This window comes from Niastella sp. sgz303648 (assembly GCF_059587045.1).
The window spans coordinates 1-57,671 of the sequence record NZ_JCAPSW010000012.1; the positions used below are offsets into that span (position 1 = coordinate 1).

The window sequence follows — 57,671 nt, forward strand, 5'->3', positions numbered from 1 at the left end:
GCTTATACAATCGCTTCGGCAGTGTCGAGAACCGAATGGTTACCTAAATAAGGTGGCCAAGACTCCTGTAACGGAAGCAATTAATAATGTAGAAAGATAGATCAGAAATAAAATGTAGATCATTTGGTACCGCCATTTAGGATTAAGATATAGCAAATATAAATAAAGGGCTATATATCAGATTAATGGCAGTTGAGCGTAGCAAAACGATAAACAGCTTACACCAGGCAGTTGAGGAATCTATAACACTTCCTATTTTTCCTGACCTGCGAGATTAAATGCGCGTGGGCAATTAAACCGGCAAACAAAACCCACTGAGAATAAGCAATAATAGATAATATTGATCAGTAACAAAATGTTACCCATCTTTTTCAATTCAAGCTTTGTAAAATTTCTCATTAAATTTAAAAACAAATGTATAGGGATAGCAGAACTATAGAAAAATAGTATGCCGCAAGCGATCCAAAAAGAAGGATGCCTGAATGGATTTGATTGGGATTCCTTAAAAAATTCAAACAAATACCACCCGCTGATAAAAACCAGCAAAAAAGCCCCCACAAAAAATGACCAGTTGTGAAAAACACGTATCGGCTGAATGAAAAAACTTATCAGCGTTATACTTAAATAAAAACAACCTGAATATATAATTGCCCTTTTAATACTGGTTTTCCAGGACATCTGATAAAAAATATACCCAAAAAATAAAAATTCAAGTATATGAAATACGTTGAACAGGTAATGATTGCGGCCATATTTAAAAGACAGGTATGCTCCGGATATTTCTATAAGAAGTGTAAGAAAGATAAACCAGGGAAAAATCTTTAAATATAACGGTACCGCCTTTAAAAAATAATTGGTCACAATGCCAATAATAAAACAAGTAAATAGTACAATAAGGTATATATAAAAAAGCATACAAAATATTTAAGGGATCCAGGGTATCAAAAAATTTAATCATTCCAGCCGACAAGTGAATTTTTGAGAGTTCTGATTCTTATTAAAAAAGATATAGAAAATAATAAATACTCTACATAATTTACTACCATTAATAATACGCTAAACATTTTTATAATAAAGGGCGAAAAATATTTAATAAAATTAGCTGCCCCAAAAAGAGGTAAAGCCCCGGCATATAATGTTAATATCCCACAAACTATCCAGAAATCAGGATAATAAACCAGGGACTGGGCACGAGGCAATTTCATAAATTCAAAGAAAAAATAAAAACAACATAAAACAATAAGTACAGAACCCAGGAGATATGCATAAGAATGGAACATTCCAATGCCATGTAAATAAATATTTATTACTTCTGCTGTTATAAAAGAAAAACTTATAATTAAAATAAAGGTTCTCGCAATTTTATTACTGATCATTTGATAAAGCACAAAAAAATAAAACATAAACTCCAAAGCATTATAAACATTATAAACCGGATGATTGGTTTTTATTTTTACAGCCATATAGTAGGCAATAATGTTTGCAATTATTGTTATTAACAGGAAAGGAGGGAAGAGTTTTAAATATAAAGCTTTAGACCTGCTTGTATAAACAGTTAAAGAGCATAAAAATGCAATACTAATAAAAATAAAATATGCCGCTCTCATACTACATTAAATTAATAAGCATTTCTGTTACCCGGATATTTAAGGTTACATAAAAAGGCAATTGTAAAGCAGGTATACAATATATAATTTGTAATACTTAAAATTAAAGCAAACACCCACTTTTCATTTTTATCAGTAAACTGAAGAAAATTATAATAGCCAAATAAAGGTAATGTACAACTATAAAAAAGCAACAAGCCAAGACAAATCCAGAATACCGGGTCAGCAGCAGGATTACTGGTGACCAGTTTTTTAAATAATTCATATAGATAATATACAGATACACCAACAACCAATATAGCGCCGGGACAATATGTACTATACAGGAATATGCCTTTCTTTTGCAAACAAATATTTAGCACAGCAACTATCGGATACAATATAACAGCAAAGAGTATAATTTGCTTTACACGTTTATTTTGAATTATATGATAAAAGACAAACAGGTAAAATATAAATTCAAAAACACCAAAGAAATTATACATCATCAAATTATTTATTCTTTTCATCCGCAAAATGTTGCCGATGATTTCAACAATAAGGGTTATTAAAAGAAAAACCGGAAAGTATCTTAAGTAATAATTCTTTTTAAGGTAAAGAGTTAATGAAGCTAAAAAGCTTAGAAATTCAAATACCGTTATTAATCTGTTGAGAAGTTCCATACTATTAAGATAATTTTGTCTTCCGTATATTGACGCTGCATAAAAAGGCAATAGTAAACATAGAATAGTAAACCAGATTAATGGCAAGCATAAACTGGTTTAATAACAATAACTCTTTCTTTGTAAACTGATTCCCAAATTCATTGGCTAAAAATAAAGGAGCGGTGCAACTACGAAATAACATTATGCCGGATGCAATCCAAAAAGATGGTTCTTTAAATGGCACTTTAGCGGAGCTTTTAAAAAAGAGTTCATATAAACGCCAGGCACTAAATAAAATTAACAAAACAGCTCCTGGTAAAAAAGTGATTGTATGAAAATGATGAATCCCCTGAATAAAAAAAATGTTTGCCAGCATAGCCGGAAGATAAATGCACACTGCATAAACGATCACACGCCTGATTCGTTTATTTTGTATACAGTTATAAATAAGAAAAACAAGGAAAGTAAATTCCAGGATGGAATAAAAATTATAAACAGCATTATTATTCCCCCAAGTATGTATCCAATATCTTCCGATTATTTCAACTATCCATGTTATAAAAAGAAACCAAGGGAAAAGCTTTAAATATAAGGGCGCTTGACGGTTATAATAAACAGTTAGCCCTGTAATAAAACAAATAAAAAGTAACCCAAGGTAAACGTTGAACAACATAGGCAGGTTAGAGTTAAACTGATTCTGGAATGTTTATACGATTTTCTGCTTTGTTGAGTTTAAAGAAGCATAAAAAGGCTATTATAAATGAAGAGTACAATAAATAATTTGTAACACCCGAAATAATAGCATATATCGTTATTTCAAATCGGTTACCATGTAAAAAATTAATAGAAGCCCATATTGGTAAAGTGCAACTATAAAAAAGCAACAAACCAAAATAAATCCAGAAAGCCGGTTCACGTTTTACTTTTTGGGAAACAGTATTTTTTAACAGTTCATAAAGAGAATATATACAAAAGCAAACTATTAATATAGCACCAAGGCTATAGGTAAAGGAGTGGAATGCTTTAATTTTTTGGTAAAAAATATTTATAATCGCAATCGCAGGATATAAAATGCCAGTATAGAAAATAATTTGTTTTATTCGCCTGTTTTGGATTGAATGATAAAGAACGAAAAAATAAAATTCAAATTCAAAAACAGAAAAAAAATTGTATAATGGCTTAACCGACATTTTATTTAGCCTCAACATGGTTGCAGTCACTTCAACTATAACTGTTATTAATAGAAATACGGGAAAGAATTTTAAAAAAAGTGGTGGATTCTTTTTTAAATAAATAATTAGTGAAGCTAAAAAGCTCAAAAATTCAAAAACCGTAACTAAATTAACTAAAAGCTCAGCCATATAAAACTGTTATCAGGTCAGTAAACAACTATACATGTAAAACAGAAATAGAAAGGTATAGTCGCAAACAATCTCAAGTTATTTTTATGCTTTTTTAACTGCTTTATTGAACCTGATACGACAAAGAAAAGCAATCGTAAACAATAAATATAATGAAATATTAATAAGAGTTAATATAGACTGCAAATTTTTAATAATAATTCTTGGTGACTTCTTCAAAAAATTAATAAGTCCGAAAATTGGGAAACTGCAACAAAGAAAGAATAACAATCCCGAGCAAATCCAAAATGCAGGCTCTCTTGTTAAATTCGTTGACTTAGGCTGCTTAAATAATTCATAGAAATAATATATTATCATTGCAACTGTTGCTAAGCTGCCAAATGAATAACTAAACGAATTCCAATCCTTTAATTTTTGTATAAAAAAAACATTGACTAAAGACAGCAAAACAAAAAAAGCTATAATAATAAGTATTAGTTTTTTGACTTTAGGGTTGGATATAATTTCTCTCAGAACTAAAAAGAAAAAACCAAATTGAATGATAGTATAAAAGTTATACAGAATTGTATTACTTCCCGTAATGCTTGCCAGGATTAATCCGAAATATTCAACACCTACTGTAAATAAAAGAAAAAACGGAAATATTTTTAAATACCGGGGGGTATTATTTTGAAAATAAACTGCTACCCCTGCCAGTAAACTGGCAATTAAAAAATAATTATATAAGGGTAACTTCATCACCCGCAAAGTAAATAATAAGGTTTTGCATTATAGAGAATTAAAATAAAAAAACCTCCGGTTTTCCGAAGGTTTTTTATAATCCTGGTTTTTTATTTATTTATACTACTACCATGCCGTCATCACCCCTGTCGATTAATGTGGTACCAATACCACCCCAACCGTCGGAATCCGTTCCGGGACAGTAAAAGGGAGGACATACTGCGCCATCCCCATAAGCTAATATAGTGGTACCTTTTTCTGTATTAATATAAATATCCTTGTTGGTTAGACCGGTAGCCGATCTTTTTGCTTTCGATGCCACCATAATAATGGTTTGGAGGCCGGCAAAAGCGGGTGTTTCAACATGGTCATTCGAATAGGCGCCAAAATATAATCTGATACCATTGCCACCCTGCTCCTTAACCTTTTCAATGAATCCTTCCAATTCCTCAATGCTATACCAGGCACTTCTTGAATCTTCTTTGCCCAGACGCTCTGAATTATGCACCCATCTCTCCTGTTTATAATTTCTGATTACAGTATCAACATGGTTCGTATCTACGTATTTTCCTACGCGTAAGGATTTTTTTTCAATTGTAGTCATTGTAGTCATAGCTCGTGAGTTTTGAAATAAGTGATTGTGTTGTCGATGTAAAAGTAATTGCCGAACTTCGGACAACTTCGGCTATAATTAGGTGTTAGTCAACTAATTACAAATTACTTTTATTTATAAAGTGAAGCAGTTCAACGAGCTACGTGAAAAAGACGGTGCAAATACCGTTAAATGAGGGGGTCAAATACCGTTAAAAAAATACCCAAATACCCCGTTTTTTTACGGGGGTGTTTGGGCCGTTTATTACCCGTATAAAAACCGTATATAATAAATCGGGCATTTGTAGTATGTATCCGGTTTTTATCAGAAATTAGACATGGAGAGTTGCTATCATCCCGTTTTAAAAAGTCCAATAGTCCTGTGAAAACCCGCCGACAGATTTCCTCAAGGCTTTTGTTATCCTACAAATCCTCTTGAGGAAATTTTATTCTGCAAACAGAATTTCCTTTTTCAAACTACCTGCTTTATCTTTTTACCATTAGCCTTGTCCTTTTTTGATAAAGTAGGTAGTTTGTTTTCTTCACCACCACCACCGGTTCCCGATCCACAGCCCGCTACTAACGCTCCTGTATGTTGCATACACCTGTTTTACCAATATGGAAAGAAGCTCCTTTTATCAGGCTTTTAATTCCTTTCCTTTTCGGCATCATTTGCCAATGTTACTATCCATTGCCTATTGTTGGTATATGGTTGCTTTTTACTGTTAGCATACTCGCCGGCCGGCTTTTTACTTTTACCCGGTTACCACACCAATACCATGCCCAATGGCTGCATGGCGCCTTTTTGCATATAATGCTATTCGCAACCGGATTGTTACTATTTTATTACAAAGATGTTCGCCATCAACCAGGCTGTATTACTACGCAATACGCTTCGGGAAATGCGGTGCTTGTAACTATTGAAGAACCACTAACCGAAAAGAACCAATCGTTTAAAACGGTGGCTTCGGTTCAGGCAGTATTGTTCAACAATACCTCACACAATGCCTGTGGAAAAATTCTTCTTTATTTCCAAAAAGACAGCGCAACTCCACATTTGCAATATGGCAATCAGTTGATATTATTTAAAGCGTTACAGCCGGTTAAAAACACAGGCAATCCTGGCAGCTTTGATTATCAGCGTTATTGCACCTTTCAGGGTATAGTATACCAGTCATACCTTAAGCAGGGAGAATATATGGCCCTCAAAATAAAAAATGAAAACCTGTTTAGGAAATGTGTTTTATCCACAAGAGAAAAAATTGTTGCCATTTTAAAAAAATACATCACTGGCAAAAAAGAAGCAGGCCTTGCTGAAGCAATGCTGATCGGCTATAAAGACGATCTTGATAAAGAGCTGGTTCAATCATATGCCGGTACCGGGGTGGTTCACATCATTGCCATTTCAGGGTTACACCTCGCTTTAATTTACTGGCTGCTTGGCCTTATCATACGGCCGCTTACCAGGCGAAAATCGTTGCGCTTTCTGCAGCCTGTTTTTATCATTACCGGCTTGTGGGCATTCAGTTTTATGGCGGGCGCTTCGCCTTCGGTACTGCGCTCGGCAGTGATGTTTACCTGCGTTGTACTTGGCGCCGGCATGAACCGCAAAACATCGCTCTATAACAGTCTGGCAGCCTCAGCTTTTTTATTGCTTTGCTATAATCCTTTCTGGTTGTGGGATGCAGGTTTTCAACTGTCTTATGCAGCGGTATTAAGTTTGGGAATTTTCTTTAAGCCTATTTATCATCTTCTTTTTATTCAAAATAAAATAGTTGATTTTTTATGGAAGTCAACCGCTGTAACACTGGCTGCGCAGGTATTAACCGTACCGGTATCGATATACCATTTTCATCAGTTCCCGAATTTGTTTTTGATCGCTAATCTGGTTGCTGTTCCCGCATCGAGCCTCATTATCATTTGCACAATACTGTTATGTACTGCAGGCTTTATCCCTGTTATAGCAAGCGTTATCGGCTATTTAACACACTACCTAATTTTATGGCTGAATAATTTTATTGAAGGGGTGAACAAAATACCATTTGCAATATCTACTGGCTTACAAATTAGTTTTACCGAACTCATTTTCGTTTATACATGCATCAGTGCAACCGCCTGGTGGCTACTACATAAAAACAAAACGGGTGCTTACCTGGCAATAGCTTCTTTATTTATGATCACCCTGCTGAGAACAGCTGCCTTATGGAGTGCTTCACAACAGCAAAAAATTATCGTTTATAACATTCCGCGGCACAGCGCCATTGACGTTATTGCAGGACAACACTATTATTTTAAAGGGGATTCTGCTATTGCACAAGACCCTTTTATTCAAAATTTTTACCTGCAGCCCTGCCGGTTGCTGCACCGCGTAAACAACCGTAATAACCCGGGAAATTTACTGGTATGGAAAAATTTTTTCCGGTTAGGCCATTCAACTTTTATGGTGGTTGACCAGCCATACCAGCTTGCCCCAACGGCCCCGAAAATTGCCATTGACTGCATCGTTCTTTCTAAAAACCCATCCGTTACAATCACCGGATTAGCCGATGTTTTTACCTGCCGCAGGTTCGTTTTTGACCCTTCAAACCCCGTATGGAAGGTTGCCAAATGGCAGCAGGAATGCAGCCGGCTGGGCATCCCCTACTTTTCGGTAGCCGATCAGGGCGCCTTTGTTTTAAATGTGTATTAACCTACCTTTGCGCCCTCAATGGAAAAGGCGCAAGGCTTAAAGCTGAATGCACAACGCTTAAAGCAAAGTGAATCGGCGTTACGCATTAAGCGCTCGGCGTTTAGCGTATTGACCATTGATAACGACAACACTCACTACTCAATATAGATCTATGACCAAAAAGATACAGAGCGCACTTATTTCGGTGTTTTACAAAGATGGACTTGAAACGCTCGTAAACGTGCTGCATAAACAGGGCATTACAATTTACTCAACCGGTGGTACTCAATCTTTTATAGAAAAACTGGGTATACCCGTAGTTCCGGTGGAGCAATTAACAACGTATCCTTCAATTTTGGGCGGACGCGTTAAAACACTGCATCCTTCGGTATTTGGTGGTATTTTGGGCCGCAGAGACCTGGATACCGACGTTCAGGAAATGAAACAATACAATATTCCTGAAATTGACCTGGTTATTGTTGACCTGTATCCTTTTGAAGAAACCGTAGCAAGCACATCGGAAGAAAAATTAATTATCGAAAAAATCGATATCGGCGGACCATCCATGATACGTGGCGCTGCCAAAAACTTCAAAGATGTGGTTGTTTTAGCAGCCAAAACCGACTACCAGGTACTGGCCGATCTATTAACTGCACAAAATGGCGAAACCACTCTTGAACAACGCCGCGCTTTTGCAGCCAAGGCATTTCAAATTGTAGCACATTATGATGTAGCTATTGCCAAATATTTCAACCCCGAAAATGCATTGTACTTTCTTGAATCGATCCCCGATCCCAAAACCATGCGTTATGGCGAAAACCCACACCAGACCGGTGTGTTTTATGGCGATTTAACAAAGTTGTTCGATCAGCTGAACGGCAAAGAGCTTTCATATAATAACCTCGTTGATGTTGATGCTGCCGTACAGTTGATCAATGAATTTTCGGGTGGCCCCGCAGCTGGTGGCGGTCAGGAGTCGCACGGAATTGTGTTTGGTATTATTAAACACACCAACGTTTGCGGCATCGCAGCAGCCGGCTCGGTTAAAGCAGCCTGGGACCTGGCGCTTGCCGGAGACCCTGAAAGTGCTTTTGGCGGCGTGCTGGTTTGCAATGGAACAATTGATAAGGCTACAGCCGATGCCATCAATGAAATATTTTTCGAAGTGCTGATTGCACCCTCTTTTGCTGATGATGCTTTAGTCGTTTTAAAATCGAAAAAGAACCGCATACTGTTACAGCAAAAAGCATTTGCAACACGTAAAGAACAATATAAATCGGTGCTGAACGGCGTGCTGGCCCAGGGAGAAGATAGAGGCAATTATATTGAATGGAAAGAAGTAGGCGGACGTGAAACCACTGCTGCCGAAAAAGCCGATCTGGCATTCGCAAATCTGGTTTGTAAACACCTTAAGTCGAATGCCATTGCTCTTATAAAAAATAAACAACTTATTGGCAAGGGATGCGGACAGACCAGTCGTGTTGATGCGCTGCGTCAGGCGTTGGAAAAAGCCCGTCAGTTTAAGTTCGATTTGAATGGCGCCGTACTGGCCAGCGATGCCTTTTTCCCGTTCAACGACTGTGTGCAACTGGGCCACGAAGCAGGTATCACAGCCTTTATACAACCGGGCGGTTCAGTGCGCGATAAAGACTCCATTGAATACTGCCAGCAACATCAGTTGGCTATGGTGATGACAGGGATGAGGCATTTTAAGCACTAATAGTTACTGGTTGCCGGTTGCCGGTTTGCAGTTACAGGTTCCAGGTTTCAAGGTGCAGGCCTATGAAACGTGGAACCTGTTTCGTTTTTTAATATACCTTATTTTTTGCTTAATCTTGCTTAAGGAGGAATTATTGCGCAAAATTCAGTTTAGGGTCACTCTCTTTTTTCTTGTTCCAAGCACCTTAATTCTTTATATCTTATTTGTGAGAGCTGAAAAAAAGACATATCTGAATATTCAACGTCAATATCATGGTATTTATGAGGCTTTATTTTATAATTAGGATTACCACTACCTAAAAGCAACCTTAATGCAATACAACTATTAACTTTATTAATAATCATATAACGAAGTGGCAATGGATGATGGCTGGGCGACCAAATACCAGAATTATTATAATCAAATTGCGAGTCTTCTAAAAAATCCGGCAATTTCTTTACTATTTCTGCGCGATTAATTGAATCTGCATAACTCTCAATAAACAAATCTAAGGCTGATTTTCCCTTTGAGTTTAATATTGAGCTATCAGTTAAACTTGTTATTACTGTATCTTTTTTCTCTATAACCCTTTTATTACTAATAGATTTGCATGAAAAAAAAACAGATATAATAATTAAATAAAATAGTTTTAAGTATCGAATATACATAACTGATTGTTTTATTGAAGCCTTATTGGCAGTACTCCGTTTGTATATGGCATATTATTTTTCCCTCCAAGTTTTTTTTCAGCGCGCTTATTTGCATCTGTTTCTTTATCGCCGGTCATTTTTTTATTTACTTCAATTAAGGCTTTATTAAATACACCTTTAATATAATCTTCTTTTTTTATTTTATTTACAGCAGATGGATTACTACTTTTTAACTTATCATATTCGCTTGAAGCCTGATCTAATATATTATCGATTGTACCGCTCAGTTTAATTTCTGTAGTTTTCCCATCCTTACTAACCGAAATACCACTTCCTACTTCTATCTTAGATTTAAATGCATCTTCAAGCTGATCACCGTGTCCTTCTTCGTGCGACGAAACTTCTTTTGAAAGCCCAGGGTTTTTATTATCTAATATTTGACCAGGCGCGAGATTAGAATTAATAAATTCACCTACAAAAAGCTTAACATCATATTTGCCGTTTTTATTACGCTGGTATGTTACGCCAGCAAGTCCACCCATTATTCCGGTGACACCTAAATCATGGACAGATTTTGGAACATCTCTCAGCACCGGTTCTCTTGAATTTAATGCTGTTTGGGCAATCCCTCCTGTTGCATATTGATTGTGATACCGAACAACAATTATTTCCTTCCCATCAGGATCGATATGAATTATCGGATTATTTGCAACATAGCAATATGGAGAAAGCTCATAATACTTATCAGCTTTGGGATCTAATATATGCCACCTCCCAATCTGGGCATCATACATTCTTGCCCCATAATCGTACCACTCCAACCCGCTACCATCATTAAACTCTTTTTCCTGTTTTTCTTTTCCATTATACTCATATTTATTATCCAATTTGTTGATCGCTCTTGAACTTATTCCTGCCATCGTCAGCCCAAACGGATAATAATGTGTTTCCTCCAGTATTACTCCTGCTTCATGAGTAAGCATAAAGTTATCAAAATATACCAATTCATCGCTTTCATTACTGAAATAAACATATACATAACCGCTTTTTTTGGCAGTAACGGCATTGACTGCCATTTTATTGATCGTTCCTTTTACACCTGGTGTGTATGCCACGGGCACCACCGTACTGGCTACCTGATCAAACTTAAACTGATCATCAAAAAATATAATATTTAAATACGCTTTGGGCGCCTGATTGGCGCCGCTGGTATTGTTAGCGGTATTTAACAAACCACTTAATACCGAATTGCTGTTTAATGCGCTTGTAATGGTAGTAGCCCCGTCTTTTAATACGCCGGATACTGCGGCGCTGCCGCCAATAGCACTCAAAAAATTGGTTACCAAACTGGTGATGCCGCTGGCACCGGTGTTATTGGCGCTGGTCACTGCGTAGTAGTAGTCGACACTGGTATGGATACGGTCTCCGGCCATCACTTTTAATAGTTTGGCAGCACCTATAGCGCCGGTGCTTTTGCGCACCAGCAGAGAATAGCTGCCATTCGTACTGCTGGTACCAAAACTACCGGGCCGGGTAGTGCGCACACTGTTCACATTAATACTCTGACCAGTTTTGTTTTCCCAGGTATTATCCTGGTTTTGAATTTCGGTGCTGCCAACAGCGCCTTCAAAGCTTAGCGTAGGATAACATACCGGCTCGTTTTGCTCAGTAAGCACCATCCGGGTATTGCCTAAATGGTCTTTGATAAAATAATCATAGATCAGTCTATCCGGCATAACCGTACAAGTAGCCGTAGTGGCTTTTACAAACCGTATGCGACCTTCTTCGTGTGCAATGAACTGCAATACATCGCTGTACTGAAGTGACGACAATGAAGTGTTACTGTATGATTTACTTTCGTAGACCAGCCCACCCAGATAGGTAGTAGTTGTAGTGATATCGCTGGGGTAATTGCTGCCATTATATGCTACCGTGGCACTGGTTTCGATTGTAGTTTTTTCCAATTTGTTACCTGCCGCATCATAGGTATAAGTGATCGTTCCTTTATTGCTGCTACCATCTTTTTTTACTGTAATGGCCTGAGGCAGGTTCAGGTGATTATAGCTAATACCATCACCGCCACTGTAACTTACCATATCTTTATTCAGGTCTTTCACCATATTACCGTTGACATCGTAGCTGTAATCGACAGTAAGGTTTGTTTTATTTCCGCTGTTAGGGTGCAGCGTGGAAGTGCGGAAGTCGCCCATTTTTGTTTGCGCATCATTTACTGAGTCAATTACATTCAGGAGTTTATTAGAGTTGGTTATATAATGATAGTTAAGTTTATCTATATAGTTGCTGCCACCTACCTTGAAGCCCTGTTGCCACATAGTTACAATATTACCGTTGGCATCGTAGGTAAGATTGCTTACACTAAAATCTATTAAAGCCGATTTATCGAAGGTGGTTCCGCCGGTGCTCTGGTTAAAGTCGGCACCTGTAAGGCGATTCACCGCATCATAGGCAAAGTCATATTTTCTTTTTTGCTGGTCGCCTTCGCTTTTCCAGATCATTCCGCCAATATTGCCATTATATTGTTTGTTGGGGAAGCTGGCATATCCGTCTTTATCGTACCCCAGCTGCATGGCAAAATACTGGTCGCTGTTGGTACTATTGCTGATATAATCTTTATTCACCGACAGTAACCAGCCCCGGATATTGTATTCATATTCTAATTTGGCGAGGGCCGTTCCGGCAGCAGCACCCGGTTTATTGCCGATTTGTTTTTTCTTTAATTGCCCCAATGCATCATATTCATGTTGTGCAATTGTAGTGTATGCAGATGGCAGGGCATTACTATTTACCGAACTGTTACCCACTTTCTTTTCGGTTTTAACCAACCGGCCAAGATCGTCATAATTCATTTTGGTAACGATGGTGCTGGTTTGGGAAATAGTGTTGTTCACCTGTATTTGCACCATAATCAGCGGCTGGCCGCTCCAGTTGTATTGCGTAGTGGCTACATCGGCGCCGCCCGTTACATTTTTGCTTTTTACCTGTATTAACCTGCCTTTATCATCATAGATATTAACCGTGTACAAATAGGTAGAGGTATTCAATACTTTGGTTTCGGTCCATGTTACCAGCCCCCTAGTTTGTGTACTGGCAATAAGCGCCTGAGCATAATCGGGCGAGGCATTATATGTACTAAAAAAAATAGTGCTGCTTGAATTATCAAATGTGCTATTCAGCAAACTGGCAGCGGGAATGGTGTTATAATCATCATAACCTGTTTTGGTAAGATATTCCCAGTAGGTGGTGGATGGGGTGGAAGAAGCATCAAACGGATAAGCGGTACTAGCAGCGGCATCTGTGAGGTGCTGGGTGAATGTTTTATTGTTATAAGTGTTTAACAACTTGCCGGTTTGTAAGGGACGGTTCAGGTTATTTTCATATAACGTAACCATCCAGGTGTTACTGTTACGCAGATTAGCATCCTGCGTCATCACCAGCCTGTCGCGTGTGTCGTATACCAAATATACTTCTCCGGCGCCTGGTACTTTTTTAATAATCATGCGGTTACGGCTGTCGTATTCATAGCGGAAACATTGTTCAGCTAAAATCGTTGCATCTGTTAATGACCACGTAGAAGCAATCAGTTCAACTCCCAGTGGTTGAATAACACAGCTAAGGTTACCGAGATCATTGTAAATATAATAAGTACATAGCCAGCCTGTATGACCCCGGCCGTTTCCATCATCTGCCGTTGCAGTCAGTTGTACTTTTTTTAAGACAACTTTACCGTTCTTATCTTTAAATTCAATAATCTGGTTATCCTTTTCGTCGACCATTATATTTTTATACAGAAGCCCTGTTGCATACATACCGCTGCTGGCATAAGTGCTGAAACTACCTGTGGCGCCATCAGTAACATTCCATATTCTTACTGAATCAGTTGCCGTGTTCAAATAATATTTCATTTTCATGCCTTTGCCCAGGCTCACCCAATTATTTCCCGGAGCATATGTTCTATCGACCCTGTTTAACGGAGACGGTTCAAATTCTGTTTTACCATAATAGAAAGTTTCTCCCTGGCCTTTTACCGGGCTGTTCGTATTGCTATCACTATAAAAATATTGCTGCTGCTGAAACGGGTTCAGTTTGAAAAGTCCATCTGAAACAGATGTATTTCCACCCTTAGTATTGGCTGCAAAGGGCAGGTAATTTCTTATTTCCCTTCCAAATTCATCGTAAACTACTGGACTAACCAAATCAACAGCACTGCCACCGGTTGGATAAGAACCTTGTTTCACTACAGTTTGCACCGGCCGCCCCAACCCATCTATATACAGCGTCGTTTGCTTTACATCACGCAGATTTCGGGAGATGAATGTATTGGGATTTTGCTCAGGTGCAGTAGCATCCCAGGTTCTTATATAATTTACCGGTGTTGAAGATGTGTAAGCTGAAGATACAACAGGTGTGGCATCCTGGCTGCGAGCCGGAAAACCTGCCATTGTTAAAAACAGAATTGGGATAAAGTATTTGATACGCTGGTTTTGCATACTGTGAGTTTTGGATATTGAATTATTGATTATTTACCAGGTACCTTTTTTTTTGCCGATATAATATCACCTGGTCAACGTTTAAAACCGTTTTATAAATAGAATCCCTGGTACTTTCAATTCGCTGAATGTAATACCTCAGAGAATCGGGATTACTATATTGTCGTCGTATTATCATTTTTTGATTATGCAACCCCATATTGATTGAATAAATACGATTCTTTTGTTCTTCAGTTAAGTTTAGTGAATCTCTCATTTTAAGTGCAATTCTCTCTGCGAGATGTTCAGCATTACTTTGAGAAAATATTTTAGTACTTGAAAGAAATATCAGCAACATTGCAAATATTAGCATCTTCATATAAATTATTTTTAAATACAATTAATAAACTCGCAATCACAATATCCGGTTTCAGAAAAATCATTTGACCAGGTTCCATCACTAAATTCATAATGGTAGAAATTAATGAAGACTCCCTGAGACGAATCAAAATAATAACCAGTGCAAACTTTTGTACCATTCTCGCAATGACCGCCAATACATTTTTGGCTTGGTGAACTACATACCGGGGAACAAGGCAAAGGACAGGCATTGAGGTTTGTACCTACACTCACCCATTTCAACGTTGAAGATGGATTGCATGCGGTTACATTAATAAGTTCAGTCTGTTGTTCACCTGTATTATTACCGTTAGCATTTAGAACACAACGATAATTTCCCGTGGCCTGCCAGCTTTCGGGCCTGGGACATGTAGTGCAATTCTGGTCAACAACCACCCATCGATAGCCAGAAGAACTGCATGGATTTACGTCGAATTGTTCCTGTTCACGCTCACCTGTATTTGCTCCATTTACAATTTTGCAGCGAAGAGGAGAAGAAGTATTTCGCCAATCTGGTTGAATTACACATTCCGAACTTATTCCAATATCTATCCATCTTGTACTATCGTTACTGTTCGGATTAATATTCTTTTCTTCCTGTTGTTTTATATTGGTATTATATGATGTGCTCTGACTACAAGGCTTACAACGTGTATTACCAGTTATTTTCCATTGTGGGACATTATTATCGATAACCTGATACTGATAATTAAACTGCTTTATAATGTTTTTATCATCATCACGAATTCTTAGTAACCGACTTAATTCATCATATTCATAATAAACTATACTATTACGGAAATTGCAAGAACTGGTCATTCCAATTAAGGGTGCATACGTGTATGTTGTCATCTCTGCACCTTTTGGATATAGACGTAATTCATCAATTTTTCCACTGCCCGAAACAGTTGTTCCTGATACCCCTGTTATCAGATGTTGATAATACGTCCACAGTATACTGTCAATAATTACACTTTTACCTTGAATAGGTGTTCCTGTATTTCCGATTATTGAGCATGCCCCGCCAGTACTCCAATAGGAAACAATATATTCAACTGATGGACTTATATCATTTTTAGAAATAAACCCATTAGAAAGTTGATAGCATTGCATACCGGTTATACCACCAGCGCTTCGTGTACTGTTGTTAATATTCCAGTTACCTGTTCCATCTGCTTCAAAAGAAGTATATGCAATTGATCCAAAACTTCCGTTTACCACCTCTGCAATCGGTTTAACTGAAGCATAATCCCAGATATAACTAACAGGGCCATCGTTTTTCTTTTGTAACTCTGTAAGATTTCCAATATTATTATAACTATTAAAGGAAAGTCTCTCCCTATATTGATTGTCCATAGAAAGGCTTCCGGAGGCATTCATGTTTGTTTCATTAAATGCACTTATAGCTATAGGTTCAGCACTTTCTAAAAAATATATTTTATCAGGTAAAACTGAACCTGTTTTATAGGTTTCGATTTGTCCGTTCACTACAAATTGATTGCTGCCTTTCTTTTTAAGCACATATTTTTCAACAGGTCGTGCTATAACATTTTTTGATTTTAAATCGGCAACAAATCCAAAAGACGAATAATCGTTGGCATATTTAAATTTTTGAATCAGGGCTTCACCTTTACTGTTTATCGTTTCTATTCGTGTAGACTGTATACTATTGGGATTGTCGTAATAATAGTTTGTTGTATTTATAATTGAATCAACTTCATCCCCATAATTAATTTCGTCAGTTTTATCAATGCGATGCCATGAAGAATATAACGTATATTGTTGTACACCAAAATACAAACTGCTATAAAAAGTATTAATCTGTGACTGCCCGGAGGCGCAGGGGCCCCAGCAGATAAAAGGAGGTTCTTGAACTGCAATTTTAGCCCCGTAGGTTTTAAACAAAAATGGAGTGGCTGCTGTTGGGGGTGAAAAAAAATTATAATTGTAATAATTTTTCTTTTTCCTAATAGCTCTGAACTGATTATTTGAATAAACATAGTCGGTTTGCTCTAATAAGCTTCCATTTGTCCAGTCGAAAAGAATTCTTGGTCCGTATGGAAAGGTTGGGATATATGCATTAGTGCCCCCATAATCTGATATATATTTATAGTTAGAATAACCACTTTGTGTAATATCCTTTGAATATGTTGTAACTTCTTTATAAGAAACAAAATTGCCGTTCGAAAAGGTTAAAGGCGTAATGCTATTTGAGCTTTGCTCTAAATATTGACAAGCAGTTATATTACAATCATTATTACCATTTACATGATGATCGGTATATTTTAAATACATAGGTTCCCAGGTAGCTACTCCACTTGACAAATTTGTACCACCTTCATTATAGAAAAAGTTTTTTACCATCACAGCTCCCCCTATATTATCAGATTTCCTAATTTGCTTTATACGAACACCTCCACCGACTTCATTATGCGGAGGTAGATCTGTTTTCTCAAACCAAAACATTAATGCATCAGCAGAATATGTTGAACCAACATTTTCAATCGAAAGGGTATATTGTCCGGCTAAAAGAGAAGGCAATGCAATACTCCCCGTGCCCATAAAATCCCGAGAATAACTATTAGAGCCTGTCAGATGTATGATGCAGTAATCATTGTGAATAACAGAGCCATCATAGGTATCATTACAGTTAATTCTAATTCTTTCAGCATTTGCCGGAATATTAAAAGTTAGTGATCTTGTGGTATTTGGCAGGGATTGAATAGAAGCACCAATTTTTTTAGGGTACGTTGTTGTTGCATAAGGAATATAATACCAGTTTGGTTCATAAAAAAATTCGGTTTGCCCACCTGTAGGATGAATTATTTTAGTGAGCATACCCAACTGTGTAAAATTTGAATCCACAGAACGATCGGCCCCCTCCCAAAATTCGTTATACTCATCCTTTGGCAACAATGTTGTGTTATTGCCATTATTTGCATACCCAAAATGATCCTGTGAATACGATAAACGAGCTGGCAATACACTATTGTAATTAAAAACTGTGGGCGGTTCACCAGTTCTTTGTATACTGTTTAAGGTTAGCCTACCAGTAGAGTAGTTTTGGTTTAATATAAATTCTTTTATTCTTTTATTTTTAAATAAATAGTCCCAAACCTCTATCGATTCCAATGCCTTTGTTCCTGGCAAATCAGTTCTATCATTAGTTGAATAAAAGAATTTAATCAATGTTCCATCAGATGCTTTTATTGATTCTATCCGACGACCAAGTACAGCCATTAAAGAAGTGGTTTCACTAAAATAAGCATACTCTCCCTGTTGGTTATATTGCCAGCAACTGGTTAACGGAGATGTGCTGGCCCGTGAACTTGATTTTTGCAAATCGTAAGAATAATTATATTCAGGGGAATAATTAAACTCAATCACCTCTCCTTCTATAGTCACTATCTTTGATATGTAATATGAGAAAGCATTTCTTGTTATTGGAAAATAGGGATTACCGGAAATGTGTTCATACCCTTTTTCGAGTATCCGAAACTCAAACAGGTTCCCATTCTCATCAGTAATTTTATATCCAGCGGGGAAATTATTTTCAGTAATTCTTTCGATTTTTATTTCGGAGTATGGTATAGTACGAAATACGCCATTCTCATCCTGAAAAAAACGGCCTGACCGGCCTAAAAAATTGAAAGAATAAAGGTCTGGCTCAGCATCAGCATTTTCCTGAATAACGTCTTTAAAAAAGGTATATAACGTATATGGATCTGATAAAGGATCTGAATATATTAATGCTGTACCGCAATCTATAGTACCTCCACCAAACAGTGTTTGAGGAAAATTCAAATTTTTTATTTTAGAAAAATACATCGTATCCCTAAATGGATAACGTGACATTTCGTCCATTAAACCATTGGGTTGTATGCTTATGGACCCTCCTGCAAAGAGTGACCATCCGATTCCAATATCTGTTGAAACTTCATCCACCTTTATTCCTCCACTGTGATAGGAGAGTGAAACAGGAACAGTCACACTTTTGGTTTTTATCTCATGTATGGGAATAGAGATATCTATAGTACCGGTATAATTACCAATAGGAAACTCTACATATTTGTCTAAAGCTGCAGCATTAGGAGAGGCAATGACAGGTTTTTTATTGTATAAAGATGTGTTATCCTGTGAAAAACTCTTCAAAGAAGTTAATACTGTAAATACAAATAAAAGCAAAGGACTCTTTTCCATAATATCTGTTCCTTTTATTTTATCCAAAAAGGGTTTGTTGAAAATATATGTATATCAAAAATTATATGCTACCCTAAACTTCACAGGCTGCGTTCGTGGCACCTGCTGGTAACTCAAAAAATCCCACAGCAACTGAACTTTCGTTTTTTTAAAAAAGTTGCTCTTAATAGAAACTACCTTACTCACTCCCATCAACCCGCTCTGCGTCCAGGCAGAGGCCTCCCCCCTGCCCCCTCCGGTGGAGGGGGAGTTTGATACTGCAAGCAATAATGGCTGGTAATTATATTCAAATCCACCACTAGCATAAAAGCTGCCTTTGAGCTTTACATCGAGGTATGACCTAATTCCCATGCCCTGGGTAGTAAACGCGATATGCCTTACATCCTTACCCCAGCCCATTTTATAACTGGCGCCTATACCTATGGTACTTTTATCATTTAGCTTATAACCTACCGACAAACCGAGGTCGGTAGTAGTGGGAAAGAAATAATTGGACTGCGCCGTTTGAAAGTTGGAGCCATATTCAAGCCTGTTCCAGAAAGTTTTTGTTCTTTGATTGTTGGGTTTAAAGTCAGGGGTGTTGGCCTCCCCCCGCCCCCCTCCGGTGGAGGGGGAGTTAAGAAGTTTATCTTTTAACTGCTTTAGCTGTGCCTGTGCCTCATTCATTCCCTGTTGCGCTGCCCGTTGCATGGCTTCGGCACTGCCAAATTGTTGAACCATGCTTTGCTGCAACATGTCTCTTGTTTGCAAGCCGGCAATTGGCGCACTGCCGGCGCCGGCATCACTGCCGGGCAGGCGGAATAAACCGCCCAATTCAGAATAGCGGGCAAAGAAATTTTTAAAAGCCGGCACATCCCTTAACAGCGATAATGCTTTTTCTTCTATTGCTGCCGGATCATCAAAGGTGTTTTTGTATTCCTGCACCTGCGCTTTATAATAATACAGGTCCTGCTGATATTTACGGAACTGTTTGGTGAGACCCAGTTGTTGGAGCTGTTCTTTTAAATAAGTTTGCCGTTCCTGCAGCGTTTTTTCTATCGCATCGGCGCCATTCAACTTGCTCTGTAACCCTGCGTATTGTTCCAAGGTTTGTTTATACTTAGCCTGTGTTGCAGGTGACTGTGCCAGCAATTTGCTTTCTTCCAGGAATTTAAGGGCAGTGCTCATCGAATCAAGATGACCGTTATACACGTTGCTGAATCTATCCAATTTGCCTGTGCCATCTTTGAGTTTTGACTGTAAAGCAGCGTAGGTTTGCTGCGGATCACCAAAAATAGCCTGAGCCTTTACGGAGTCGGTTCGCCAAAGCTTTTCTTTTAACCTTTGTTCTTTTTTGGCAAGGCGGGTAAGATACCGGTTGGTTTGTTTTACCAGTTTATCACTAAAGTCATCCGTTTTTTTGTTGATGGAACTGAATAATTTATCCGGAGCGGAAAATACTCTATTGTAAGGAGAAGATGAATCCTGGGCCCGGGTACAATGGAACAGGACAAGGCTAATAATCAGGACAAGCAAAGGTTTTGGTTGCATCAAGGTATTTTGGTAATAAGTAATCGGGAATCGGTCAGTTATATTAAATACCCACATTACTAACGCTACTTATCAGTAATCCATACACGCCAAATTCGCATTATATTTAGCAATGTTATAACAAAGATGATACGAGGTAAAAATTTATCAAGGAGAAAAAACACATGATTTTATGTTTTTTTACCCGGAGTTATTTGGAGATTATTCATTATAGAGTAACCGCCCCACACTTTATCATAATACGCATCCAAGTACGCTGTTTCTTTCATAAATATCTCAAACAACTCACGCCAGCCTTTAAACTGTGGGTCGGTGCCTAATATGAAGTTGTGCCAGATGGGAATGAATATGCCTTATTTCTTACTCTTAACTAGGATTAATGTGTGGATTAACGCTTTGACAACTAATCCAACTTTCAGTTAGATAAGTTCAAATGACCACCCGCAGTTATTGAGTTATTTTTTGAGTGTCAATTTGTATACTACAAATTTTAAATATTGAATTTAAAAGCACACTTAACAAACCATGGTACAAATTCGCCTCAGTTCCGCACTTTTTGTTGAAAACAAAAATTCAATGATAATACTTTTTTGCTTGGAATTATCCTGAGCTCTACCCGAAATAAAACTTAACAGACTTAATAATAATAATAATATATTTTTCATCTTATTAAAATGTCACTTCGGATTGTTCTTTCCGTTAGCTGACCTACCTTGGACTTTCACCCTTTGAAATGGTGGCATGCATGGCACATCAAAAATCAAGAGGCTGTCAAAGGTATGAGTCAGCCTCTTTTTATTCGGGTACCTGATGGAAACAGGTAGTCATTTAGCGATTCTCAATCCTTTCGTTTATTTTTGATACATTCCTTTGCAATTAATATTTAATCAATTTTCAAATGGTTTGTCGTTTGCACGAAAAGGATTAAACCCTTTTGGTATTTGTTCCATGATGGGCCTAAATAAATTCCAGAATGTTTCATCCCATGCATAAGAATCATAAACTTTTTGATTGTCATAATATACTTCTGCTCTTTGTGCTGTGCCAGTACGATTTGCTTTTATTATAGGATTAATCTTAATTTTATCCAAGACTTCAAAAAATATTTTAGCTGAATCCAATTTAAAGACTTTGCTGGTATCAGAAGATTCAATTCTTAATATGGCAGTATAATAAGAACCATGCCCTCTAATTACATATGCATCACCTTCTTCATTTAAAAATATCGAATAGAATTTTGTACCTAATCTTATATCACTTCGAACATTATAATGCTGTTCATTTTTGTTAACCCCTTCTTTGCATGAGCTAAATGTCAAGAAGAAAAATAATATATAAAATAACTTTTTCATTTTAAAAAATTGTAGTTAAATCATTAATACTTATAGTAATTTAATCTTTTTGTTTTACCCTGTTCATATCTCAAATTATTCTCGTACGTATATTTTATTCCTTTAGCAGATGGTCTTTGGATTATTCCTATCGTAGCAGCGTCTTCTTTTGTAATCGTTTCCTTTTCATATGAGCCTCCTGGTGTTGAATAAACATTATTTGTCTTCCCACCTTCTATTGATTCCCCGTTCATTTGGGCATCTGCATGCACTAATTCGTGGTTAAGCAAATCACCAACCGACAATGTCTCTTCTTTCACTGCGCCACCTGATGTTTCTGTGTATATTGGATGTGTTGATCCTATATCCGTAGAAACATCTGTTCCCTTGCCATTAGATTCATTTTGTTTATCGCCATTCGTTGCACCAGTGGCACCTCCGGTCATTCCATATGTTTGTCCATTCTTGGTCTCTGTTGCTATATTTATAGTAAGCGCTTTATCACTATTGATTAATCTTCTAATTAAAGCTGTACCTTCTTTCTTACTGCCACTACCTTTAGATTCAATTTCAACCTGTTTGGTTTCTGGATTGTACCGGAGTTTATCATCTGTCATACCTCGTAATCCTCCCATCAAAGTATTAATTTCAGTTTGATTAAGGTTTCTTTTAGCTACAGTATTTTTACCCAATACAATATCCTGAGGTCCCATTCCATCAGGGTCAATAAATCTGATTGGATTGTCGAATGCAAAGTTGTAAGGTGAGTGCCTACGCATCAAATCAGCCTTCGGGTCAACTTGATTGAAGCGTCCGATTTGTTGGTCATACATCCTTGCCCCATAATCGTACCACTCCAAACCACTACCATCACTAAACTCCTTCTCCTGCTTTTCTTTTCCGTTATATTCATACTTATTATTCAGTTTGCCAATCGCTCTTGAACTTATCCCTGCCATCGTTAACCCAAACGGATAATAATGCGTTTCTTCCATAATGGGCCCTGCCTCGTGTGTAAGCATAAAATTATCAAAATATACCAATTCATCGCTCTCATTACTGAAATAAACATATACATAACCGCTTTTTTTGGCGGTAATGGCATTGGCCGCCATTTTATTTATCGTTCCTTTTACACCTGGTGTGTAGGCCACGGGTACCACCGTGCTGGCCACCTGATCAAACTTAAACTGATCATCAAAAAATATAATGTTTAAATACGCTTTGGGCGCTTGGTTGGTACCGCTGGTATTGTTGGCGGTATTCAGCAGACCAGTTAATACCGAATTGCTATTTAATGCACTTGTAATAGTAGTAGCGCCGTCTTTTAATATTCCGGATACTGCGGCACTGCCGCCAATAGCACTCATAAAATTGGTTACCAAACTGGTGATGCCGCTGGCACCGGTGTTATTGGCGCTGGCCACTGTGTAATAGTAATCAACACTGGTATGGATACGATCGCCGGCCATTACTTTTAATAGTTTGGCAGCTCCTATAGCGCCTGTGCTTTTGCGCACTAACTGAACATAACTGCCATTCGTACTGCTGGTACCAAAACTACCGGGCCGGGTAGTGCGCACACTGTTTACATTAATGCTCTGACCGGTTTTATTTTCCCAGGTATTATCCTGATTTTGAATTTCTGTGCTGCCCACAGCGCCTTCAAAGCTTAGCGTAGGATAACATACCGGCTCGTTTTGCTCAGTGAGCACCATTCTGGTATTGCCCAAATGGTCTTTGATAAAATAGTCATATATCAGTCTGTCGGGCATAACCGTACAGGTGGCTGTAGTGGCTTTTGCAAACCGTATGCGACCTTCTTCGTGTGCAATGAACTGCAATATATCGCTATACTGAAGTGCCGATAATGAAGTGTTACTGTACGATTTACTTTCGTAGACCAGCCCACCCAGATACGTAGTAATGGTAGTGATATCGCTGGTATAGTTACTGCCATTATATGCTACCGTAGCACTGGTTTCTGTTGTAGTTTTTTTCAATTTGTTACCTGACGCGTCATAGGTATAAGTGATCGTTCCTTTATTGCTGCTACTATCTTTTTTTACTGTAATGGTCTGCGGCAAGTTCAGGTGATTGTATGCAATACCATCACCGCCGCTATAACTTACCATATCTTTATTCAGGTCTTTTATCAAATTGCCGTTGACATCGTAGCTGTAGTCGACAGTAAGGTTTGTTTTATTTCCGCTGTTAGGGTGCAGCGTGGAAGTGCGGAAGTCGCCCATTTTTGTTTGTGCATCATTTACTGAGTCAATTACATTCAGGAGTTTATTAGAGTTGGTTATATAATGATAGTTAAGTTTATCTATATAGTTGCTGCCGCCCACCTTAAAGCCCTGCTGCCACATAGTTACAATATTACCGTTTGCATCGTAGGTAAGATTGCTTACACTAAAATCTATTAAAGCCGATTTATCGAAGGTGGTTCCTCCGGTGCTTTGGTTAAAGTCGGCACCTGTAAGGCGATTCACCGCATCATAGGCAAAGTCATATTTTCTTTTTTGCTGATCGCCTTCGCTTTTCCAGATCATTCCACCAATATTACCATTATATTGTTTGTTGGGAAAGCTGGCATATCCGTCTTTATCGTACCCCAACTGCATGGCAAAATACTGGTCGCTGTTGGTACTATTGCTGATATAATCTTTATTCACCGAAAGTAACCAGCCCCGGATATTGTATTCATATTCTAATTTGGCGAGGGCCGTTCCGGCCGCAGCACCCGGTTTATTGCCGATTTGTTTTTTCTTTAACTGACCCAGCGCATCATAATCATTTTGTGCAACTGTGGTGTATGCAGATGGCAGGGCACCACTATTTACCGAACGGTTACCCACTTTCTTTTCGGTTTTAACCAACCGGCCAAGATCGTCATAATTCATTTTGGTAACTATGGTACTGGTTTGGGAAATAGTGTTGTTCACCTGTTTTTGCACCATAATCAGCGGCTGGCCGCTCCAGTTGTATTGCGTAGTGATTACATCGGCACCACCTGTTACGTTTTTACTTTTTACCTGTATTAACCTGCCTTTATCATCATAAATATTAACCGTGTACAAATACGTAGATGTATTCAATACTTTGGTTTCGGTCCAGGTTACCAGCCCACGGGTTTGTGCACTGGCTGTCAGTGCCTGAGCATAATCGGGCGAGGCGTTATATGTGCTAAAGAAAATAGTGCTGTTTGAAGTGTCAAATGAGCTGCTTAGCAAACTGGCAGCAGGAATGGTGGTATAATCATCATAACCTGTTTTAGTAAGATATTCCCAGTAGGTGGTAGACGGCGTGGAAGAAGCATCAAAAGGATAAGCGCTACTAACAGCGGCATCTGTGAGGTGCTGTGTGAATGTTTTGTTGTTCCAGGTGTTTAACAACTTACCGGTTTGTACGGGACGGTTCAAACTATTTTCATATAACGTAACCAGCCAGGTATTGATAGCACGTAAGTTGGCGTCCTGCGTCATCACCAGCCTGTCGCGGGTATCATATACCATATATACCTCACCCGCACCGGGTACTTTTTTTATGATCATGCGGTTACGGCTGTCGTATTCATAGCGGAAGCATTGTTCGGCTAAAATTGTTGCATCCGTTAATGACCACGTAGAAGCAATCAGCTCAACTCCCCGGGGTTGAATTACGCAGCTGAGGTCACCGAGATCATTGTAAATATAATAAGTGCATAGCCAGCCTGTATGCCCCCGACCGCTTCCATCATCTGCGGTTGCAGTCAATTGCACCTTTTTTAAGATAACTTTCCCTTCCTTATCTTTAAATTCAATTACCTGGTTATCCTTTTCATCTACCATTATATTTTTATACAGAAGGCCGGCTGCATACATGCCGCTGCTGGCATACGTGCTGAAGCTACCTATAGCACCATCAGTAACACTCCATATTCTTACTGAATCAGTTGCCGCGTTCAAATAATATTTCATTTTCATGCCTTTGCCCAGACTCACCCAATTATTTCCCGGAGCATAGGTTCTATCGACCCTGTTTAACGGGGACGGTTCAAATTCCGTTTTACCGTAATAGAAAGTTTCTCCCTGGCCTTTTACCGGGCTGTTCGTATTGCTATCACTATAAAAATATTGCTGCTGCTGAAAGGGGTTCAGTTTGAAAAGGCCATCTGAAACTGATGTATTTCCACCCTTAGTATTGGCTGCAAAAGGCAGGTATTTTCTTATTTCCCTTCCAAATTCATCATACACAACAGGGCTGATCAAATCCACAGCACTGTCACCGGTTGGATAAGAACCTTGTTTCACTACAGTTTGCAACGGCCGCCCCAACCCATCAACATACTGCGTGGCTTGCTTTACATCCCGAAGGTTTCTGCTAATGAGTGCATTGGGATTTTGCTCAGGTGCAGCAGCGTCCCAGGTTCTTACATAATTGACCGGTGTTGAAGATGAATAAGCTGCAGGAACAACAGGTGTAGCATCCTGGCTGCGAGCCGGAAAACCTGCCATTGTTAAAAAAAGGACTGGGATAAAGTATATGATACGCTGTTTTTGCATACTGTGAGTTTTGGGAATTGATAGAACAGTAAGATTGGGTTAATGGCTGAATTATTTTGTTACTGTACCTGACGGGAAATAATCTTGTTCATAGTGGCTCCGGTTGGCGATATTTTGCTTTTCATAGCGGCGTACAAAACGCCGGTATCACTGATCACAAATAGCTGACCGGGTTCTTCCACATCATTATCAAAATGCCCGTTTGAAGCGTTATGAGTTAACCATTGTAACAGGCTGTGCTGTTGTACGCCATCAGCTTTTTTACCTTTAGCCGGTTTTGAAATAATGTATGCCAGATGTAGCCGGTTATAAATAGCCGCCAGTGAATCGTTGCTAATGGCGGTTGAAAAGTTGAAAGCCGGCACAGCAATAACCTGTACGGTTGTATTGTTGTTGCGACAAAGCGTATCGAGCATTTTAAGATACCGTTCGTTTGGGTTGGCAGCATCAATTACCGATATCACAATTTTTTTACCGGAAAATGTATTTACTGAAACCTGGTTATTGTTAATATCCTGAAAAGTGATGTTATAAAGAGCCTGTTGACTGAATACGCAAACAGGTATAGAAAGCAATACAATAAAAATTATTTTTCTTATCATAATCAATATTTGTAAATTAATAATCACCAATTGAAATATCAGCACCATAACTGCTGCCTATCGATACTCCATCAAGCGTTATACTATTGTATCCCGCCATATAATAACCAAACATCCACCACTCATATAAATTAGAGCCGCCATAATAGGGGGTGACAGTCACATCATAAGTTCCGGGAGGAATTGGCCCCAGGGAAGCACCGCTTGTGTAGGGGTATATGGTAATAGAATAAGTGTTATTCGTTGAAGTATTTTTATAAAGAGCAATAAAGGTCATGGTGGTGAAATTGGTCGTGTTTATATATACCTGAGATGCAGTACAGGTTCCTATACTATCAGCGTAAGCCTGACCGCTTGCATTCACATCATTCAGCGCCAGCTGGTCGGCAGCAGCCTGTGAGGCCGCTGAGCTATATTTTCCCGCAGGAACTGTATATGTAACAGTTGAACCAGTATAATCAGTTCCGCAGGTGCTGCGGGTAAAGGTTCCGCTTTTGGCTATATTGTAGTAGTAGTTGCAGTCCCCGGCCTGGCCCCAATAATTGTAACAGAATCTTTTTACAATGTTTTTGTCCTGATCTCTAATTAATGTTAACCGGTTAGCTGCATCATATTCATAGTATGTTATGCGGTTATTAGCATCGCATTGAGAAGTTGTACCAATTAAGGGATCATAAGTATATGTGACCATTTGGGCATTTGCCGGATACAATCGCAGCTCATCTATCAAACCGGAACCGCCAATGCTCAACTGCGTTAGTCCGCTTATTTTATGTTCGAAATATTTCCAGCCATTTATTGTTCTTCCTGCAATAGGGTATCCGGTTTGTGTACCAGCAATAGTAAATGCACCTGCATTTTTTGTCCAATATGATACTATATAAACAACACTGCTGGTGAGGCCCGTTTTGGTGATGCTATTTGAACCATTTAAATTATATGCATTTTTACCGGTTAGCGCTACCAGATTAGAGGATGGTGTTCCGCTAAAAGTCCAGTTGCCGGTGCCGTCGGCTTCAAAAGACGTATAGGCAATCTGATCATAGATAGCATTTTTTGCTTCGGCTATCGGATAAGTTTTATTGTAATCCCAGATATAACTTACACGTGCATCGTTTTCTTTGGATATTGAAATAACATTATTTTTATCATCGTAGACATAATACCGAAGTCGACTTTCATAAGCATTATTACCGCTTTTTGTATACACTATTTCAGGCGCTAAAATATTATTGCCCCAGTCTTTGTACTGATATAGGGTACCGTTTAACGGAGTCGTGGTGTTTTTGAAAGATAACGTTTGTACCAAGGTGGTCAACCGGTTATTGTTTTTAAGGGTGGTAACCATTGCCTGTTGGGAACTATTCAAATTAGGTATAGATGCTGTGGTGGGGTAATAGTAATATTCAGTCAGTGAATCGTTTGTACTGGTTGTTATTCGTTTTGAAGAAAGATTAAACAGTACATTTGGTTCGTAATCATACTGTGTAACTGTTTCCATGATGCCAGCTGATGTATGATTTCGTTCAGTGGTAGACAGCAGACTTTCCCTGCCTGTAGCTATTTGATAAAGACTGACCATAAATGGGTTCAGAGTTGCCAGTTCAGCAGTCCATGGATGTCCGCTAAACTGTACCATATTGGTCATATTATAGTTAGAAAGATTGCCGCTGAGATAACAATAAAATCGGGGTTCCACTATGAGTCCTGTAATAGCGGGCGATGTAATACTGTAGCTGTTTATAACTTCCTTTAATACAAGGCCGGATTTATCATAAATAAACTGGGTATCGAGCTTTGGCGCCGAAGCGAGGTTCAATACATCGGGTACGTAGCTATCGTGCGAGAAGTCAAGTGAGGTTGCAGATACTGTAAAACCTCCCAGAGGAGCTATTATATTCATGAAGCGTGTAGCATTGTATGAATAGGTATAAACATTTTTACCCTCGTCGATATATTCAGTTACATGATCGTACCAAACAGGAACATTAAAATTAAATGCACTAAACTTAGCATTAGAACCAAGAATCCTTTGCCGGTATAGTTGGAAGCAATCACCGTCTTTGTAAACCCAGTTTTCCCCAACAAATGAAAGCCCGTCAATGGCACTAACCTGATTATTCCTGGAAACAGGCATACCGAGATTACCAAGACCAGATTCGTTTTGTCCGTATTTGTACGTTTTAGTAATTGTTTTATTAGCCAGGGAATCATACGTATTGATCTTTTTTATCCGCAGCCCAAGGCCAAAATCGGTGGCCCCTTTCGATATAAACTGGTGCGGTTCATAATCAAAACTGGTCCATCCCCCTGTAGGATAAATTATCTTTTTAAGTATGCGGGCCTGTATGTATAGTGAGTCTGCATTTCGATCGGCTTCACCAAAAGATCCGGAATTAATTTGCCTTCCGTTATTTCTTACCCATGTCGGCAATACAACCAGTGGAACTAATGAAGGATTTTGTTTACCATTATAATACCCTGAGTAATCCTGTGCCGTAGCTGCAATAATATCCTGGGTGTTATATTGGAAATTATATTCACCTTCTCCGCTGACGGCCAATTTAGTAAGCTGGAACATCTGGTAGGTGGTGCCGCCTGCCCGGGTAAAAGCACAGTTTTTTATAACATTATTACTCTGGTTGTAAACAGTAAAAGCAGACAACAGGTAATTATCATTGTTTGTATAACTGAATTCAATTCTGCCATTGAGAAAAGTAATTGTTTTTAAAGCTTTCACAACATAATTGGGATTTATCATACCATCAACTCCAATATCGCTGCTTTTAACTGCACCTCCCAAATCGGGAGCGGAGCCACATTCTGCCGGAAAAGAAGCATCATCTAAAATAGACATAGACTGGTTTACATGGGGCATTTGGAGCGTTGCTGCATTATCATAACTGAATGAAACCGTATTGCCAACCCCAGGTAGTGTAATTTTTCGAAGCAGCCAACTGGTAGTATAGCTCGTACCTACGTCTACTGATTCTGTAAAATCAATGCCGCCAGTTACCGGGCCAAAAGAATATTGAATACCATTTTGATCATATACTTCGAACCCATAAAAAAAGGGAGTAGCTGAACCAGTTGGTCTATTGGGAACTATTTTAACAGGTGCGTCTTCCAGTAAAACCGCATTAAGAACATTATTTTCCCATTTTAAAATAAATGTTGCATTTACAGTGGGCAAATGGATAGTAAATATATCGTACTGGCCATCTTTTGTAGGAGCATCATCAGGAGAGCCCAGTGGGAGTGACATATCGGCAAGTTGCAATTTAGTAAGATTCAACACTTGATATTCATTTGATGGAATAGCATCTGTTTTATGATAATCATCAGCATTGCCAAGAATTGTACGGGAAATCATAAGACCTGGGTTTAACACCCATCCAAATCCAATATTGCCTGGCGCCTGATCAACTTTTATTCCATCTCCGTGATAATTCAAACTAAATGGTATAGTTAAACCTGACAACTGAAGATTATACAGGGGTATGGAAATTTGCGCCAGACCTGTAGCCGGTGATACGGGATAGCCCAAAAATCGCTGAAATTGCTGGGCAACCGGCGAAGGAGGTATAATTGCAGGCGCCTGTTGCGCCAGCGCCGCCCTGGTTGATCCAAAAACAAAAATCATTACAAAAAGTAGTTTTCCCAGAGAGCCATTTACCTGTTTATATTTCATATTAATACCTTTAAAATTATCTCTTATAGCATGATTGTATTTGTAACCAAAGAATCATTGAAATCGATGCAGACATGTCATTTATCTGCATTCAATAATTCCCTTTCGCTTTTAAAAATTATAACCTACCCGGAATAATACCTGCTGCGTCCTTGGCACCTGCTGATAACTCAAAAAATCCCACAGCAACTGCACTTTCGTTTTCTTAAAAAAGTTGCTTTTTACAGAAATGATTTTACTCACTCCTATCAATCCGCTTTGCGTCCAGGCAGAGGCCTCCCCTCCCGCCATCGGCGGGATGGAGGGGGAGGATGATCCTGCAAGCGTTAATGGCTGGTAATTATATTCATATCCCCCACTTGCATAAAAGCTCCCCTTGAGTTTCATATCTAAGTATGATCTTAACCCGACACCTTCATGTGTAATCGAAATATGGCGGATGTCTTTACCCCAGCCCATTTTGTAACTGGCGCCTACACCTATGGTACTTTTATCATTTAGCTTATAACCTACCGACAAACCGAGGTCGGTAGTAGTGGGAAAGAAATAATTGGACTGCGCCGTTTGAAAATTAGTGCCGTATTCCAGTCTGTTCCAGAAAGTTTTTGTTTTTTGATTGTTGGGTTTAAAGTCGGGGGTGTTGGCCTCCCCCCGCCCCCCTCCGGTGGAGGGGGAGTTAAGAAGTTTATCTTTTAACTGCTTTAACTGTGCCTGTGCCTCATTCATTCCCTGTTGCGCTGCCTGTTGCATGGCTTCGGTACTGCCAAATTGTTGAACCATGCTTTGCTGCAACATGTCTCTTGTTTGCAAGCCGGTAATTGGCGCACTGCCGGCGCCGGCATCACTGCCGGGCAGGCGGAATAAACCGCCCAATTCAGAATAGCGGCCAAAGAAATTTTTAAAAGCCGGCACTTCCCTTAACAGCGATAATGCTTTTTCTTCTATTACCTGCGGATCATCAAAGGTGTTTTTGTATTCCTGCATCTGCGCTTTATAATAATATAGGTCCTGCTGATATTTACGGAACTGTTTGGTGAGACCCAGTTGTTGGAGCTGTTCTTTTAAATAAGTTTGCCGTTCCTGCAGCGTTTTTTCTATCGCATCTGTACCATTCAACTTGCTCTGTAACCCTGCGTATTGTTCCAGTGTTTGTTTATACTTTGCCTGTGTTGCAGGCGACTGCCCCAGGAGTTCGTTTTGTTGCAGGAATTTAAGGGCAGTGTTCATCGAATCAAGATGACCATTGTATACGTTGCTGAATTTATCCAATTTGCCGGTTCCATCGCTGAGCTTCGATTGTAAGGCAGCGTAGGTTTGTTGCGGATCACCAAAAATGGCCTTAGCCTTTACCGAGTCGGTACGCCAAAGCTTTTCTTTTAACCTTTGTTCTTTTTTGGCAAGGCGTGTAAGATACCGGTTGGTTTGCTTTACCAGTTTATCGCTAAAGTCGTTCGTTTTTTTGTTGATGGAACTGAATAATTTATCAGGAGCGGAAAATACTTTGTTGTAAAGTGAAGAAGAATCCTGAGCCCGGGCACAATGGAACAGGACAAGGCTCATAAGCAGGACAAGCAAAGGTTTTGGTTGCATTAAGGTTTTTTGGTAATAAGTAATCGGGAATCGGTCAGTTATGTTAAATACCCACATTACTAACGCTACTTATCAGTAATCCCTACACGCCAAATTCGCATTATATTTAGCAATGTTATAACAAAGATGATACGAGGTAAAAATTTATCAAGGAGAAAAAACACATGATTTTATGTTTTTTTCCCCGGAGTTATTTGGAGCTTATTTATTATAGAATAACCGCCTCACACTTTATCATAATACGCATCCAAGTACGCTGTTTCTTTCATAAATAACTCAAATAGTTCGAGCAAAAAGCAGCTGCAACACGTAAAGAACAATATAAATCGGTGCTCAACGGCGTGCTTGCCCAGGGAGAAGATAAAGGCAATTATATTGAATGGAAAGAAGTAGATGGACGCGAAACTACCGCTGCAGAAAAAGCCGATCTGGAATTTGCAAACCTGGTTTGCAAACACCTGAAGTCGAATGCCATTGCACTTATAAAAAATAAACAACTTATTGGCAAGGGATGCGGACAAACCAGCCGTGTTGATGCCCTGCGTAATGCATTGGAAAAAGCCCGCCAGTTTAAGTTCGATTTGAATGGCGCCGTACTGGCCAGCGATGCCTTTTTCCCGTTCAACGACTGTATGCAACTGGGCCACGAAGCAGGTATCACAGCCTTTATTCAACCGGGCGGTTCAGTGCGTGATAAAGATTCCATTGAATACTGCCAACAACATCAGTTAGCGATGGTGATGACAGAGATGAGGCATTTTAAGCACTAACTGGTTACCAGTTACCGGTTGCCGGTTTGCAGTTACAGGTTCCAGGTTATGAAATCCGGAACCTGTTTTGTTTTAACTGTATATTATTCCTGAACCAATGTAAATTGTGGATAAAAGAAACCTCACTATAATGGTTCAGGTTTTCTAATAATCACTTTTTTGACCTCAAAATATATCCACTTGCTTTCGGCATATGTAATATCTGATATTAATGGATTAGTATCGGGCTTTAACTTGGTTAGCGGCATCACCATCACTTATTACCTTGTATGCAGTTTCTGTTCGTCAAACCGGGATTTTGCCTGCGATTTCAGAGTGGACACCCTTGTCGTTCAGCTAACGATTGCCACTATCAGGATCAGTAGAGGACTTTCCCCTCCAAGTTTATGATCATGCCGGGCACACCTAACAAAAGCTTCAGTGATCGCTGAGTTTTTTTGTTACTTAACTATTTATTACGTCTTCATCCAAACGGCCCGCAATTATCGCTTTTTCTAAATAACCAATTGCAAAGGGTTCTATTTTTCGACTTTGGAAGTTAAAAACACCTGGCTCATCATAGAAGTATTTTCCAAAATTGAAGTTGCTTATATCAATATTATACTTCTTACTAAAAGCTATTATTAAATCTACCGCTTCATCTCCTGTAACTCCTAAACCGTCCTCTATCAAAGTTTCCCGTGTAATCGGCATATTATATTCACGTATTTGCTCTCTTACGAAAGAAACTAATTCAGCAAACCGGTTTTCTGCTTCTATATTACTGCTCATTGTTTTTCCTATTTAGTTTCCAAATAATTTTTTTCCTTCCTGATATTCAAAATCCGATTGAGTAGCCTCTGATCATATCATCCTTTGTAGCAGTTTTTCCATCTTTTGAATTTAACGGAGCTGTTTCAATAGTATGATCCATGATTTCAATATCCGTTTTTATTGCATCATATACAGCGTAATAAACAGCCAATCGTCCCAAAATTTTTGTACCCCAGCGTCCACCGGTGTGGAATCTTTGAAGGTGCAGTATTCCAATCATATGCTGGACCTCTCTAAAGGACATATTTCTTAACTTTCACCAATTCATATTTACCATCAACCACTTTCATTTTCCCTTCTGTAAGCAAATTTGAACAAGGTTGCAAAATGCTAAAACTATGCAAAGTTTTATTTCTTGAATAATCGGACAAAACAAAGATGTTGCAGTTATCCTTAAATAATATATATGGGTCCTTTTTTCTTATCTCCTCAATTAAAATAGAATCAAATTTTACCATAACAGTCTTTTCCTTCCACACAATAACACCGCAATGTTTAGCAAAAGCATTTTTTTTATCAATTAAGATTAGGGAATCATTTTTATTATCTAAATGAAAGCTAGAAATTACCTCAGTAAAGTTCAAGAATTTTTTAAGTAGTTCGCATCGATTTACGTTTTGAGAAAAAAGAGGTGAGCAGGAAGCTCCAAAAACAAAAATTAAAAATAACTTCTTAGATATCATAGATCATAGTTTTTGGTAAAAAATTTGCTAACAACAATTTTTTACAACATATTATCTGTATGTCACTTTAATATTAGGATTAATGGCAAGCCATTCATTTATTTGTGCATTGACCTGCCCCCAGGTAAACCTTGGCAAATCTTCTTCCTCATTTCTTTCCTTCTTTGCTTCGATTATCCCTTTACAGTTACAGGTGTCAAGGTTACAGGCCTATGAAACGTGGAACCTGTTTATATTTCCCTTCTTAATATGAAGATTTCGCATCCAGGAGATTATCTTGTAGGCATGCTAAGTAAGAACAAAGCCGCAGCAGGCGCTGCGGCTTTTGCTATCTATTGTAAAATGTTCCTTCGCACTGCTTCTTGTTTCAACCAAGGAGACATTTTACCTGAATATTTTTTTAGATAAACTCTAAAAGCGCTATCGGCTCTAGTGAATAGCGATTTAACGGAATCCAGATTATTTTGGTAAACATATTTTACGTGCCCTGTAATTGGATAAATATTATTCCTATAAATCCCTACTCCATCTATGGAAGCTAAATTAACATAAAGAAAAGAATACCCTGGTCTATTAAGAGAAAAAAGGTAATAAGATGAGTCGCTTGTCACCTTCCTGTAAGTGTCAAGAACAACATCACATTCAACTGGATCCAATTTAATCTCTTTTTTACTTAGAGAGTCATAAAACAAAGCCTTCCCATAGTAATTCATAGAATAATAAATCCATTTCATACTGTCAACTTTTCCAATACTATCTTTATTAACCAAAACACTTCCACTATTATCCTTGTGATTTTTTTGTTTAACCAAATTACAGCTCAAAACGCAAATACTGCTTATGATAATTAATACTCTCATTTTATTTCACCTGGGTTTTTGCTTGGCGTTAATTTTCTATCTACGGCTATCATTACTTGCCCTTCAGCATATAAATAAACATGGGTCGTGCTTACAACTACTCTAAAGTTACCCTGTCTGGCATTTGTTCCACTGGTTTTTGTTATATCTTCACCTAATGCGTTCCGACCTGACAGAACAGCTTCTGGCCTATAAAATCCATCAGCACCCAATCCAGACCAACGCCTACCTTCATTTGTATGGGTATGAATGCCTAAGTCTCCATTTTTAGGACTGGCATTCCTGGGATTACCGGCATTGTCTGAATCTGGAACTATTCTTTTATACCCATTTTTCATTTCAGTAGAGGCAGCATGCTCATTTTTTAGCTTTCCTTTTCCATCTATTGGCTTGAATATGTCAATTGTACCATTATCCCAATCTTTTCCTTTATAAATATCCTTTGAATTTTTATCATAATAAGAAAAATATTCACTTGTAGAATAACTCACTCCGTAACTTCTTAAATTAGTATTCAAAGCATCTGCATCAACATTAGCATTATCGGAAGTTTTTACAAAATTGTTATAGAAATCCGAATAAAATGCTTTTTCATTATCTTTTGGTATAACAACAATTGAATTCTCAAGATTGTCAATAAAAGTAAACAAATGTATCCCCTCGCTATTGATGAGACCGGATAATAATCAACTTGTATATATTCATTCTTAACCTTTTTAAATAGATGAATATCATAGTTGCCAAAAATGCTTGGAGATTTCTCACAAATCAGGTCAGAATATACTTGAATTGGTCTGTTAGATATATTTTTAAATCTGATAATAAAATTCAAATCATTTTCACTTTCAAGATTTTTGTGAATATCAGGCTTCACAAAATCAATTCGTAACGAGTCGCCCAATACATAAATTTGAGAGAATACAAAACTATTGAGAAACAAAAAAACAGAGTGAATAAAAATTGCATGCGTTTTATTGATATAGTAACCGCCTCACACTTCATCATAATACGCATCCCAGTACACCGTTTCTTTCATAAACAACTCAAACAGCTCGCGCCAGCCTTTAAACTGTGGGTCGGTGCCTAATATGAAGTTGTGCCAGATGGGAATGAAAACGCCTTTATAATTTTTTACCCTTTCGTAATACTGTATCAGTTCATCGTAGGTTTGTTTGGGAGATTGTTTTTGCTCAAACAGCGAGTTGGCATCCATAAAACAAAAGGGATAGATCAGGAGTGAAGTCGCTTCTTCTTTTTCAAGATCGTACCAGTAGAAGGGCGAACAGACTGAAGCGCGGAACCCATTGATACTACCATAGCCCATTGAAAAATCTTTTTCTATTCCGGTTTCGATCAACCTTCGGTAAGTAACAGGCATGGTAAAACGAATATAATGCTGCCGGCTTTGAGTAATTTCTTTATCGGCCACCACCTGCAACCACTCCAGCTCTTCTTTCAGCAACGCTTTATCGTTGCCGCTTTGCCACGAAGGGTGCCAGCCTATATTATAGGTTTCGGCATAATAGGTGATCAGGTCGCGGAACGGCTTTTTTTGAGTTGAAATATTTTTATCGTACCGTGATGTTCTTTTTGCCACCAGAAAAAAGAAGTAAGGCTTTATCCGGCAGTATAAATGCCAGGCATCGAGCCATTCAAAACAATCGAAGGGATCTTTCTTTTTACGGGTTAATACCTGCCAGCGATCTTTAACAGCCTGCCATTGGCCTTTTCTTATTGAAGCGGCAAACCCGCCCAGCGTACGCAACCATCCTTTATGCAAATACGACCAGGCCATATCGATATCGTAGGTTAATACGCATTTAAACTGGCCCTGTTTAAAAACAAGTGCGGGGAATTTAAATTGTAACGCCTGCTTAAACGAATGCAGCCAGCTATTTACAAGTGGCTGCGATAAAAAATGTTCGCGAAACGCCAGTGAATTGGTATGCGCATAACGGCCATACTCATCTTTTTCATGTGGCAGGTACTCTTCGTAGCGGCTCAGCAAATAAAAGGAAGCAGCAAAAATGTCGAACGGAAAATCGCCTGAGGTTTGAAAAAATGCTTTGTAAAAATTAATCTCGAAGCATTCGATAGCCTGGGGTTTAATACCCGTTTCAAAAAGCAGTGGCGTATTACGTATAAAAAATTCCTGATCCGAAAATTCGCCGGCAGAATAATTTAAACGGGGCCCATCACTTGCTTTAAAATATGCCTCATCGGTAGTTATACTGATGGGTTCGTCGAACAATTCTTTACTGAAAAAATCAACAATATATTGCAGACGAGGTGAAATGGTATGGGAATAGATCAACATACAATCAATTGGCAATAGGCATAGGCAATATACAAATTCAAACATTGATTTAAGCAGCGTTTCGACTTCGCTCAACGCTTTAATATGCCGACCCTTCGACTCCGCTCAGGGCGCTATTGCTTGTTGGCGTGTTTCTGCCGCCACATTTCATTGAATGTTTTAGGGGTAAAATTCAGGTCGGCCCGGTTTTTCGTCCAGCCCTTAAACACTTTATTTACCATCCAGTTCTTCAGCTTGTCGTTGCCCATATTCATCATAAACCGGTGCAAACTGGCCTGTTTCCATACTTTCCAGGCTATTTTTTCACCCCAGTGGGCGGCTCCGCTTTCTACTGCCTCGTGCCTGTTTTCGAGCAACAGCTCGTGCAGATTGATTTTTACCGCACAAACTTCGGTACAGTTACCGCATAATGACGAAGCATAGCTCAAATGCTTCCAGTCGCTCATTTCTTTTAAATGGGGAGTAATTACAGAGCCTATAGGACCGCTGTAGGTTGTTTCATAAGCATGACCGCCAATATTTTTATAAACGGGGCATGCATTTAAGCAGGCGCCACAGCGGATGCAGTAAAGACTTTCCCTGGCTTTTTCATTAGCCAGTATATTGGTGCGGCCGTTATCGAGCAGTATCACATACATTTCGTCGGGCCCATCGGGTTCGTTCGGTTGCCGTGGACCTGAAATAATTGAGTTGTAGGAAGTGATCCATTGTCCGGTACCAAAGGTTGCGAGCAAAGGCCAGAACAACGCCAGGTCGTTCATCGAAGGAATTACCTTTTCAATGCCGGTAATTACAATATGCGTTTTGGGAAAAGCATTGCTGAGGCGGGCATTGCCTTCGTTTTCGCTTACGGCCACTCCGCCAATATCGGCCAGTATGAAGTTGGCGCCGGTGATACCCACTTCGGCCCGTACATATTTTTCACGCAATTTATCCCGGGCCACAAGTGTAAGCTGTTCGGCCGAAAGATTGGGGGCTGTGTGCAGTTTTTCGGCAAACAGTTTGGCAATGTCTTCCTTGCTTTTATGCATGGCCGGCGTAACGATGTGATAGGGCGGCTCACCGTCCAACTGCTGAATATATTCGCCCAAATCGGTTTCAACGCTCTCGATGCCATGCTCTTCTAAAAAATGGTTCAGGTGAATTTCTTCGGTCACCATGCTCTTGCTCTTCACGATCGTTTTGCAGTTTTTCGCTTTGCAAATAGCAAGCACTTCTTCGAGCGCCTGTTTGCTATCTTCGGCCCATATTACTTTTCCTCCGCGTTTGGTAAGATTTGCCTCAAATTCTTCAAGGTGCTTATCGAGGTTTTCAATAGCACGCCATTTTGTATTTTTTGCCCTTTCACGCGCCAGATGCACATCACTGAACTGCTGCTTGCCAAGCGGTACGGTTGCGTTGTATTTGCTGATGTTAAAATTTACTTTACGCCTGTGTTCAAGATCTGCAGCCTTAATGGTGCTTTTGGCCATGAAAGATGAAGAATTGCCGCTCATTTGAGTTGTAAGTTGTAAGTTTTAAGTTCTAAGTTCTCTTACTTCGTTTAGCTGGTGGCCTCCCCTGTTTCAAAGTACTCGGTAGCCGCCTTATCAAGCGCATTGTAAAAATCCTCACCATATTTACGAACGATGGGTTCTTTCAGAAATTTATATACCGGTACTTTTAATTTTTTACCCAACGAGCAGGCGGGGTTGCACAGGGTGGCCCGGGGCTCGTAATTCATTCTGTCGTAGTCGCCCTTGCGGCCGTTTTTTTGAATAATGGGAAAGAAATGGCAGCTGATTGGTTTTTTCCAGCCGATGATGCCATCGTTATAAGCCTGTTCAAAAGCGCATTTGATGATGCCTTTTTCGTCGCGTACCCCATAAACACATATTTCGTTATCGCCGCCGAGAGTAGGTGTTACCCAGCCAAATTCTTTATGGTAAACATATTTACCTTTTCGCTCAATTTCGGCAAGGGCTTCGGGGGTAAGGTAGGGTTTTACTTTTTCGAATACCTCTACCATTATATCCAGCTCTTCGTTTTCGAGCGGGGCACCGGCATCTCCTTCTTCACAGCATCCGCCTTTGCACTTTACAAGGTCGCAAACAAACTGAGCTTCCGCGATTTCATCACTGATGAGTACGTTGTTAACTACTATCACTGTTATATATTTATTTTCCGGCCAACCTGTATGGGCCGGGCGCTGTAAAATTACACATTACCCATGGGAACATCAGCATCTTTCTTTTTGATAAATTTTTTGAAAAAACCCCGGCCTTTTAACCGCAATAGCTCCTTTGTTGTAAGGTAATGGATTGCCCTTTCTTCTATCTTATGATGCAGCGGCAGCAAAATGGCTATTAACCCTATTTTAATAGCCAGCACTTTCCATGGTTCGCCATGCGTAAAGTCATGGATCCAGTTATCGGCAATTAAGATAATAAACTCAAATAAAAAGATGAAAGCAAAAAAGCCGAGGGCGCTGATGGTGTTTTTTGATACTTTAAAAACACCGGCTGTTACCAATAAAATGAAAATAATTGCAATGGCGATGGTTATGCCCATATATTGCAAATTATGGCTTCGGCGAAGGGCTTCTTCCTGCAGCTTTGCCTCCCGCTCTTTGCGTTTGTTTTCATTCTCAATTTCGAGCGACATCATATCTTTTTCTTTGGCCAGGTTGTTTAAGCTGTCGGTATATAAATGGTACAACGAATTGTACATATAGGCATTCTTATAATCGCCCCTGAACTGGTACAACGAGTCGAGGTTGGTAACGGATTCCTGCAAATGGGAAAGGGTTCCGGTTTGTTCGCTAAGCAGTTTTGCTTTCGTCCAATAGTCAATTGCCTTTTCGTAATTGTTCATTTTACGGTAGTAGGTTGCTGATACGGAATAAAGCATGTATAAATTAAATTTATTAGCGTTGTTTAAAATATAAGGCTCTGACTTTTTAAGATAATAACCCGCTGAATCGAGCTTGTTTAAATACAGGTAAAGTATTCCATAGGCATTATCAATAAAATAACCAAGGCCCGCTTTATTTAAAAACTCCTTCACTTCGACATGGCTATTAAAATAAGCCAGGCCTTTTTCATACATTCCGCAATTCAGGTAAAGATTTATAATACCGTCGTATACCTGCAGCTTGTATATTTCTATATGAAGCGAATCGGCCAATGCAATGGCCTTTTGAAAGTAGTGCAATCCCGGATCGGCCTGCTTTTGATAATTATACAAATCACCAATAGCTTTGTACGTATCCAACAAATCATACAGGCGATGTTGTTGCCGTTGCAGGTCAACCCTTTTAAATGCAAAATCCTTAGCCTTTTCGTAATCGCCGAGAGCAGTGTAAAACTCTGCCATTCGGGTATAACATAATCGAAGCAAATCATATTTACCTGAAGCTTCTGCTATACCAAGTGCCTGTAAATAATTGCGAAAGGCTAACAATTTTTCATCTTTAGCGAGGTAGTTTCGGGCCAGCGAATTGTACACATAGGTTTTTAATGAATCGTTATTGATAGTCGAAGCTATAGATAAGGCCATATTATTACAGTTAAGCGCCTTATCATTTTCGCCGTTATTATTATAGCCCCGGGCCAAAGACAGGTATGCCCAGCAGGTGTACTCATCGAGGTTATTGCTTTTTGCCATATCGAATGCCCTTTGCGAATACTCTAATCCCCGGGTTACCGATTGTTGTACAAAGCCCTGGTCATAAAAGCGGTTGGCATTATACAACAAAGCTGTTATCATCCATTCGCGGTTGCGGCTCGAGTCGGCAATAGCTGTCATTTGCGCCCCGTACTCTTCTGACCGTTCGTTATCAATTCCTATATAATAACGGGCCAGTTGGTTCAACAGGTTCATTCTGAGTGGTACAGTGTGGGCATGGGATAACTCTTTGTTTAAACTATCAACAAACCAGGTTGACTGCCCCTCGGAAAAAGAATAAACCGAAAGAAATAAGAATAGCAGAAATGCATTTTTCATAAATCAGGTTTAACAGCTGGTAAAGCCTGATTCAATATAAAAAAGAATTGTCAATGGGCAATGGCCAATTGGGCAATTGGCAATAGGCAATTGGCAATAGGGAACAGGCAACCCTTCGACTACGCTCAGGGCTAATTGCAAAGACCCTTCGACTGCGCTCAGGGTTTATTGCAAAAACCCTTCGACTACGCTCAGGGTTTGCCGCTCGTGGCATTTACCGCCAGTGAAACGTATTAATAAGATGCTTCATATCATCCTGTAAAAAGTCGTTCACTACGCTGAGCGAATCGGCATTGGGGCTGGCATCGAAGTATAAAGCGCCGCGCAAAAAATGTTTGGTGGTATCGGTAATAAAAAACTGTTTGGCTGTAGCGGCATTACCACCAACCGTAAAAAACACACCGCCAACACCGTTTGGTGTATGCATGGGCGAATCAACAATTTCGGTGGCTTTGGTACTATGCTTGTACGTCATATTATACGCATCGTTTACCAGTTTGGTATAATCGTTTTTACCAACATCTTTATAACTGATATATATTCTTCCGTTAAACCGGGGAATATCAATATTGATCCAATACGGGTTTTCGGGTTTATCTTCAAAAAAAGTGGTATCCTTTAAAATGTTTGCATACACAGGATATTCAAAAGTATATGGATAACCGGGCTGATCAAACAACCTGTACTCGTGTTTGGGAAAATCAATTTTAAAATACCCTTTATTTTTCTGCGTATAGATGCTGTTGCAGGCGATGGCAAACATGAGCAGAATGACAATAAATGAAAAGGTAAAATAGCTGGAATTTTTTTTCATTAGAACACACATTTTTTTGTTACCGGTTACCGGTTACCAGTTGCCGGTTGCCGGTTTCCTGGAACCGGGTAACTGGGAACAGGCAACTAACTTACCTGCTTATCTTCTTTAATATTGATGGTTACTTTTATTTTGCGAATGCGGTTGCGGTCTACTTCAAGGGCAATAAATTCAAAATCGCCTATACTTGCCGTATCGTTCACTTTCGGAATTTCACCTGCCAGCTCAAGCATCAGGCCGGCCATTGAATCGCTGTCGCCTTTTACCTGATCGAAAGTATCTTCAGACAAATTCATCATTTTGCAGGCATCGTGTATCATGGTGCGGCCTTCGAAAATGAATGTGCTATCATCTATTTTTTTATTGCCGCTTTCTTCTTCATCAAATTCGTCGCGTATGTCGCCAATGATCTCTTCGAGTATATCTTCAAGCGTTACAATGCCGCTGGTACCTCCAAATTCATCTACTACCACGGCAAAGTGTATATGCCGGGTTTGAAACTCTTTCAGCAGGTCTTCGATATGTTTTTGTTCGTGTACAAAAAAAGGCGGTCGTATAACCAAATGCCAGTCGAAGTTATCACCTTCATTCAAATGCGGTAAAAGATCTTTGGTGTGTACAATACCCGCAATATCGTCGAGACTTTTGCGGTACACCGGCAACCGGGAGTAATGCAGCTCTTCAACTTTTCTTTTCAGCGCCTGGAACGAAGCTTCAAATTCAATACCGTTTACATCGAGCCGCGTTCGCATAATTTGCTTTACCGTAATGTTCGGAAACTTATAAATGCCTGCCAGTATGCGTTGCTCTTCTTCTTCGTGTATGGTGTTTTTTATAGCTTCTTCCAATTGCTGATGTGTATAGGCACGCGAAGCTTTTCCGCCAAACAACGATTCGAACCGGTCACTCACTTTGAGCAACCATACCGCAATGCGTTTGAACAAATAATAAATCACTTCTACCAGAAACGAGGCTTCGTAAGCCGAACGCAGGTTGTTTTGCGAAGCACGTACTTTAGGTAGTATTTCACCAAACAAAATGATAAGGAACGAAATGATGATTATTTTGATTAAATAACCTAACACCATGGCTCCCTGGCCGGGCTTTATCACCAGTACCTGATCAATAAAGAAGTTGGTAAGAATAATGATGGCAATATTCACCAGGGTATTGGCAACCATGAGCGAAGCCTGTAAAGCCCTTGGTTCTTCGAGCAGTGAGGCAATCCGCTTCCAGCCGGTATCCTGCTTGGTTTTAAGCATATTGATATCGCGGTAGGTAAGCGAAAAAAAGGCCATTTCGGCCCCCGAAATAAAAAACGACAGCAATAACAAAACAAGCACTGCAGCAGCCAGCAGGGTGGTAGCCTGTACATTGGTCACCATCAACAGCAGCGCGTTCACATACTCCATTCCAAAAATCAACAAAGGCTTATCCAAAACATGGGGTTTTAATCAATTTGAAAATTGGGCAATTTGAAAATTTGAAAATGACGTTTAAAGATCAACATGCTTATTTCCTGGCAACCCTCTGAAATTTCTAACTGAATTATCTAAAATCGTTGCGTTTGCTAAATGAATTTTCAAATTAACACATTTTCAAATTTTCAAATTGTTCAGCAGGGGGCCGACTAAAATAAACATTAAAAACGTTTTTTAGTGGACCCCCTGCCTGTAATATTTTGAACTGCAAAAATAATGGTATGGCTTAGAATGGCAAATCCTGAGCTGGAGAATCGCCCAGAGGCGGAATATCGGCACTGGGGAACCCCTCTATATTTTCGCCATGTGTGGTGGTTGTGCCATGCGTACCGTGGGTTGCATCGGCTCTTTTATCGAGCATTATCAGGTTATCGCCCACCACTTCGGTGGCGAATTTTTTATTGCCTTCCTTATCTTCCCAGCTACGAGTACGAAGCCTGCCTTCGATGTAAACCAGGCTGCCTTTGTGAAGGTACTTTTGTGCCAGCTCTGCCAAACCTCTCCACAGTACCACTGTATGCCATTCTGTTTGAGAAATGAGTTTTCCCGATCTGTCTTTAAATGTTTCGGTAGTTGCCAAAGGAAATTTTGCTACGGCAATATGTCCCTCGAGGTGTTGTGTGTCCGGGTCTTTTCCTAAATTACCAATTAGCATTACCCTGTTTACTCCTCTCATAGATGGAAAATTTGATGTTAAAAATCGTCTGCGCCGGTTAATCCTTTTTAAAGTTAAATTTTTTAATAGAAAAAAAGGAATTTTTCAAGCCCGAAGTCTGAAGTCAGAAATCAGAGGTCAGAAGCCCCCTCAACCCGGCCTGTTGTGTATCTCACACCATACATCTCACTTCGGACTTCAGACATCGGACATCCGGCTTCCGGCATCCGACTTCAGACTTTTGCCCTCAAACATCAGACTTCCATGATCATGACTCTGCTAAAAAAGAAGTAATAAACCGGGGAAAGGCATATTTAGATAATTGCTTTTTATCAATAAGCATAAAATCGTTCAGTGAGGGTAACGACTCATTTACCATAACCTTAACAAAGCGGCCATGGATTGTTTGATGGGTTAATTGCTGCCGGTACATACGGCTGATGCTTTGTATATGTACCTGTTGGCCGTTTACCAGCTTTTTTAAAAAGGGCAGTTTTAATGAAATGTCGTCAACAACAGCGGGCGATTCAAATAAAACAAACTCAAACAGGTTTTCCCATATATCCCTGCCCGTTCTTTGACGAATATAAACCTTGTTTTTATTCTCAATTATAAAGTAATAGAACCAGCGCTCTTTGCGTATGATGGCTTTTTGCTTTACCGGTAACTGTGCGGTAAGGTTATGTTTGAACGCTTCGCATTCTTTATTTTGAACACAATCGCTGCATAAAGGGTTTTGTGGTTTGCAAATCACTGCGCCAAAGTCCATGATGGCCTGGTTATATATCCCCGGCTCATCGAGCTGTAACAGCGACTGGGCAAGTGTTTGATACAATTTCTTTCCTTCAGTGGTATCGATCGGTGTTGAAATGCCAAAGTAACGGGCTATCACACGTTGCACATTACCATCCAATACCGCATAAGGAGCATTGAAAGCAAATGATGATATAGCCGAAGCTGTATAAGGCCCTATGCCTGGAAGTTGTTTTATTTCATCGTAGGTAGCAGGAAATTTTCCTTTGTGTTCATTAACAATTATACGCGCGGTTGCAATCAGATTTTTACAACGGCTATAATAACCGAGTCCTTCCCACATTTTAAAAACCATTTCTTCGTTTGCCCGCGCCAGATGTTTGATGGTAGGAAATGCTGAAATGAATTTTTCATAATAGCTCCACCCCTGTTCAACTCTTGTTTGCTGAAGAATAATTTCGCTCAACCATATTTTATAAGGATCCTTTTCACCTTTCCACGGCATTGCACGTGTGTTCTTATGTTTATTCCACTGTAATAACTTACGCGTAAAATCAGGTTTCATGCAAATTGTTGTCGTTTTTAGGCTTACACAACCATAAAAAAAGCATTTTAAGGGGCTTCGGGAACTGGTTTTCAGCGTTTTTTTCAAACAGAAAAAAAATTACTACTATAAGTTTCGTACTGCCTTATCCCCGATAATCAATTGAAAATGAATAGTTTTTGTTAAAAAAGAGGCACGAAAATTGTTTAAAATTCATTTTCAATTGTTTATACTTTTCTTGCAAATATGAAAATTTACATTTAATTTCATTAAAGAATTGATTTTGTGTAGATTGCCTTTGACATCCTGTGAAATTTTTAAAAAATAAAAATTTGTAAACCCGTTAAAATTCATGCGACATGAGAAAGGCAGACCTCGTTAACCAAATATCGGAAAAAACAGGTATACCGAAGGTTGATGTACTGGTTACGCTGGAGACCATGTTCAAGGAAGTAAAAGACACCTTGTCCGCGGGCGAGAACATCTACATTCGTGGTTTCGGCAGTTTTATAACTAAAAAAAGAGCTGCTAAAATTGGACGTAATATCAAAAAGAATATTGCGGTTCATATACCCGAACATTTTATTCCCGCTTTCAAACCAGCCAAAGAATTTGTTGCAGAAGTTAAAAAACTTCAGTCAGTAAAAGAAGATCAGCCAAACCCGGATGATGAGATGTAACTTTGTTGCTTAAATGTTTTGATTTTTGAAAAAGCAACAATTTATTCTCATTGGCAGCGGAGTAGCGCTCCTTTGCCTTGTTTATTTTTTTGGCAGAACTATTCCCCCTAAAAAACCTGGAGCTGCGGCAGCACCTGCCGTTTCAAAGGAAATAGATATAAATACCATTCTGGCGGCCTCCCGGCAGCAGCTAAGTGCTTCACAGCAAGCCTATGTTGCTCAACTGGAAACAGCCGTGGTACGCGGCGACGTAAAAGAACAACAGGCGAAAGTGTTCCGGCAACTGGCTGCTTTCTGGAAAGATTCGGCCCATTTGCTGCTTCCCTACGCTTATTATTCAGGAGAAGCTGCTAAATTGGAAAACTCACAAAAAAGTCTCACCTTTGCTGCCCAATTCTTTTTAGATGGCGTTCGCCGTCAGGAGAATCCCGACCTGCAAAGGTGGATGGCCATACAGGCTAAAGAGTTATTTGAAAAGGCTTTACAACAGGATCCGGGTAACGATTCCCTGAAAATCGGACTGGGCAGCTGCTACCTTTTAGGTAATATCAGCGAAACACCGATGCAGGGGATTTTGATGATCAAAGAAGTTGCCGACCGCAATCCCAACAATGTGTACGCACAATTTATGCTGGGAATGGGAGGTATGATATCGGGTCAGTTTGATAAAGTGATAGACCGTATGTTGAAAGTAGTACAGCAACAGCCTGATAACGTGGAAGCGATGCTGATACTGGCCGAAGCCTACGAACGTACGAACGACAAGGCAAATGCAGCGAAATGGTATAAGGCGGGTAAGAAATTTATTCACAATGCCGACGTTGTTAAAGAAATTGACGATCGAATTAAGTTATTAGAAAAGAAATAAATAAACCTTTCCGAAAGTTATTTAAAAATTATTATTTAATCTTAAACTCATTGGTGACCTATGCCTTGTGGTAGAAAAAGAAAGCGTCATAAAATTGCCACGCACAAGCGTAAAAAAAGACTAAGAAAGAACCGTCATAAGAAGAAGAACCGTTAGTTTATCTTCTTGTAATGGTCACGCTGAAAGGCGTGACTTTTCCTTCTTTCGCTGAATCTTAGTTATGTTGTCATTTATTACAGGTTACCTGCAATGCTGATTCTGATACCTGACAACTAATTCCTCTTCAGCACCTTTCCTTGTAGTGATGAGATTGGTTTTAGACGGTATAAAGACAGTTACGCTTGAATAAGGAACTAATTATAAATGCGGCGCCTCAGGGTGTTGAAATCGCCCTGCTCGAGGATAAAAAACTCGTGGAATTGCATCATGAAAAAGCTGATGCAAGTTTCGCGGTGGGAGACTTATATCTCGGAAAAGTTAAAAAACTAATACCGGGGTTGAATGCCGCGTTTGTAGACGTGGGGTTTGAGAAAGATGCTTTTTTGCATTATACAGACCTCAGTCCATACGCCCGCTCGTTATTGAAGTTTACCCAAATGGCTATTAATGATAACAGCCCCCAGGGATTTAACTTCGCCACTTTTCAGGTTGAACCGGAAATTATTAAAACCGGTAAGATCAATGAAGTACTGAGCGGCAAGCCGAATATACTGGTTCAGATATTGAAAGAACCCATCGCAGCCAAAGGCCCCCGCCTTAGCTGCGAAATTTCATTACCCGGCCGTTTTGTTGTAATCACTCCATTTAATGATATTGTAGCCGTTTCACGCAAAATTCATTCTGCCGAAGAACGAAAACGTTTACAGAAAATAGTGGAAGCTATAAAACCCAAGAACTTTGGGGTTATAGTGCGCACCGCAGCCGAAGGAAAGAACACAGCCGAATTACACGAAGATCTTGCAGCCCTTGTAGAAACCTGGAAAACCATTCAGGCCAATCTGATAGGAGCTGTTGCACCTGCCAAAATATTGAGTGAGCAAACAAAAACCACCAGTATTTTGCGCGACCTGCTAAATGAAGACTTCAACCGGGTAGTTGTTAACGACCGCAATATTTACAACGACACCCGCAACTATATTCAGCGTATTGCCCCCGAAAAAGCCGACATTGTTTCGTACTATCATAATGGCCTGCCCATTTTCGATCAGTATGGCATTACCAAACAGGTGAAAGCCGCGTTTGGTAAAACCGTTAACCTTCCCAGCGGGGCTTACCTTATTATTGAACATACCGAAGCGTTGCACGTAATTGACGTTAACAGCGGCTATAAAAGCGTTGGCAATAACCAGGAGCAAAATGCCCTGGAAACCAACCTCGAAGCAGCAGCTGAAATATCGCGTCAGCTACGATTACGCGACCTGGGCGGTATTATAGTGGTAGACTTTATTGATATGAAGCTGCCCGATAATAAGCGCAAGCTGCTGGAAGCTATGGAAGAATGCATGCGGCCCGACAGAGCCAAGCATGCCGTTCTGCCGATTTCGAAATTCGGGTTAATGCAAATTACCCGTCAGCGCATGAAACCTGAGGTTAATATCAATACCCAGGAAGTGTGCCCCAGCTGCGCCGGAACCGGTAAAATATCTTCGACCCTGCTGCTCGAAGATGAAATTGAAAAGAATTTAAGCTACCTCATCACCCATCAGCATAAAGATCTTAAGCTGGTAGTTCATCCCATTATGCATGCCTACCTTACAAAGGGTAACATGTTTAAATCGAAACAATGGAAATGGAGATGGAAATACGGCCAAAAGGTTAAGATCCAGGAAAATACCAACTATCATCTTACCGAGTTTCACTTCTTCGACAAGCACGATGATGAAATAAAGCTGTAATCGTGGTCAATGGTGAATGGTCAATAGTCAATGGTGAATCCGTCTTCGCCAAGGCTTTGTCGGACGCTTTGGTGAATGCTTCGCCGGTTATCAGTGTGCCATTGGGTTTTAGGCGCCTGCCACCCATAGATTTATTGCCGGGAAATGAAGGCCCTTTGCGAAAACGGGATTAATCCGTTAATTGTGAGTATATTATACAAACAGGAAGAAACCGGCAAAAAGGAAAGGTAAACCGGCAAAACACCCGGCTTCCTATTAACTTATCAACGAGTCAACTTTTCAACTTATAAACTTCTCCCTAACCTTTCACCGCTGGTCACTGGCTTCTACTGCCCGCTACTTTCCACTAACCACTTGCTCTTCTACTTGCTACTCCCCTGCCAGGCACTCGTTACCCGCTGGCAACCGCACATTTAAATAAGTTCACATATTAAAAATTCAGTTGATTTTGACGCTTAGGAGGGTATAAAAAAATAGGATCGGGCAAGAAATTGCCCGATCGTAATATAAAACCAGAAAGGCGTAGGGAAAAAAGTGAATCAGACAGATCAAAAGTATTTTATAAAATCATACCTCGAAGGATAAATTGGTAAGTGTGCAGTTTTAGCAATAACTGCGCATATATGGCCGATAAGTGTGCAGCAAAAATCACCAAATTGCCTTGATCGGCCTCGCCGGAACCGAATTCCTGTAAAAAATACAATTTATAGGTACCCGTTACCTGTTTAACCAATGATTGCCCGTCATCCATGCCCTCTGCCTTAATAAGCCTGTAAAGCCCTTTAAACAGCACCCAACCTCTTCGTAACTTTCTGAAAACAAAAAATCCCGCCTTATTTGGCGGGATTTAAAAGCCATTAATGCAATGTTATATACATGTATGATACAATGCCTTATAAATTTTATCGCATTTGCCTGTTAATCGCGGTTGCGACCGCCCAGGAAAATGAATATATAATTAATTAAGGCGGCGATTGAACCCAGGGCAGCCACTACATAGGTTAAAGCCGCCCATTTAAGCGCATCCTTTGCCCCGGGATACTCCTTCGAACTGGTAATATTCGTTCGGTTTAGCCAGGCAAGGGCCCTGCTGCTGGAATCGATCTCAACGGGCAGCGTAATAATTGAAAATAAAGTAGTTAGGCCAAAAAGTATAATACCTGCGAGCAATAAAGCCGGGAAACTATTAACCATCAGAATGCCCAGCAACAATATCCATTGCAAAATGCCTGCACTGAACTGAACCACAGGCACCAGCCTGCTTCGCAGCATTAACCATTGATAAGCAGTGGCATGCTGCACGGCGTGACCGCATTCGTGGGCCGCTATAGCTGCGGCAGCTATTGAAACTCCGTTATATACGTCGGGGCTCAGATTAACGGTTTTGGTAAGCGGGTTGTAATGGTCGCTTAAAAAGCCGCTGGTTGAAATTACCTTCACGTCATAAATTCCGTTATCGCGTAACATTTTCAGCGCTACCTCACTACCCGTTAAACCGGCCGAAAGAGGTATGTTGCTGTACCGGGTAAATTTACTTTTTAACACGCCCGAAACCAGCAAACTAATCACCACAAAAAGCATCGCAATCAACCAAATTGAGGGTTCCATTTTACACTCCTGATTTTAATTAATAACAATAATCTATCAAATCAGTTACCAGCTTATTTTGGTATTTTTTTACGACTTTTTTCGACAAAAAACAGGGGCCTTTTTGTCATTCCGTTTGCGTATAATGATGTACGGCTGACATTTTATCACAAGGGTTGCAAAGAGATTCTTAAAATTCTATTAAATTATGATTATCAATGATTTATGGCACCAGAATGCTAAATGCGGCTAACGTTTCAGGCGTTTTGGAATTTATTCACAACCCCAAAAAATAATTTTGTTATGTGGCGCTTATTTGTAATTTAGTGCAAGAATTTAATGGGTTAGTAAGTAAAGGGTCAACAGCAATGTTGGCCTTTTTACTTTTAAAAAAAAGCTTCATTTTTTGATCATTTTTTGCCTCTTTTTTTTGCTAAAAAACCGCCGCTCAAAAGCTGTATTTTTTTGTTTACTATCATACATCAACAACCTTATAAACTTTGAAAGTTTGCATGAAGCGTTTTAATGCATCAACAACAAACCATCAGGGTTTTATACCTTTATCGCATGGCTAAAGTTAAAACAGCATTCTTTTGTTCTAATTGTGGTTACGAAAGTGCCAAATGGGTTGGTAAATGTCCATCATGCGGTACGTGGAATTCATTTGTTGAAGAAGTGATACATAAACCTTCGCCCCAAAAAGAAAACGGATGGGATGATTATAAAGAAGAAACAAAATCAATACGCACCATTGCACTACATACCATCATCAGCAGTGAACAAATACGCATTGCAACAACCGATGCAGAACTAAACAGAGTATTGGGCGGTGGTATTGTTCCCGGAAGCATTGTATTAATTGCCGGTGAACCGGGCATTGGTAAAAGCACTTTGTTTTTGCAAAATGGTTTGCAGTTACAATCAAAAACAGTTTTATATATCAGCGGAGAAGAAAGTGAGCAACAGATAAAGATGCGGGCCGACCGTTTGAATATCAGGAACGAAAATTTTTATTTACTAACAGAAACTTCTACCCAAACCATTTTTCAGGAAATAAAAAAACTAAAGCCCGACCTGGTTATCGTTGACTCAATTCAAACTATTCAATCGCCTTATATCGACTCTTCACCCGGAAGCATATCCCAGATTCGTGAATCGGCAGCAGAATTTCAGCGTTTTGCCAAAGAAACCAATACGCCTGTTTTTTTAATAGGTCATATAACAAAAGACGGCAGTATTGCCGGCCCAAAAATTCTGGAGCATATGGTTGATACGGTTTTACAGTTCGAAGGCGACCGGCATTATGCCTATCGCATATTACGAACTATTAAAAACCGTTTTGGCAGCACCTCTGAACTGGGTATTTATGAAATGACAGGCGAAGGCATGCGCTGCGTAAACAACCCCAGCGAAATTTTAATGACGCCGAAAGAAGATCGCCTGAGTGGTATTGCCATTGCCGCCACCATCGAAGGCATGCGCCCCCTGCTCATAGAAGTGCAGGCGCTGGTTACCCAATCGGTTTACGGAACACCGCAAAGAACCGTATCGGGTTTTGATCTGCGGCGTTTGCAGTTACTGCTGGCCGTGCTTGAAAAAAAAGGAGGCTTTCATTTCGGCGTAAAAGATGTTTTTTTGAACATAGCCGGCGGATTAAAGGTCGAAGACCCATCGATCGATCTGGCTGTTTTATGCGCCTTATTAAGCTCGTACGAAGATGTACCCTTACCTCAACATGTTTGTTTTGCCGGCGAAGTAGGGTTGAGCGGCGAAGTGCGTGCCGTGCATCGCGTTGAACAACGGATAGCCGAAGCCGAAAAGCTGGGTTTCGAAAAGATCATCGTATCGCGCTACGGACAAAAATCAATCGGCAAAGCAGGTTTCAATATCGAAGTGGTACCCATGGGAAGGGTTGAAGAAGTATATCAATATTTGTTTTAATATTGAATATCGAATGTCGAATGTTGAATATCGAAGTTGTATTTATTTCATCATTCGACATTAATTATTCGATATTCAATATTGTTTAGCGATGCTTACCAATCCACTGCACCCGTTAGTGCATCTTTTTTTACCTCATCACTGTGCCGGATGCGACAGCGATATCATCAGCCATCAGCAGGTATTGTGTATGCACTGTATCGACCGCCTGCCGCTTACCGGCTTTCACATGCACGCCAATAACCCGGTTGAAAAAATATTTTGGGGTCGCCTTATGGTTTCCTGCGCAGCCAGTTATTTATATTTTTCAAAAGATTCGTTGTTACAACGAATAGTTCATCAGCTAAAATATAAAGGCAATAAAGAGCTGGGGCTTTTTATAGGTCGTAAAATGGGCGAAGCTTTATTGCAAACCAATCGCTTTAACGATATCGATGTTATTGTTCCATTGCCCTTATATGCAGCCCGTGAACGAAAACGCGGCTATAACCAGGCGCTGGTATTATGCCAGGGCATGGCAGAAGTATTTAGCCGGCCTGTACTGCCCCATGTTATCAGCCGCCGCAGCCTCAGCGAAACCCAAACACATAAAAACAGGATCGAACGCTGGCAAAACATGCAGGGTAAATTCGGGCTGCTGCAACCCGAAGCCATTGCCGGTAAACATATTTTATTGGTAGATGATGTAATTACCACCGGCGCTACTTTGGAAGCCTGCGGTCAGGAATTACTTACTGCGCCCGGTACAAGAGTAAGCATTATGACCATGGCGTACACGGTAAAATAAAATACCGAATATTGAACACTAAATATTGAACGTCGTAGTTGAGCACATTTTACGTAGTGCCTTTTAACTTCTTAACAAAACAATTAAAAAGCGGCTATAGCGTTTATTTACCTTAGCTTTTAGGAAATTCTGGAACTTTGAAAAAGTTGTTATCAAACGTGTATTTTTACAGCAACATGAAATATTCAGGGCGCCAACTGCCAACCTCCAACTGCCGGTTGCGGCAAGTTACATTCATCCGGAACATAACACTTGCTGCCATATTACTAACCGGCGTTCTTATTTCCTGCAAAAAAGAATCATTCATTACCAGCAGCACGGCATCGCTGTCTACTACCGCCGACACCCTGCACTTTGATACTGTATTCACTACAACAGGTTCGGTAACCCAGTTCTTTCGTATATACAATCAAAATAATCAAAAGCTGCGCCTTAGCAAAGTAGCACTTGGCGGAGGCAGCCAGTCGTTCTTTAAAATGAATGTCGATGGCACATCGGGCGCCGAAGTAACCAATATTGAAATGGAGGCCAACGACAGTATTTATGTTTTTGTTACAGTAAAAATAGATCCCTCTGCCGCCAACCTTCCCTTTATTGTGCAGGACAGCGTTCGCATAGAATATAACGGTAATGTACGGTGGGTACAACTTGAAGCCTGGGGGCAGAACGCCAATTTTTACCGGTCGAACCTGATTACCGGCAATGTTACCTGGACCAACAACAGGCCCTATGTAATAACCGGCGGTTTACTGGTAGATAAAGATGCCACGCTTACCATTGAAAAAGGCTGTCGTATATATCTGCATGCCGATGCTCCTTTTATTGTAGACGGCACCTTAAAGGTTACCGGTGAAAAATACGACAGTACGCGGGTTACATTTAAAGGCGACAGGCTCGATGATCCCTATCGCAACTTTCCCGGCGGGTGGCCCGGAATTTATTTTCGCGAAACCAGCAAAGACAACGTACTTGAATTTACCAATATATTAAATGCCTATCAGGGTGTAGTAGCCGAAAAACCTTCGGTGAATGCCAATCCCAAAGTAACATTAACGCAATGCATTGTTGATAACTGTTACGATGCCGGCATTCTGGGTGTTCAGTCGAACATCAAAGCCGAAAATTGCCTCGTAAGCAATTGCGGTAAAAATGTTTTGCTGGGATATGGCGGTCAGTATGATTTTAATCATTGCACGGTTGCATCGTTTTCAAACTCGTACATTCTTCATAAAGATCCTGTGTTGCTGGTAACCAATTATGTTAAAGATGGAAATACGATATTAACAGCCAATTGTACAGCGGGTTTCAAGAACTGTATTTTCTGGGGCGAAAACGGCACTGTGGATGATGAGGTGGTAACCGATAAACAGGGCGCAACTATCTTCAATATAAATTTTCAAAACTGTTTGTGGAAGGTAAAAAACAGTCCGGCAAATGTTACGTCAAGCGCTATTATCGCCAACCAATCGCCTTTATTCGACAGCATCAGCACTCAATTAAAATTTTACAACTTCAGGTTAAGAGATGAATCGCCTGTTATTAACAAGGGGGTGGTCACCAGCGCAACGATCGATCTCGATGGCTTACCACGTAACGTTGGCAGCGCTCCTGATTTGGGTTGTTATGAAAAGCAGTAAGTTCTAAGTTGTAAGTTTTAAGTTCTAAGTTAGTATCTGCAAACTGGTGGTTCCTGCTATGTGGGTCATGTTTGCTGCCTGCCGCCTGCCGCCTGCTATCTGCTGCCTGCCCGGAGGGCTTGTTGCCTGTAGGCCCGGATCTTAACTGCTTACTGCCCATTGCCTGCTGCCTTTAGTCTATGCTCCCCATTGCCTATTACCACTTGCCTTCCCACTTACCACTTACTACTTACTACTTACCACTTGCTTCTGCCATTAACCATTATTTTAACTGAAAGCAACCAATTTAGCAGCATATTTGTATAGTACAATTTAAACACATTATACACTTGTATTAAATTTTATCAATATGATACGCCTATTGCTTGTTTCCCTGCTTTTTACCGCCGCCTCGTCTATTTACGACTTTAAGGTTCCTTCGCTGGATGGCGGAACCATCGATTTTTCGAAATATAAAGGGAAAAAGATCATGATCGTGAACACGGCATCAAAATGTGGTAATACACCTCAATATGCCGAGCTGGAACAGTTATATGAAAAGTACAAAGACAAACTGGTGATCGTAGGCTTTCCCGCCAATAATTTCGGACAACAGGAACCTGGTTCAAATGGCGAGATCCAGGAATTTTGTAAAAAGAACTATGGTGTAAGCTTCCCCATGGCCGAAAAAGTTTCGGTAAAAGGCGATGACATTGCCCCGATATATAAATACCTGGTTGCCGAAGCCGCCAAAAAAGGATTTACCGACCCTGTTAAATGGAATTTCACCAAGTTTTTACTCGATGAAAAGGGCAACCTGATCACCGTTATACATAATAAGGTGAAACCCATGAGCGAGGAAGTAACGAAGTATCTGAATTAATTCAAAACCTTAGGGATTAACAGAGGGCTTTAAAATCGAAGCCTTTAAAAACCCGCAAGGTCAATCAAAGGTGGGCTTTCTTCCGGAGGTCCACCTTTGTTTTTAGCAATCAGGAGCATGCGGGCCATTTTAAGCAAGTACCATCGGCATAAGGTATAAGGGAGGCATAAGGTTGAGCCACTTTTGAGAAAATGCCTCAGCCGTATCAAAAGATAAGCCTCAATTTCCGACAGGCTCCATTTTTACCCAGCTTCCAGGAGAAAGAGTCCTCCTGTATTTTCCCACTAACGGAACTGGTGAGCCTTTTTGAGAACGCGCCCCCCACCCATCCGTCCCAGGCAAGCCTCCTTTTAGAGGGAAGTCCACCTTTTGTTCACCATTCCCCCACCGATTGTCCACTCCACAGAAACCATTAGATATTTCTACAGCCTTCCATTAATTGTTCATCTGACAATTCAGGCGCAAAATCGGTTTTTTGAGGCCATTGGCCGAAAAAGGTTCCTCCTGCGGGAAATATGTACCACTTTTGTAATGCAATCCAATACCGACTGAAAAGATCCAATGGTCCTGTGAAAACAGCATATCCTTGAAAGAAAAACCGAACTGTATCCAATCCATGAAAAGCTAAAAGATCCCACTTTTCCTGGTACTCTTGAAAACTTGATCCGATTCCTTAAAAAGCCATTAAGAGTAGCCGTCGAAAGTAATTAGAAGCCTCCGCCCGGGGGCTTCTTCTTTTTAGAATATCGAATAACGAATGATAAATGTCGAATGAAAAAGTGAATACAACTTCGACATTCAAAATTCAACATTCAATATTCGATATTGTATCTTCGCCATTGCATGTTGTTCAAAAATGTTATAGGTCAGGCAGATGTAAAATTGCATCTGGTTAATATGGTGCAGCAGAACCGCATCAGTCATGCCCTTTTGTTTTTAGGTAAAGAAGGAAGCGGCGCCCTGCCTCTGGCCATAGCTTTTGCCCAATACATTGTTTGTGAAAAGGTTAATGCAAAACCGATTGCGGCCGGCCCCTCGCTTTTTGGCGAAGAGCCAGCTTCCTCCCCATCAGTGGGTAGCGGTGTTTCCGAAGCCTGCGGCGAATGCCCTTCGTGCCAGAAAATGCTGCAACTCATGCATCCGGATATCCATTTTTCGTATCCGGTAGTTCCGCGCAAATCGGGCGATAAACCCCTGAGCTCGGATTACATCAGCGAGTGGCGCGAATTCATTGCAAAATATCCCTACGGCAATGCCTACGACTGGCTGCAGTTTATCGGGGCCGAAAACAAGCAGGGGAACATAACGGCTTATGAATGTAACGACATCATCCGCAAGCTTTCGCTCAAAAGTTTTGAGAGCGGTTTTAAAATACTGGTCATGTGGATGCCTGAGTATCTTGGCAATGAAGGCAATAAATTGC

At 39.9% G+C, this 57,671-nt stretch carries 40 protein-coding genes and 1 pseudogene (1 of these 41 running past the window's edge); 12 read left to right on the forward strand and 29 right to left on the reverse strand.

The window, feature by feature from the left end:
* Nucleotides 1-950 precede the first annotated feature (950 nt).
* Complete coding sequence (locus AC59IL_RS28070; RefSeq protein ID WP_496555549.1) at nucleotides 951-1,607, reverse strand: hypothetical protein; 657 nt, start codon at nucleotides 1,605-1,607, stop codon at nucleotides 951-953.
* 11 nt (nucleotides 1,608-1,618) lie between these two features.
* A complete protein-coding gene (locus AC59IL_RS28075; RefSeq protein WP_496555550.1) occupies nucleotides 1,619-2,116 on the reverse strand; it encodes a hypothetical protein in 498 nt (165 codons plus the stop codon).
* A 296-nt stretch (nucleotides 2,117-2,412) separates the two neighbouring features.
* Here AC59IL_RS28075 and AC59IL_RS28080 point away from each other — a divergent pair, with 296 nt between their 5' ends.
* Nucleotides 2,413-2,586 (forward strand): hypothetical protein, encoded by a 174-nt coding sequence (locus AC59IL_RS28080; RefSeq protein WP_496555551.1) that lies wholly within the window; start codon nucleotides 2,413-2,415, stop codon nucleotides 2,584-2,586.
* A 351-nt stretch (nucleotides 2,587-2,937) separates the two neighbouring features.
* Here AC59IL_RS28080 and AC59IL_RS28085 read toward each other — a convergent pair whose 3' ends face one another.
* The 4 genes from AC59IL_RS28085 to AC59IL_RS28100 all read right to left on the reverse strand — a co-directional run bounded on the left by AC59IL_RS28085 (nucleotide 2,938) and on the right by AC59IL_RS28100 (nucleotide 5,524).
* Nucleotides 2,938-3,612 (reverse strand): hypothetical protein, encoded by a 675-nt coding sequence (locus tag AC59IL_RS28085; RefSeq protein WP_496555552.1) that lies wholly within the window; start codon nucleotides 3,610-3,612, stop codon nucleotides 2,938-2,940.
* 84 nt (nucleotides 3,613-3,696) lie between these two features.
* Nucleotides 3,697-4,350: a hypothetical protein gene (locus tag AC59IL_RS28090; protein WP_496555553.1), complete on the reverse strand. Its 654-nt coding sequence runs from the start codon at nucleotides 4,348-4,350 to the stop codon at nucleotides 3,697-3,699.
* 100 nt (nucleotides 4,351-4,450) lie between these two features.
* Nucleotides 4,451-4,945, reverse strand: coding sequence for a hypothetical protein (locus AC59IL_RS28095; RefSeq protein ID WP_496555554.1), 495 nt, complete (start codon nucleotides 4,943-4,945; stop codon nucleotides 4,451-4,453).
* A gap of 450 nt (nucleotides 4,946-5,395) precedes the next feature.
* On the reverse strand, nucleotides 5,396-5,524 hold the full coding sequence (locus AC59IL_RS28100; protein WP_496555555.1) for a hypothetical protein: 129 nt from the start codon (nucleotides 5,522-5,524) through the stop codon (nucleotides 5,396-5,398).
* Here AC59IL_RS28100 and AC59IL_RS28105 point away from each other — a divergent pair.
* Complete coding sequence (locus tag AC59IL_RS28105; protein ID WP_496555556.1) at nucleotides 5,516-7,612, forward strand: ComEC/Rec2 family competence protein; 2,097 nt, start codon at nucleotides 5,516-5,518, stop codon at nucleotides 7,610-7,612. The two genes, AC59IL_RS28100 and AC59IL_RS28105, sit on opposite strands and share 9 nt — an antisense overlap.
* Nucleotides 7,613-7,763: 151 nt before the next feature.
* Entirely contained in the window at nucleotides 7,764-9,311 is a 1,548-nt protein-coding gene (purH, locus tag AC59IL_RS28110) for a bifunctional phosphoribosylaminoimidazolecarboxamide formyltransferase/IMP cyclohydrolase (protein ID WP_496555557.1), read from the forward strand.
* Nucleotides 9,312-9,466: 155 nt separating this feature from the next.
* Here purH and AC59IL_RS28115 read toward each other — a convergent pair whose 3' ends face one another.
* The 9 genes from AC59IL_RS28115 to AC59IL_RS28155 form a co-directional block, all read right to left on the reverse strand.
* A complete protein-coding gene (locus AC59IL_RS28115; protein WP_496555558.1) occupies nucleotides 9,467-9,958 on the reverse strand; it encodes a hypothetical protein in 492 nt (163 codons plus the stop codon).
* Between the two features lie 11 nt (nucleotides 9,959-9,969).
* A complete protein-coding gene (locus AC59IL_RS28120; RefSeq protein WP_496555559.1) occupies nucleotides 9,970-14,448 on the reverse strand; it encodes a DUF6443 domain-containing protein in 4,479 nt (1,492 codons plus the stop codon).
* Nucleotides 14,449-14,817: 369 nt separating this feature from the next.
* Nucleotides 14,818-19,053: a hypothetical protein gene (locus tag AC59IL_RS28125; protein ID WP_496555560.1), complete on the reverse strand. Its 4,236-nt coding sequence runs from the start codon at nucleotides 19,051-19,053 to the stop codon at nucleotides 14,818-14,820.
* 27 nt (nucleotides 19,054-19,080) lie between these two features.
* Complete coding sequence (locus AC59IL_RS28130; RefSeq protein WP_496555561.1) at nucleotides 19,081-20,556, reverse strand: hypothetical protein; 1,476 nt, start codon at nucleotides 20,554-20,556, stop codon at nucleotides 19,081-19,083.
* A gap of 887 nt (nucleotides 20,557-21,443) precedes the next feature.
* A complete protein-coding gene (locus AC59IL_RS28135) occupies nucleotides 21,444-21,908 on the reverse strand; it encodes a hypothetical protein (protein ID WP_496555562.1) in 465 nt (154 codons plus the stop codon).
* Between the two features lie 23 nt (nucleotides 21,909-21,931).
* A complete protein-coding gene (locus AC59IL_RS28140) occupies nucleotides 21,932-26,434 on the reverse strand; it encodes a DUF6443 domain-containing protein (protein ID WP_496555563.1) in 4,503 nt (1,500 codons plus the stop codon).
* Between the two features lie 59 nt (nucleotides 26,435-26,493).
* On the reverse strand, nucleotides 26,494-27,036 hold the full coding sequence (locus AC59IL_RS28145; RefSeq protein WP_496555564.1) for a hypothetical protein: 543 nt from the start codon (nucleotides 27,034-27,036) through the stop codon (nucleotides 26,494-26,496).
* 16 nt (nucleotides 27,037-27,052) lie between these two features.
* Nucleotides 27,053-30,727: a DUF5977 domain-containing protein gene (locus AC59IL_RS28150; protein ID WP_496555565.1), complete on the reverse strand. Its 3,675-nt coding sequence runs from the start codon at nucleotides 30,725-30,727 to the stop codon at nucleotides 27,053-27,055.
* Between the two features lie 111 nt (nucleotides 30,728-30,838).
* Nucleotides 30,839-32,317: a hypothetical protein gene (locus AC59IL_RS28155; RefSeq protein WP_496555566.1), complete on the reverse strand. Its 1,479-nt coding sequence runs from the start codon at nucleotides 32,315-32,317 to the stop codon at nucleotides 30,839-30,841.
* Nucleotides 32,318-32,625: 308 nt separating this feature from the next.
* Here AC59IL_RS28155 and AC59IL_RS28160 point away from each other — a divergent pair.
* A pseudogene (locus AC59IL_RS28160) lies at nucleotides 32,626-33,087 on the forward strand (bifunctional phosphoribosylaminoimidazolecarboxamide formyltransferase/IMP cyclohydrolase); the annotation flags it as partial.
* Between the two features lie 444 nt (nucleotides 33,088-33,531).
* Here AC59IL_RS28160 and AC59IL_RS28165 read toward each other — a convergent pair.
* The 13 genes from AC59IL_RS28165 to mutY form a co-directional block, all read right to left on the reverse strand.
* Entirely contained in the window at nucleotides 33,532-33,858 is a 327-nt protein-coding gene (locus AC59IL_RS28165; protein ID WP_496555567.1) for a DUF1493 family protein, read from the reverse strand.
* A gap of 46 nt (nucleotides 33,859-33,904) precedes the next feature.
* Nucleotides 33,905-34,051, reverse strand: a complete 147-nt coding sequence (locus AC59IL_RS28170; RefSeq protein WP_496555568.1) for a hypothetical protein — start codon at nucleotides 34,049-34,051, stop codon at nucleotides 33,905-33,907.
* Between the two features lie 82 nt (nucleotides 34,052-34,133).
* On the reverse strand, nucleotides 34,134-34,583 hold the full coding sequence (locus tag AC59IL_RS28175; RefSeq protein ID WP_496555569.1) for a hypothetical protein: 450 nt from the start codon (nucleotides 34,581-34,583) through the stop codon (nucleotides 34,134-34,136).
* A 332-nt stretch (nucleotides 34,584-34,915) separates the two neighbouring features.
* Nucleotides 34,916-35,443: a hypothetical protein gene (locus tag AC59IL_RS28180; RefSeq protein WP_496555570.1), complete on the reverse strand. Its 528-nt coding sequence runs from the start codon at nucleotides 35,441-35,443 to the stop codon at nucleotides 34,916-34,918.
* Entirely contained in the window at nucleotides 35,440-36,093 is a 654-nt protein-coding gene (locus AC59IL_RS28185) for a hypothetical protein (protein ID WP_496555571.1), read from the reverse strand. Before AC59IL_RS28185 ends, AC59IL_RS28180 begins: the two co-directional genes overlap by 4 nt.
* Nucleotides 36,094-36,434: 341 nt before the next feature.
* Nucleotides 36,435-37,760 (reverse strand): polysaccharide deacetylase family protein, encoded by a 1,326-nt coding sequence (locus tag AC59IL_RS28190; RefSeq protein ID WP_496555572.1) that lies wholly within the window; start codon nucleotides 37,758-37,760, stop codon nucleotides 36,435-36,437.
* 113 nt (nucleotides 37,761-37,873) lie between these two features.
* Nucleotides 37,874-39,256, reverse strand: coding sequence for a LutB/LldF family L-lactate oxidation iron-sulfur protein (locus tag AC59IL_RS28195; protein WP_496555573.1), 1,383 nt, complete (start codon nucleotides 39,254-39,256; stop codon nucleotides 37,874-37,876).
* A 47-nt stretch (nucleotides 39,257-39,303) separates the two neighbouring features.
* Nucleotides 39,304-39,906, reverse strand: coding sequence for a DUF3109 family protein (locus tag AC59IL_RS28200; RefSeq protein WP_496555574.1), 603 nt, complete (start codon nucleotides 39,904-39,906; stop codon nucleotides 39,304-39,306).
* 50 nt (nucleotides 39,907-39,956) lie between these two features.
* Nucleotides 39,957-41,744: a tetratricopeptide repeat protein gene (locus tag AC59IL_RS28205; RefSeq protein ID WP_496555575.1), complete on the reverse strand. Its 1,788-nt coding sequence runs from the start codon at nucleotides 41,742-41,744 to the stop codon at nucleotides 39,957-39,959.
* A gap of 214 nt (nucleotides 41,745-41,958) precedes the next feature.
* A complete protein-coding gene (gldD, locus tag AC59IL_RS28210) occupies nucleotides 41,959-42,558 on the reverse strand; it encodes a gliding motility lipoprotein GldD (RefSeq protein WP_496555576.1) in 600 nt (199 codons plus the stop codon).
* Between the two features lie 86 nt (nucleotides 42,559-42,644).
* The gene (gldE, locus tag AC59IL_RS28215; RefSeq protein ID WP_496555577.1) at nucleotides 42,645-43,997 is read right to left on the reverse strand and encodes a gliding motility-associated protein GldE; all 1,353 of its coding nucleotides are present in this window, start codon (nucleotides 43,995-43,997) and stop codon (nucleotides 42,645-42,647) included.
* A gap of 268 nt (nucleotides 43,998-44,265) precedes the next feature.
* Nucleotides 44,266-44,715 (reverse strand): single-stranded DNA-binding protein, encoded by a 450-nt coding sequence (locus AC59IL_RS28220; protein ID WP_496555578.1) that lies wholly within the window; start codon nucleotides 44,713-44,715, stop codon nucleotides 44,266-44,268.
* Nucleotides 44,716-44,962: 247 nt separating this feature from the next.
* Nucleotides 44,963-46,012: an A/G-specific adenine glycosylase gene (gene mutY, locus AC59IL_RS28225; RefSeq protein WP_496555579.1), complete on the reverse strand. Its 1,050-nt coding sequence runs from the start codon at nucleotides 46,010-46,012 to the stop codon at nucleotides 44,963-44,965.
* A 338-nt stretch (nucleotides 46,013-46,350) separates the two neighbouring features.
* On the opposite strand from mutY, the gene AC59IL_RS28230 reads away from it, so the two are divergent.
* The 3 genes from AC59IL_RS28230 to AC59IL_RS28240 all read left to right on the forward strand — a co-directional run bounded on the left by AC59IL_RS28230 (nucleotide 46,351) and on the right by AC59IL_RS28240 (nucleotide 49,434).
* The gene (locus tag AC59IL_RS28230; RefSeq protein WP_496555580.1) at nucleotides 46,351-46,671 is read left to right on the forward strand and encodes an HU family DNA-binding protein; all 321 of its coding nucleotides are present in this window, start codon (nucleotides 46,351-46,353) and stop codon (nucleotides 46,669-46,671) included.
* A 25-nt stretch (nucleotides 46,672-46,696) separates the two neighbouring features.
* Nucleotides 46,697-47,539 (forward strand): tetratricopeptide repeat protein, encoded by an 843-nt coding sequence (locus AC59IL_RS28235; protein WP_496555581.1) that lies wholly within the window; start codon nucleotides 46,697-46,699, stop codon nucleotides 47,537-47,539.
* Between the two features lie 341 nt (nucleotides 47,540-47,880).
* On the forward strand, nucleotides 47,881-49,434 hold the full coding sequence (locus tag AC59IL_RS28240; RefSeq protein WP_496555582.1) for an Rne/Rng family ribonuclease: 1,554 nt from the start codon (nucleotides 47,881-47,883) through the stop codon (nucleotides 49,432-49,434).
* Between the two features lie 918 nt (nucleotides 49,435-50,352).
* Here the strand turns inward: AC59IL_RS28240 and AC59IL_RS28245 are convergent.
* Nucleotides 50,353-51,042, reverse strand: a complete 690-nt coding sequence (locus AC59IL_RS28245; protein WP_496555583.1) for a zinc metallopeptidase — start codon at nucleotides 51,040-51,042, stop codon at nucleotides 50,353-50,355.
* Between the two features lie 546 nt (nucleotides 51,043-51,588).
* On the opposite strand from AC59IL_RS28245, the gene radA reads away from it, so the two are divergent.
* The 5 genes from radA to AC59IL_RS28270 all read left to right on the forward strand — a co-directional run.
* Nucleotides 51,589-52,962: a DNA repair protein RadA gene (gene radA / locus AC59IL_RS28250; RefSeq protein ID WP_496555584.1), complete on the forward strand. Its 1,374-nt coding sequence runs from the start codon at nucleotides 51,589-51,591 to the stop codon at nucleotides 52,960-52,962.
* Between the two features lie 91 nt (nucleotides 52,963-53,053).
* Nucleotides 53,054-53,749, forward strand: coding sequence for a ComF family protein (locus AC59IL_RS28255; protein ID WP_496555585.1), 696 nt, complete (start codon nucleotides 53,054-53,056; stop codon nucleotides 53,747-53,749).
* A gap of 137 nt (nucleotides 53,750-53,886) precedes the next feature.
* On the forward strand, nucleotides 53,887-55,386 hold the full coding sequence (locus AC59IL_RS28260; protein WP_496555586.1) for a choice-of-anchor Q domain-containing protein: 1,500 nt from the start codon (nucleotides 53,887-53,889) through the stop codon (nucleotides 55,384-55,386).
* A 349-nt stretch (nucleotides 55,387-55,735) separates the two neighbouring features.
* The gene (locus AC59IL_RS28265) at nucleotides 55,736-56,248 is read left to right on the forward strand and encodes a glutathione peroxidase (RefSeq protein WP_496555587.1); all 513 of its coding nucleotides are present in this window, start codon (nucleotides 55,736-55,738) and stop codon (nucleotides 56,246-56,248) included.
* An 843-nt stretch (nucleotides 56,249-57,091) separates the two neighbouring features.
* Nucleotides 57,092-57,671, forward strand: the beginning of a protein-coding gene (locus AC59IL_RS28270; protein ID WP_496555588.1) for a DNA polymerase III subunit. It continues 629 nt past the right edge of the window; 580 of the gene's 1,209 nt are visible here — the first part of the coding sequence; its start codon is at nucleotides 57,092-57,094; the stop codon falls past the right edge of the window.

What these genes read in the sequence shown, in the direction of transcription:
- AC59IL_RS28115 (WP_496555558.1), bottom strand. Translation starts at nt 9,958, where the DNA reads ATGTATATTCGATACTTAAAACTATTTTATTTAATTATTATATCTGTT.
- AC59IL_RS28095 (WP_496555554.1), bottom strand. Translation starts at nt 4,945, where the DNA reads ATGACTACAATGACTACAATTGAAAAAAAATCCTTACGCGTAGGAAAA.
- AC59IL_RS28105 (WP_496555556.1), top strand. Translation starts at nt 5,516, where the DNA reads ATGTTGCATACACCTGTTTTACCAATATGGAAAGAAGCTCCTTTTATC.
- AC59IL_RS28150 (WP_496555565.1), bottom strand. Translation starts at nt 30,727, where the DNA reads ATGAAATATAAACAGGTAAATGGCTCTCTGGGAAAACTACTTTTTGTA.
- AC59IL_RS28255 (WP_496555585.1), top strand. Translation starts at nt 53,054, where the DNA reads ATGCTTACCAATCCACTGCACCCGTTAGTGCATCTTTTTTTACCTCAT.
- AC59IL_RS28100 (WP_496555555.1), bottom strand. Translation starts at nt 5,524, where the DNA reads ATGCAACATACAGGAGCGTTAGTAGCGGGCTGTGGATCGGGAACCGGT.
- AC59IL_RS28195 (WP_496555573.1), bottom strand. Translation starts at nt 39,256, where the DNA reads ATGAGCGGCAATTCTTCATCTTTCATGGCCAAAAGCACCATTAAGGCT.
- AC59IL_RS28130 (WP_496555561.1), bottom strand. Translation starts at nt 20,556, where the DNA reads ATGCAACCAAAACCTTTGCTTGTCCTGATTATTAGCCTTGTCCTGTTC.
- purH (WP_496555557.1), top strand. Translation starts at nt 7,764, where the DNA reads ATGACCAAAAAGATACAGAGCGCACTTATTTCGGTGTTTTACAAAGAT.
- AC59IL_RS28265 (WP_496555587.1), top strand. Translation starts at nt 55,736, where the DNA reads ATGATACGCCTATTGCTTGTTTCCCTGCTTTTTACCGCCGCCTCGTCT.
- AC59IL_RS28085 (WP_496555552.1), bottom strand. Translation starts at nt 3,612, where the DNA reads ATGGCTGAGCTTTTAGTTAATTTAGTTACGGTTTTTGAATTTTTGAGC.
- radA (WP_496555584.1), top strand. Translation starts at nt 51,589, where the DNA reads ATGGCTAAAGTTAAAACAGCATTCTTTTGTTCTAATTGTGGTTACGAA.
- AC59IL_RS28070 (WP_496555549.1), bottom strand. Translation starts at nt 1,607, where the DNA reads ATGAGAGCGGCATATTTTATTTTTATTAGTATTGCATTTTTATGCTCT.
- AC59IL_RS28165 (WP_496555567.1), bottom strand. Translation starts at nt 33,858, where the DNA reads ATGAGCAGTAATATAGAAGCAGAAAACCGGTTTGCTGAATTAGTTTCT.
- AC59IL_RS28230 (WP_496555580.1), top strand. Translation starts at nt 46,351, where the DNA reads ATGAGAAAGGCAGACCTCGTTAACCAAATATCGGAAAAAACAGGTATA.
- AC59IL_RS28245 (WP_496555583.1), bottom strand. Translation starts at nt 51,042, where the DNA reads ATGGAACCCTCAATTTGGTTGATTGCGATGCTTTTTGTGGTGATTAGT.
- AC59IL_RS28205 (WP_496555575.1), bottom strand. Translation starts at nt 41,744, where the DNA reads ATGAAAAATGCATTTCTGCTATTCTTATTTCTTTCGGTTTATTCTTTT.
- AC59IL_RS28120 (WP_496555559.1), bottom strand. Translation starts at nt 14,448, where the DNA reads ATGCAAAACCAGCGTATCAAATACTTTATCCCAATTCTGTTTTTAACA.
- AC59IL_RS28190 (WP_496555572.1), bottom strand. Translation starts at nt 37,760, where the DNA reads ATGTTGATCTATTCCCATACCATTTCACCTCGTCTGCAATATATTGTT.
- AC59IL_RS28090 (WP_496555553.1), bottom strand. Translation starts at nt 4,350, where the DNA reads ATGAAGTTACCCTTATATAATTATTTTTTAATTGCCAGTTTACTGGCA.
- AC59IL_RS28175 (WP_496555569.1), bottom strand. Translation starts at nt 34,583, where the DNA reads ATGATATCTAAGAAGTTATTTTTAATTTTTGTTTTTGGAGCTTCCTGC.
- AC59IL_RS28140 (WP_496555563.1), bottom strand. Translation starts at nt 26,434, where the DNA reads ATGCAAAAACAGCGTATCATATACTTTATCCCAGTCCTTTTTTTAACA.
- AC59IL_RS28220 (WP_496555578.1), bottom strand. Translation starts at nt 44,715, where the DNA reads ATGAGAGGAGTAAACAGGGTAATGCTAATTGGTAATTTAGGAAAAGAC.
- AC59IL_RS28145 (WP_496555564.1), bottom strand. Translation starts at nt 27,036, where the DNA reads ATGATAAGAAAAATAATTTTTATTGTATTGCTTTCTATACCTGTTTGC.
- AC59IL_RS28135 (WP_496555562.1), bottom strand. Translation starts at nt 21,908, where the DNA reads ATGAAAAAGTTATTTTATATATTATTTTTCTTCTTGACATTTAGCTCA.
- gldD (WP_496555576.1), bottom strand. Translation starts at nt 42,558, where the DNA reads ATGAAAAAAAATTCCAGCTATTTTACCTTTTCATTTATTGTCATTCTG.
- AC59IL_RS28155 (WP_496555566.1), bottom strand. Translation starts at nt 32,317, where the DNA reads ATGCAACCAAAACCTTTGCTTGTCCTGCTTATGAGCCTTGTCCTGTTC.
- AC59IL_RS28075 (WP_496555550.1), bottom strand. Translation starts at nt 2,116, where the DNA reads ATGAAAAGAATAAATAATTTGATGATGTATAATTTCTTTGGTGTTTTT.
- mutY (WP_496555579.1), bottom strand. Translation starts at nt 46,012, where the DNA reads ATGAAACCTGATTTTACGCGTAAGTTATTACAGTGGAATAAACATAAG.
- AC59IL_RS28180 (WP_496555570.1), bottom strand. Translation starts at nt 35,443, where the DNA reads ATGAGAGTATTAATTATCATAAGCAGTATTTGCGTTTTGAGCTGTAAT.